Origin of the sequence: Actinocrispum wychmicini, from assembly GCF_004345645.1 — a bacterium.
In the GTDB taxonomy this organism is placed as follows: domain Bacteria; phylum Actinomycetota; class Actinomycetes; order Mycobacteriales; family Pseudonocardiaceae; genus Kibdelosporangium; species Kibdelosporangium wychmicini.
Map to the genome: position 1 here is coordinate 542,268 of NZ_SLWS01000008.1, position 57,671 is coordinate 599,938.

Annotated in this window: 46 protein-coding genes (1 of these 46 only partly in view); 27 read left to right on the top strand and 19 right to left on the bottom strand. The window is 69.7% G+C overall.

Going from position 1 to position 57,671, the window contains the following annotated elements:
• On the bottom strand, positions 1-648 hold a 648-nt coding region (locus tag EV192_RS56275), incomplete at its 3' end, for a HAMP domain-containing protein (RefSeq protein WP_243727286.1).
• 193 nt (positions 649-841) lie between these two features.
• Here EV192_RS56275 and EV192_RS35335 point away from each other — a divergent pair.
• Together EV192_RS35335 and EV192_RS35340 are read left to right on the top strand one after the other, a co-directional pair.
• Positions 842-2,116, top strand: coding sequence for a PP2C family protein-serine/threonine phosphatase (locus EV192_RS35335; RefSeq protein WP_165960784.1), 1,275 nt, complete (start codon positions 842-844; stop codon positions 2,114-2,116).
• Between the two features lie 53 nt (positions 2,117-2,169).
• Positions 2,170-4,005 carry a caspase family protein gene (locus tag EV192_RS35340; RefSeq protein WP_207926387.1) on the top strand — a complete coding sequence of 612 codons (1,836 nt, stop codon included), beginning with the start codon at positions 2,170-2,172 and terminating at the stop codon, positions 4,003-4,005.
• An 18-nt stretch (positions 4,006-4,023) separates the two neighbouring features.
• Here EV192_RS35340 and EV192_RS54270 read toward each other — a convergent pair whose 3' ends face one another.
• Positions 4,024-4,395 (bottom strand): STAS domain-containing protein, encoded by a 372-nt coding sequence (locus EV192_RS54270; protein ID WP_165960785.1) that lies wholly within the window; start codon positions 4,393-4,395, stop codon positions 4,024-4,026.
• A gap of 23 nt (positions 4,396-4,418) precedes the next feature.
• The gene (locus EV192_RS35350; protein WP_243727274.1) at positions 4,419-5,441 is read right to left on the bottom strand and encodes a YhjD/YihY/BrkB family envelope integrity protein; all 1,023 of its coding nucleotides are present in this window, start codon (positions 5,439-5,441) and stop codon (positions 4,419-4,421) included.
• Positions 5,442-5,548: 107 nt separating this feature from the next.
• Here EV192_RS35350 and EV192_RS35355 point away from each other — a divergent pair, with 107 nt between their 5' ends.
• The 6 genes from EV192_RS35355 to EV192_RS35380 all read left to right on the top strand — a co-directional run bounded on the left by EV192_RS35355 (position 5,549) and on the right by EV192_RS35380 (position 12,976).
• On the top strand, positions 5,549-6,193 hold the full coding sequence (locus tag EV192_RS35355) for an HNH endonuclease family protein (protein WP_243727275.1): 645 nt from the start codon (positions 5,549-5,551) through the stop codon (positions 6,191-6,193).
• A 349-nt stretch (positions 6,194-6,542) separates the two neighbouring features.
• Positions 6,543-8,138, top strand: a complete 1,596-nt coding sequence (locus EV192_RS35360) for a DUF4331 domain-containing protein (protein WP_207926389.1) — start codon at positions 6,543-6,545, stop codon at positions 8,136-8,138.
• Positions 8,135-9,544, top strand: a complete 1,410-nt coding sequence (locus tag EV192_RS35365) for a tetratricopeptide repeat protein (protein WP_132122932.1) — start codon at positions 8,135-8,137, stop codon at positions 9,542-9,544. Before EV192_RS35360 ends, EV192_RS35365 begins: the two co-directional genes overlap by 4 nt.
• The gene (locus tag EV192_RS35370; protein ID WP_132122933.1) at positions 9,541-10,926 is read left to right on the top strand and encodes a nickel/cobalt transporter; all 1,386 of its coding nucleotides are present in this window, start codon (positions 9,541-9,543) and stop codon (positions 10,924-10,926) included. Before EV192_RS35365 ends, EV192_RS35370 begins: the two co-directional genes overlap by 4 nt.
• 59 nt (positions 10,927-10,985) lie before the next feature.
• On the top strand, positions 10,986-11,678 hold the full coding sequence (locus EV192_RS35375) for a response regulator transcription factor (RefSeq protein ID WP_132122934.1): 693 nt from the start codon (positions 10,986-10,988) through the stop codon (positions 11,676-11,678).
• Between the two features lie 5 nt (positions 11,679-11,683).
• Complete coding sequence (locus EV192_RS35380; protein WP_132122935.1) at positions 11,684-12,976, top strand: sensor histidine kinase; 1,293 nt, start codon at positions 11,684-11,686, stop codon at positions 12,974-12,976.
• Here the strand turns inward: EV192_RS35380 and EV192_RS35385 are convergent.
• The 3 genes from EV192_RS35385 to EV192_RS35395 form a co-directional block, all read right to left on the bottom strand.
• Positions 12,960-14,135 (bottom strand): cytochrome P450, encoded by a 1,176-nt coding sequence (locus tag EV192_RS35385; protein ID WP_132122936.1) that lies wholly within the window; start codon positions 14,133-14,135, stop codon positions 12,960-12,962. The two genes, EV192_RS35380 and EV192_RS35385, sit on opposite strands and share 17 nt — an antisense overlap.
• A complete protein-coding gene (locus tag EV192_RS35390) occupies positions 14,132-14,746 on the bottom strand; it encodes a DUF3159 domain-containing protein (RefSeq protein ID WP_132122937.1) in 615 nt (204 codons plus the stop codon). Before EV192_RS35390 ends, EV192_RS35385 begins: the two co-directional genes overlap by 4 nt.
• 101 nt (positions 14,747-14,847) lie before the next feature.
• A complete protein-coding gene (locus EV192_RS35395) occupies positions 14,848-15,534 on the bottom strand; it encodes a maleylpyruvate isomerase family mycothiol-dependent enzyme (protein ID WP_132122938.1) in 687 nt (228 codons plus the stop codon).
• A gap of 77 nt (positions 15,535-15,611) precedes the next feature.
• Between EV192_RS35395 and EV192_RS35400 the strand changes: the two genes are divergently transcribed.
• The gene (locus EV192_RS35400) at positions 15,612-16,049 is read left to right on the top strand and encodes a MarR family winged helix-turn-helix transcriptional regulator (protein ID WP_243727276.1); all 438 of its coding nucleotides are present in this window, start codon (positions 15,612-15,614) and stop codon (positions 16,047-16,049) included.
• Positions 16,050-16,090: 41 nt separating this feature from the next.
• Here EV192_RS35400 and EV192_RS35405 read toward each other — a convergent pair whose 3' ends face one another.
• A complete protein-coding gene (locus tag EV192_RS35405; RefSeq protein ID WP_132122939.1) occupies positions 16,091-16,762 on the bottom strand; it encodes a helix-turn-helix transcriptional regulator in 672 nt (223 codons plus the stop codon).
• A 202-nt stretch (positions 16,763-16,964) separates the two neighbouring features.
• On the opposite strand from EV192_RS35405, the gene EV192_RS35410 reads away from it, so the two are divergent.
• From EV192_RS35410 to EV192_RS35460, 12 genes are read left to right on the top strand one after another with little or no spacing between them, the layout of a single operon-like run.
• The gene (locus EV192_RS35410; protein WP_132122940.1) at positions 16,965-18,557 is read left to right on the top strand and encodes a phage tail sheath family protein; all 1,593 of its coding nucleotides are present in this window, start codon (positions 16,965-16,967) and stop codon (positions 18,555-18,557) included.
• Between the two features lie 46 nt (positions 18,558-18,603).
• Positions 18,604-19,035 (top strand): phage tail protein, encoded by a 432-nt coding sequence (locus tag EV192_RS35415; RefSeq protein WP_132122941.1) that lies wholly within the window; start codon positions 18,604-18,606, stop codon positions 19,033-19,035.
• On the top strand, positions 19,032-19,388 hold the full coding sequence (locus tag EV192_RS35420) for a hypothetical protein (RefSeq protein WP_132122942.1): 357 nt from the start codon (positions 19,032-19,034) through the stop codon (positions 19,386-19,388). Before EV192_RS35415 ends, EV192_RS35420 begins: the two co-directional genes overlap by 4 nt.
• On the top strand, positions 19,385-19,558 hold the full coding sequence (locus EV192_RS54275) for a DUF6760 family protein (RefSeq protein WP_341770941.1): 174 nt from the start codon (positions 19,385-19,387) through the stop codon (positions 19,556-19,558). Before EV192_RS35420 ends, EV192_RS54275 begins: the two co-directional genes overlap by 4 nt.
• Positions 19,545-20,003, top strand: coding sequence for a phage tail protein (locus EV192_RS35425; RefSeq protein WP_132122943.1), 459 nt, complete (start codon positions 19,545-19,547; stop codon positions 20,001-20,003). The genes EV192_RS54275 and EV192_RS35425 overlap by 14 nt, the downstream gene beginning before the upstream one ends.
• Positions 19,981-22,017, top strand: coding sequence for an eCIS core domain-containing protein (locus EV192_RS35430; protein WP_132122944.1), 2,037 nt, complete (start codon positions 19,981-19,983; stop codon positions 22,015-22,017). The genes EV192_RS35425 and EV192_RS35430 overlap by 23 nt, the downstream gene beginning before the upstream one ends.
• Positions 22,018-22,019: 2 nt before the next feature.
• Positions 22,020-22,700, top strand: a complete 681-nt coding sequence (locus tag EV192_RS35435; RefSeq protein ID WP_132122945.1) for a CIS tube protein — start codon at positions 22,020-22,022, stop codon at positions 22,698-22,700.
• Positions 22,693-24,348 carry a VgrG-related protein gene (locus EV192_RS35440; RefSeq protein ID WP_132122946.1) on the top strand — a complete coding sequence of 552 codons (1,656 nt, stop codon included), beginning with the start codon at positions 22,693-22,695 and terminating at the stop codon, positions 24,346-24,348. The genes EV192_RS35435 and EV192_RS35440 overlap by 8 nt, the downstream gene beginning before the upstream one ends.
• A 14-nt stretch (positions 24,349-24,362) precedes the next feature.
• A complete protein-coding gene (locus tag EV192_RS35445) occupies positions 24,363-24,779 on the top strand; it encodes a GPW/gp25 family protein (protein ID WP_132122947.1) in 417 nt (138 codons plus the stop codon).
• Positions 24,776-26,737, top strand: a complete 1,962-nt coding sequence (locus EV192_RS35450) for a putative baseplate assembly protein (RefSeq protein ID WP_132122948.1) — start codon at positions 24,776-24,778, stop codon at positions 26,735-26,737. Before EV192_RS35445 ends, EV192_RS35450 begins: the two co-directional genes overlap by 4 nt.
• Positions 26,734-27,279, top strand: coding sequence for a hypothetical protein (locus EV192_RS35455; protein WP_132122949.1), 546 nt, complete (start codon positions 26,734-26,736; stop codon positions 27,277-27,279). Before EV192_RS35450 ends, EV192_RS35455 begins: the two co-directional genes overlap by 4 nt.
• Positions 27,276-27,812: a zinc finger Ran-binding domain-containing protein gene (locus EV192_RS35460; protein WP_132122950.1), complete on the top strand. Its 537-nt coding sequence runs from the start codon at positions 27,276-27,278 to the stop codon at positions 27,810-27,812. Before EV192_RS35455 ends, EV192_RS35460 begins: the two co-directional genes overlap by 4 nt.
• A gap of 45 nt (positions 27,813-27,857) precedes the next feature.
• On the opposite strand, the gene EV192_RS35465 is transcribed toward EV192_RS35460, so the two are convergent.
• The 7 genes from EV192_RS35465 to EV192_RS35495 all read right to left on the bottom strand — a co-directional run bounded on the left by EV192_RS35465 (position 27,858) and on the right by EV192_RS35495 (position 40,935).
• Positions 27,858-29,378 carry a COG1470 family protein gene (locus EV192_RS35465; protein WP_132122951.1) on the bottom strand — a complete coding sequence of 507 codons (1,521 nt, stop codon included), beginning with the start codon at positions 29,376-29,378 and terminating at the stop codon, positions 27,858-27,860.
• 4 nt (positions 29,379-29,382) lie between these two features.
• Entirely contained in the window at positions 29,383-31,686 is a 2,304-nt protein-coding gene (locus EV192_RS35470) for a PASTA domain-containing protein (RefSeq protein ID WP_132122952.1), read from the bottom strand.
• 218 nt (positions 31,687-31,904) lie between these two features.
• Positions 31,905-33,914: a M4 family metallopeptidase gene (locus tag EV192_RS35475; RefSeq protein ID WP_132122953.1), complete on the bottom strand. Its 2,010-nt coding sequence runs from the start codon at positions 33,912-33,914 to the stop codon at positions 31,905-31,907.
• Between the two features lie 288 nt (positions 33,915-34,202).
• Positions 34,203-36,362 carry a YncE family protein gene (locus tag EV192_RS35480; RefSeq protein WP_132122954.1) on the bottom strand — a complete coding sequence of 720 codons (2,160 nt, stop codon included), beginning with the start codon at positions 36,360-36,362 and terminating at the stop codon, positions 34,203-34,205.
• A gap of 25 nt (positions 36,363-36,387) precedes the next feature.
• On the bottom strand, positions 36,388-38,811 hold the full coding sequence (locus EV192_RS35485) for a transglutaminase TgpA family protein (RefSeq protein WP_132122955.1): 2,424 nt from the start codon (positions 38,809-38,811) through the stop codon (positions 36,388-36,390).
• Positions 38,808-39,953, bottom strand: a complete 1,146-nt coding sequence (locus EV192_RS35490; protein ID WP_132122956.1) for a DUF58 domain-containing protein — start codon at positions 39,951-39,953, stop codon at positions 38,808-38,810. The genes EV192_RS35485 and EV192_RS35490 overlap by 4 nt, the downstream gene beginning before the upstream one ends.
• 1 nt (position 39,954) lies before the next feature.
• Positions 39,955-40,935 carry an AAA family ATPase gene (locus EV192_RS35495; RefSeq protein WP_132122957.1) on the bottom strand — a complete coding sequence of 327 codons (981 nt, stop codon included), beginning with the start codon at positions 40,933-40,935 and terminating at the stop codon, positions 39,955-39,957.
• A gap of 171 nt (positions 40,936-41,106) precedes the next feature.
• On the opposite strand from EV192_RS35495, the gene EV192_RS35500 reads away from it, so the two are divergent.
• Both EV192_RS35500 and EV192_RS35505 read left to right on the top strand, forming a co-directional pair.
• Positions 41,107-43,719 (top strand): Hsp70 family protein, encoded by a 2,613-nt coding sequence (locus EV192_RS35500; protein ID WP_165960787.1) that lies wholly within the window; start codon positions 41,107-41,109, stop codon positions 43,717-43,719.
• Positions 43,720-43,759: 40 nt separating this feature from the next.
• Entirely contained in the window at positions 43,760-44,416 is a 657-nt protein-coding gene (locus tag EV192_RS35505) for a maleylpyruvate isomerase N-terminal domain-containing protein (RefSeq protein WP_132122959.1), read from the top strand.
• 1 nt (position 44,417) lies between these two features.
• Here EV192_RS35505 and EV192_RS35510 read toward each other — a convergent pair whose 3' ends face one another.
• From EV192_RS35510 to EV192_RS56975, 3 genes are read right to left on the bottom strand one after another with little or no spacing between them, the layout of a single operon-like run.
• On the bottom strand, positions 44,418-46,406 hold the full coding sequence (locus EV192_RS35510; protein WP_132122960.1) for a GTPase: 1,989 nt from the start codon (positions 46,404-46,406) through the stop codon (positions 44,418-44,420).
• Positions 46,403-48,244: a dynamin family protein gene (locus tag EV192_RS35515; RefSeq protein ID WP_132122961.1), complete on the bottom strand. Its 1,842-nt coding sequence runs from the start codon at positions 48,242-48,244 to the stop codon at positions 46,403-46,405. Before EV192_RS35515 ends, EV192_RS35510 begins: the two co-directional genes overlap by 4 nt.
• A gap of 3 nt (positions 48,245-48,247) precedes the next feature.
• Positions 48,248-49,912 (bottom strand): NlpC/P60 family protein, encoded by a 1,665-nt coding sequence (locus EV192_RS56975; RefSeq protein ID WP_132122962.1) that lies wholly within the window; start codon positions 49,910-49,912, stop codon positions 48,248-48,250.
• Between the two features lie 132 nt (positions 49,913-50,044).
• On the opposite strand from EV192_RS56975, the gene EV192_RS56980 reads away from it, so the two are divergent.
• Both EV192_RS56980 and EV192_RS35530 read left to right on the top strand, forming a co-directional pair.
• Positions 50,045-52,003, top strand: a complete 1,959-nt coding sequence (locus tag EV192_RS56980; protein WP_279494848.1) for an ATP-binding protein — start codon at positions 50,045-50,047, stop codon at positions 52,001-52,003.
• Positions 51,984-52,769, top strand: coding sequence for a Pvc16 family protein (locus tag EV192_RS35530; protein ID WP_132122963.1), 786 nt, complete (start codon positions 51,984-51,986; stop codon positions 52,767-52,769). The genes EV192_RS56980 and EV192_RS35530 overlap by 20 nt, the downstream gene beginning before the upstream one ends.
• 20 nt (positions 52,770-52,789) lie before the next feature.
• On the opposite strand, the gene EV192_RS35535 is transcribed toward EV192_RS35530, so the two are convergent.
• Together EV192_RS35535 and EV192_RS35540 are read right to left on the bottom strand one after the other, a co-directional pair.
• Entirely contained in the window at positions 52,790-54,013 is a 1,224-nt protein-coding gene (locus tag EV192_RS35535; RefSeq protein ID WP_132122964.1) for a styrene monooxygenase/indole monooxygenase family protein, read from the bottom strand.
• 32 nt (positions 54,014-54,045) lie between these two features.
• Complete coding sequence (locus EV192_RS35540; RefSeq protein ID WP_132122965.1) at positions 54,046-54,633, bottom strand: TetR/AcrR family transcriptional regulator; 588 nt, start codon at positions 54,631-54,633, stop codon at positions 54,046-54,048.
• A gap of 88 nt (positions 54,634-54,721) precedes the next feature.
• On the opposite strand from EV192_RS35540, the gene EV192_RS35545 reads away from it, so the two are divergent.
• Together EV192_RS35545 and EV192_RS35550 are read left to right on the top strand one after the other, a co-directional pair.
• Positions 54,722-55,927 carry an alpha/beta hydrolase family protein gene (locus EV192_RS35545; RefSeq protein ID WP_132122966.1) on the top strand — a complete coding sequence of 402 codons (1,206 nt, stop codon included), beginning with the start codon at positions 54,722-54,724 and terminating at the stop codon, positions 55,925-55,927.
• A gap of 49 nt (positions 55,928-55,976) precedes the next feature.
• Positions 55,977-57,671, top strand: the start of a protein-coding gene (locus EV192_RS35550; protein WP_132122967.1) for a hypothetical protein. Its footprint extends 1,920 nt past the window's final position; 1,695 of the gene's 3,615 nt are visible here — the first part of the coding sequence; the start codon lies at positions 55,977-55,979; its stop codon lies beyond the right edge, outside the window.

The following is a 57,671-nucleotide window of genomic DNA, read 5'->3' on the forward strand; positions in this document are numbered from 1 at the left end:
GGTGTTCTTCAACTCCAGGATCTCGCCGCGGGCGCTCACGTCGATCTTCTGGGTCATGTCGCCGCGCGCCACCGCTGTGGCCACCCGCGCGATGTCCCGCACCTGGTTGGTCAGGTTGAGGGCCATCAGGTTCACCGACTCGGTGAGGTCCCGCCACAGCCCGGACGCGCCCGGCACCCGCGCCTGGCCGCCGAGGATGCCCTCGGTGCCGATCTCCTTGCCGACTCTGGTCACCTCGGTCGCGAACAGCGACAGCTGGTCCACCATGCCGTTCACGGTGTGCCCGAGTTCCAGCAGGTCGCCGGTGAGCGGCCGGCCGTCGGCCGCCAGCGCCATCCGCCGGGTCAGGTCACCCTCCGCGACCGCCGCCAGCACCCGGTTCAGCTCCAGCGTCGGCCGGGACAGCCGGTCGATCAGCTCGTTGACGACGTCGGTGGCCACCCCCCACCCGCCGGCCCCGCCGCCCGGCCGCAGGCGTTCGTGCAGCACACCCTCGCTGGCCAGCCGGTCGCGAACCCGCAGCAGCTCGTTCACCAGCTGCTGGTTGCGTTCGGCGATCTCGTTGAACGCGGCCGCCAGCCGGGCCGACCGGCCGTCGCCCTTGGCCACGATCCGGCGGCGGAAGTTCCCTTCGCGCAGGTCCTCCATGGCGGCGAGCAGCCGGTCCAGCGTGGTGTCCTCGCCGTCCTGGGTCACGGGATCTTGGTGAATGCGCGTGGTCACGGCATTTCTCCTGGCGATCGAGGCGTGGTCTGCGTACAACCTTGCCATGCCGCGCCCCGGACGGGCAGGCAGGCGTTACGGTAGAACCGAAGTTGCCAACGCGTCAGCGAGGTGCGGGATGACCGATGCGACGGCATCGGCACGTCCGGCCGAAGCTGCCCAGCAGCGTGACGCCGCTTTTCTCGCCGAAGTCGGCGGGCGTCTCTGCGGCAGCCTGGACACGGACATGACCGCGGCCACGGTCGCCGAACTGGCGAGCCCAGTGCTCGGCGAGCGCTCCCTGGTGCTCATGCCCGCGTCCCGGGGCCGGTGGGAGTGGTGGGCCCACCGCCTGGACGGCAGCTCCACCCACGGCAAGGTGCGCAGGCTGCTGCCCGCGTCCGCGCCGGTACTGGCCAGAGCCATGTTCGCCACCCAGACCACGGTCCGGATCGTCCCGCCCGCCGAGGTGGTCGCCCTGCCGGCGGCGGTGCGGGACATGCTCGCCGGATTCGCCGAGATCGCCGCCGTCCCACTGGTCTCCGGCACCGGCGACACCCCCGGTGTGCTGATCCTGGCGCGCAGCGAGCCGTTGGCCGACATGGACCGCCAGGTGGTCCGTGACTTCGCCGAACGGGCCGGCGCGGCACTCGGGTCGGCGAGCCTGTTCGGCCGGCAGGAGTCGGCCATCCAGGGCCTGCAGACCACCCTGCATCCGGCCGAACTGCCGACCGTGCCCGGCGTCCGACTGGCCGCCCACTACCGCCCGGCCGCCGGACCGCTGCGCGTCGGCGGGGACTTCTACGACGTGCACCCCCGGTCCGACGGCACGGTGTTGTTCCTGCTCGGGGACGTGTGCGGGAACGGGCCGGAAGCCGCCGCGCTGACCGGGAACATCCGGCACGCGTTGGGCGCGTTGCACCTGGTGGAGCGGGAGCCGAGCCGGCTGCTGGACCTGGTGAACACCACGTTGCTGACCAACGGCGGCAGCCGGTTCGCGAGCCTGGTCGTCGGCTCGATGACGTCCCGCAGCGCGGACACGATGCGCCTGGCACTGGGGTCCGGCGGGCACCCGTGCCCGCTCGTGCTGCGCCGCGACGGCACCGTCGAAGAGGTGATCATCCCGGGCATGCTGGTCGGGGTGACCAGCAACGCCCGGTTCGGTCAGGAAACCGTCGAACTGAACCGCGGCGACGTCTGCCTGCTGTACACCGACGGGATCACCGAAGCGCGCGGCGGCCCCACCGGCGACGAGATGTTCGGCGACGAACGGCTGGCGGACCTGCTGGCGGGCTGCCAGGACACCCCGATCGACACGGTGCTGACCAAGATCAACGCCGCGGTCGGCGAATGGCTCGGCGGGAACGACCACGACGACATCGCGCTGTTGGCGATCCAGCCCCAGTCGGGCTGACCGCCGCCTTCAGTAGAGTGAAGGCCCGGTGGTGTTGGTACGAAGGACAACTGGTGCGCCTGCCTGACATGGAGCGGTCTCGCGCCGTCTTGGTCGGCGTGGCGCGGTACGAGGACGAGAGCCTGCACGACCTGCCTGGTGTGCACGCCAATCTCCAGGACTTCCACCAGCGACTGGTCGACGAGCGGGACGGGGCGTTCAGCGGGCGGTTCTGCCGGGTGCTCACCGACCCGGACGACATCGCCACGGTCGGCCGTCTGCTCGCCGACGAGGCCGCGCTGGCCGAGGACACCCTGTTGGTGTACTTCGCCGGGCACGGCCTGCTCGATCACCGTGGCCGGTTGTATCTCGGCCTGCGGCGGACCAGCAGCAAGCACGTCGGGGTCACCGCGTTGCCGTTCGAGTCCGTCCGGGACGCGATTCTGGACAGCCCGGCCGACAACCGCGTGCTGATCCTCGACTGCTGCTTCTCCGGCCGGGCCATCGAGGCCATGGGCGACCCGGGATCGGTGGTGTCCGGGCAGATCGAGATCCACGGGTGCTACACGCTCACCTCGTCGCCGGCCAACCAGCCGTCGAACGCCCCGACCGGCGCCCGCCACACCGCGTTCACCGGCGAGTTGCTGTCCCTGTTGACCGACGGCGTGCCGGCGGCCGGCGAGTTCATCACGCTGGACCAGACGTACAGCCACCTGGTCAAGGCATTGTCGGCGCGTGGCCTGCCGAAGCCGCAGCGTCGAGCCACGGGCACCGTCGACCGGCTCGCCCTGGCCCGCAACCCGGCCCGTTCGGCGAGCGCCGATTCCGGTGTGCCGCTGGAGATCCTCATCGACGTGGTCAGCGAGGACCCCGCGATTCGAGAGCGCGGCCTGCGCAAACTCGTCGACCTGGCGCTGTCGCCCAACGCGGCGCTCACCCAGGACGCCATCCGGAAGCTGGTCCACCTCACCAACGACACCAGCCAGTCCGTGGCGCCGCCGCCCACACCCGAGCCCGACCCGGAGCCCACGGACGGCCGCGTCATCACGCCGCCCTACATCACCCCGTTGGTGCGAAACCTCGCCGACGAACATGGGGTCGAGTGGCGGTCGCTGACGGGCACCGGGATCGGCGGCCGGATCCGCAAGCAGGACGTCCTGGACGTGATCGAGGCCGACGACTCCGGCTCGTCCTATGTCACTCCGGTGGTGAAGAAGCTCGCCGAGGACTACGGAATCGACGTGACCTCGATCAAGGGCACCGGGGTCGCCGGTCGCGTCCGCAGACAGGACGTGTTGGCCGCGGCCAAGGCGACCACGGACGACCTCGATGACGGGTACTGGGCCGACTGCCGCGAGATCGTCAAGCGGATACGGGACCATTTCGCCCATGCCTACGCGGACGGGAACCTGGGCGGTTACGCCCGCGGCATCGACATGGGCACCGGCCGTCATCTCCACACCGCGTTGACGATGTTGCCGTTCTGCAGCGGGATCGAGTTGTGGGAGTACGCCAGACCCAATCTGGACTGGCTGGTCCACGAGTTCGACAACGGATGGCCGTCGTGGACGTTCTGGGAGCCGTTCTGGAACGAACTGTCCGGGCATCCCCTGTACGCGAGCCTGAGTGATCCGCGGGCCGAGTTCGGTGGTCGGGTGACCATAATGCGGGGCGGTGTCCAGGAAGTCACGTCCGGTGGTTTCGGGATCGGCACGATGCTGCACCGCAAAGGTGTCTCGTGGTCGACTGTCGACCGGTTTCTTGACGTGCTGGCACCAGGCGCGCCGTTCGCGATGGCGTTTCTCGGCGACTCGTACGGGAGTTCTGCCATGACTGTCCTGCGCGACCAACAGATAGTCACATCCGTCGAGACCGTCGGCGCGATGTGGCTCGCGCTCGGCCGGGTATGACGGTGGTTTGACCGCGGGTCAGTTGTTCGTCGTCAGTGCGGCGAGGGCTTCCGGGACCGAGGGGTAGATCGGCAGGACCTGTTCAAGGCCGGTGATCCGCAGTGGGCGGCGGATCGGGCCGGCGCCGGCCACGATGGCCCAGCGGATGTTGCGGCGCGAGGTCTCGTGGTGCGTCTCCACCAGGACCGAGAAGCCCATAGAGCCCATGAACGTCACGCCGTCCAGGTCGAGGACGAACACCTCGTCGCTGTCCAGGCGTTCCGCCAGGCCTTCCCGGAAGGCGTCGGCCGAGGACAGGTCGATCTCGCCGGTGACGTGCGCCACCGTGACCGAATGGCCCTGATCCACCGAGATCCGCAGCGATTCGGGGTCGTACCTCCGCTCGGACAAACGATTCGCCCCCTTGTGCTCGGTCAGTCGCGTCCGCGCCTGCGGAAGTTCCGCTGGAACAGCAACGTCGCCACCACGCCCGTGGCCACCAGCCAGCCGGCGGTGGCCAGCCGGATCGGACGTGCGGGTTCGACGTCTCTCCCACCGTACCCCGCTGGGCGGTCGGGTTCGTGTGTGGCCGGCCGGGCAGGTTCCGCCGTCCACGCCGCCACCAGTAACAACAGGCGGGCCACCAGGTAGATGAAGACGAGCAGACCGATGACCGAGCCGAACGCCGCGCTGGTGGGGGAGCGGCCGAGCAGGCTCAGGTACAGGTTGGCGGCCTGTTTCAGGATCTCGAAGCCGATCGCGGCGGCCAGCGCGCCGCGGACCGCGTTGCGGGTGTCCACCTTCTGCCGGGGCAGCCGGGCCAGCACCCACAGGAACACCAGCCAGTCGGCGGTGATGGCCAACGGCACGGACAGCAACGACAGCACGGTGCCGGCCCACGGTTCGTGGTCCAGGCCGACCCACCGCAGCAGGAACTTGTTCAGCCAGCCACCGGCCGCGGACAGCGAGAACGACACGAGCAGCGCGGCGGACAGGCTGAGCAGCGCGAACAGGTCACGCAGGATCGTGCGGAAGAACGGCAACTCCGGGCGTTCCAGGTCCCACATCGCGGTCAGCGCGTCCCGCAGCGTGTTCATCCAGTTCCAGCCGGCGTAGAGGCCGATCACCAGACCGAACGCGCCGAGCGAGGCCCGTTGGGTCAACAGGCTGTCGTACACCTCGCTGGCGAACCCGGCCAGGCCGCTGGGCAGGGCGTCGGTGATGGTGCCGCGCAGGTCGTTCGCGACCTTGGCGTCGTCCGCGATCACGAAGCCGCCGATGGACAGGCCGACCATCAGGATCGGCACCACCGACAGCACACTGAAGTACGTGATGGACGCCGCGTACTGGTAGGCGTTGTGGTCGACGTACCGGTCGAGCGCGCGGATCAGGTGGTCGAACCACGCGTGCCGCGTCCGCACACGGTTGAGCAGGGATTTCTTCTCCGGTTCGACCACGCGACGATTCTCGCCCATGGTTCTGCCGGTTACCCCGTCGGACGGGGTTCTCCGCACTCGGGCGCGCCTCACCGGGAAACCGAAGGTGATCGCTTTAGATCCAGCACGTGGTGCGCAACAAACGTTCGGTCCCGACCCTGGCGGCGGTGGCCGTGCTGATCGTGTTGATCTCACTGGTGGTGTGGTGGGCGAACCGCCGGTCGGTGGCCAGCCCGCCGGTCACCACACCCGAGCTGGCCGCGTTGAGGATCGCGCCGCCCGGACCGATGAGCGGATACAGCCGGGACCGGTTCCCGCTGTGGGCGAGCGGACCGGACTCCTGTGACACCAGGGAGATCGTGCTGCAACGCCAAGGCGCGAACGTGACCAGGGACAACCGGTGCAAAGCGGTGTCCGGCACGTGGACCAGCCCGTACGACGGCGTGAAGATCACCGAGGCGGGCAAGGTCGACATCGACCACATGGTGCCGCTGGCGGAGGCGTGGCGGTCCGGCGCGACGAGCTGGACAGACGAACGCCGCAAGCAGTTCGCCAACGACCTCACGAATCCGCAACTCTTCGCGGTGTCCGCGAACGCCAACCGGTCCAAGGGCGACCAGGACCCGGCGCAGTGGAAACCGCCGCTGCGGACCTTCTGGTGCACGTATGCCAAGGACTACGTCACGGTCAAGGCGGCCTACCAGCTCACCGTCGACCAGGCCGAACACGACGCGCTCGCGGAGATGCTGGGCACCTGCCAGGAGCAAAAATAGGCCACCCCCTGGCCGCGGAGGGGGGAGAACGCAGGCCAGGGGGTGGGCTGTAATCGGTGCGGCGGTCGCCTCTCGGCGAGTGGCGCATGAGGGCTCCAGCTTGCCTGGTATTCCCTGATGGCTGTGGTTGCGGCCCGGGGACACGGTCCGCACCGATCGTCCTGTTCAACTGTCCGGGCGTGCCCGGTGTTCCGTGTACGGAGTGTGACGTGCGTTGCAGTGGTCCATGACGCGGTCGCCGGCCGTTCGGGTGAGAAATTTCGGGACAGACCGATCCGAACCCACCCTCCGCTCCGTATATGTGATGTCCAGGGAGGACCGAGGCGCATAACCGCCCATGAGGATGGTTATGTCACAACCGCATACCGTGCGTGCTGCCAGGAGCACACGTGCCACAGCGATGATGCTCGCGGCGGGCGCGGCGTTGGTGGGCGGGCTCGTTCCGGGTTCGGCCAGTGCGTCCAGCCACCGCGAAGCACCGCTGATCGCCGCCGACCCCACGGTCGACAACACGGACCTGTACGCGTTCGTCAGCCCGGACAAACCCGACACCGTGACCATGGTCGCGAACTTCTCGGGGTTCCAGGAACCCAACGGCGGCCCGAACTTCTACCCGTTCGCGACCGACGCGCACTACGACGTCAACATCGACAACAACGGCGACGCCAAGCCCGACCTGACGTTCCGCTACACGTTCTCGACCGACGACCGGCGGGGCAAGGACACCTTCCTGTACAACAAGGGCGTCGTGAAGTCGATCAACGACCCCAACCTGCTGTTCCGGCAGAACTACTCGGTCCAGCTGATCGACCATCACGGCGGCAACGCGCGCTACCTCGTGCAGAACGCGCGCGTCGCACCGTCCGACGTCGGGCCCGCGTCGATGCCTGACTTCCGGACGATCCGGGACCAGGCGATCACCAAGACGTACGGCGGCGGCCTGAGCTACGCCGGCCCGGCCGACGACTCGTTCTTCGCCGACCTGCGCGTGTTCGACTCGCTGTACGGCGGGAACCTGAGCGAGACCGGCCAGGACACGTTGCGCGGCTACAACGTCAACACCATCGCCCTGCAGCTCCCGTCGCACGTGTTGGCGCTCAAGCAGGACGCCAAACGCAACCCGGTGATCGGCGTCTGGAGTGACACCGAACGGCAGTCGCTGAGGCTCGCTCCCGGTTCAGCGAAGGCCGAAGGCCCGTTCGTGCAGGTGTCCCGGCTGGGCAACCCGCTGGTCAACGAGGTGATCTCGCCGGCCGGCCTGAAGGACGCGTTCAACGGCCTCACCCCGGACCAGGACCACAACGTCAAGGACCTGGTGGACCGGGTGAAGGTGCCGGAGCTGCCGCAGCTGGTCGAGCAGACCTTCCAGATCAAGGCCCCGGCCGCGCCGCGCGACGACCTGCTGGAGATCTTCCTGACCGGGATCACCACGAAGGCCGGCGGCCCGATCAAGGCCGACCTCAACTCGCAGCTGAACAACGCGGACGTGTACGCGAACCAGTTCGTGCCGTCCGAGATGCTGCGGCTGAACATGGCGATCGGGGCCACGCCGCAGCCGAACCGGCTCGGTCTGCTGGCCGGCGACAACCAGGGCTTCCCGAACGGCCGCCGGCTCACCGACGACGTCATCGACATCTCGTTGCAGACACTGGAAGGCGCGGCCCAGTCCGGCCAGCTGGTGCAGGCACTGGCGACCGGCGACAAGGTCGACGCCAATGACGTCGCCTTCGAGACGCGCTTCCCGTACGTGGCCGTGCCGAACAACGCCGCGGTGAACTCGGCGGTGCAGGCGCAGGTGGCGACCAAGTCGTCGATCCTGGCGAGCATCCCGATCGGTGGGTACGTCGGCGGCGCGATCGGCGCGCTGGTGCTGCTCGGCGGCGGTGTGTACCTGTGGCGCAAGCGCCCGACCAAGGCCCGTCACCGCAGTAACCGGCCCTGGTGAGTGTCCGTATCGACGCCCGTGGGCGCGGCCTGTCCGGCCGCGCCCACGGTGATCCCGGAGGAGTGGCCGCGTTGCTCGAACCGCCTTTTCTCAAGCCGGAAGCCGGCGGTCTGCGCCGGTGGTGGCCGGTGCCGGCGCTGTTGGTCGGGATCGCCACGGTCCTGTCGGTGTTCGCCGGGTACTCCGCGCCTATCGAAGCGGTGCCGTCCACCGCGCACGCGGGCCGGCAAACCCTGTTGGCGCAGTCGGTGGCCACGCTGCAGGCGTCCCTGCGCGAGCGACCGGACGACCCGCTCGCCTGGGCCAGACTCGGATCGTCCTATGTGGAGTTGGCCAGGATCACGGTCGACCCCACGTACTACGCCAAGGCGCAGGGCGCGTTGGAGCGGTCGATCCGGCTGAAGCCGGCCGGGAACGGGCCGGCGATGATGGGCATGGGCGCGTTGGCCAACGCCCGCCACGACTTCACGGTAGCCAAGGACTGGGGGGCGAAGGCACAGGCGGCCCAGCCGAGCACGGCCGAGGTGTACGGGGTGCTGGCGGACAGCCTGACCCAACTGGGCGACGACCAGGGTTCGGCGGACGCGGTCCAGCGGATGCTCGACCTGAAGCCGAACGTGTCGTCGTTCACCCGTGCCTCGTACTACTTCGAGATGCACGGCCGTGACGACGACGCACGGTCGGCGATGGACCGTGCCCTCGGCGCCGCCGGCGCGCCGGACGAGATCGCGTTCAGCCGGTACTACCTGGGGGAGTTGGCGTTCAACTCGGGCCGGCTCGACGACGCGGACGCCCAGTACACGCAAGGACTGCACGTGGTTCCCGACGACGCCTCGTTGACCGAGGGGCACGCCAAGGTCCTCGCCGCTCGGGTGCAGTACGCCCAGGCGCTCGACCTGTACAAGAGGTTGGTGTCGCGGGCGCCGCTGCCGCAGTACCTGTTGGAGTACGCGGAACTGCTCGATGTGTCCGGGCGCCCGGACGAGGCAGCTCAGCAGTACTCCGTGATCACGCAGCAGCAACGGTTGCTGGAAGCGTCGGGGGCGACCGACGATCTGAGCGCGGCCCAGGTGGCCGCCGACCACGGGGACAAGGCCGAGGCGGTGCGGCGGGCGCAGGCCGAGTGGGGGCGGCGGCAGAGCGTGTTCGTCGCCGACGCGATGGCGTGGGCCCTGCACGTGAACGGCCGGGACGCCGAAGCCCTGCCGTACACGGCCAAGGCCGCGGCGTTGGGCTGGCACAACGCGACGTTCGCCTACCACCGGGGGATGATCGAGGCCGGCCTCGGGCAGGTCGCGGACGCGGAACAGGACCTCGCGCGGGCACTGGACATCAACCCGTACTTCTCTCCTGTGCACGCGCCGGTCGCGAAGAAGAAACTGGCCGAGCTGAGGAACACCCGATGAGGGTGCTGATCCGCGCGGGCATCGTGGCCGCGGTGGTCGCGCCGCTGGTGTTCCTTCCGTTCGGGCACGCCGACGCGCACCCGTTGGGGAACTTCAGCGTCAACCACTACGACGGGCTGTCGCTGCACCCGGACCGCGTCGACGTCCGATCCATTGTGGACCTGGCGGAGATCCCGACTCTGCAGGAGAAGTCACTCGATCCCGGGCGGGAGTGCGCCACCTTGGCCGGCTCGCTGACGGCGACCGTCGCCTCGCGGCCGCTCACATTCACCGTCCGCGCGTCCACAATGGAGCATCCGGCCGGCCAGGCTGACCTGCCGACGACCCGCTTGACCTGCGAACTCACCGCCGCGGCCGAGCTGACCGGGCCGGTGACGTTCAGCGACGCGTACCGCGGCGACCGCGTCGGCTGGCACGAGATCACTGCTCTCGGTTTCGGGGTCGCCGTGGACTCGTCGGTGCCCGCCCACAGCGTCAGTGACGAGCTGCGGAAGTACCCGGACGACCTGCTCGCGAACCCGATGGACGTCCGGACCGCCCAGTTGACCGTGCGACCGGGCGCGGGCACCGGGTCGAGCGCGTCCGCACCGCGTCCGGCCGACGCGAGCATGCTGGACCGCGCTTCGCTCGCGTTGGCGGACTTCGTCGGACGACGGTCGTTGACGCCGTTGGTCGGGATGCTGGCCGTGCTGTTGGCCTTGGTGCTGGGCGCGTCGCACGCGGCCCTGCCGGGACACGGGAAGACCGTCATCGCCGCGTACCTCGTGGGTCGGCGCGGGACGCCTCGGGACGCGATCGTGGTGGGCGCGACTGTCACGTTGACCCACACGGCCGGGGTGTTGGTGCTGGGGTTGTTGTTGAGTGTGTCGAGCGTGCTCGCGGGGGAGAGCGTGTTGCGGTGGTTGGGGATCGGCAGCGGGCTGCTGATCGCGGGGATCGGGGTGGTGCTGCTTCGGTCGGCCGCTGTCCGTCGTGCGCCCGTGCTCGCCGGTCACGGCCATGGGCACAGTCACGGCCATGGGCATGGCCATGGTCACGGTCACGGGCATGGGCAGCGGTTCGGGCGGGGGAGCCTGATCGGGATGGGGGTCGCCGGTGGGCTGGTGCCCAGTCCGTCGGCGCTGGTGGTGCTGTTGGGGGCGGTGGCGCTGGGGCGGACGTGGTTCGGTGTGCTGCTGGTGCTGGCGTACGGGATCGGCATGGCCGGGATGCTGACCGCCGCCGGGCTGCTGTTGGTGAAGTTCCGCGACCGGTTCGACCGCTTCGCCACGGACCGGTTCGGTGGGCGGATCCAGAAGCTGATCGCGCTGGCGCCGGTGCTGACCGCCGGGATGGTCCTGCTGGTCGGCGTCGGCCTGACCATCCGGGCGGTCGTCGGCTAGTTCTTGGAATCTTCTGTGAAGCTTTCGCCCGGTCGGGCGACAGTGATGACACTGGGTACATGGCGGAAACGAGGATCTTGGTCGTCGACGACGACGAGTTCCTGGCCGACGCGGTGTCCACGGCCTTGCGGTACGAGGGGTTCGACACGGCGGTCGCCGGGACGCGGGCGGAGGCTGTTGGCGCCGTTCAGCGCTACCGGCCCGATCTGATCGTGCTGGACATCCTGCTGCCGGACGGTTCGGGGCTGGATCTCTGCCGTGCGTTGCGCCGGTCCGCGCAGCAGGTGCCGGTGGTGTTCCTGACCGCGCGGGACGAGCCCGAGGAACGTATCGCGGGCCTGACCATCGGCGGCGACGACTACCTGACGAAGCCGTTCAGCCTGGGCGAGCTGATCGCCCGGATCCGTGCGGTGCTGAGGCGGTCCGGGTCGTCGGGCGGTCCGACGCCTCTGGTCGTCGCGCATCTGGAGATCGACGTGGCGGCGCATCAGGTCCGGGTCGGCGGGCAGGTGGTCGACCTGACGCCGACCGAGTTCGAGCTGCTGCACTACCTCGCCGTCAACGCCGGAACGGTCCTCACCAAGGGACAGATCCTGGATCACGTGTGGCAGTACGACTTCGGCGGCAACGACGGCGCGGTGCAGACGTACATCAGTTACCTGCGCCGCAAGGTGGACACCGGTCATCCGCGGTTGATCCACACCGTGCAGCGCATCGGGTACGTGCTGCGTCCGCCGGAGCCCACGCCGTGAGGCCGATGTCGCTGCGGACTCGGCTGGTGCTGACGGTCGGTGGGCTGGTGCTGATGGGGATGATTCCGCTCGGTGTGTCGACATCCCAGGCTTTGTCCGACTGGCGTGACAGTCACAACATCGACGCGCTCACGGCGACGAGCCGCACGCTCGCCGCCGATCTCGCGCAGGGAGCCACGCTCGCGAACACGCCTTTGCTCTCCGCGCTCGCGGAACGTGGTGACGTGCCGTCGTTCTTCCAACTGCGCGGCACGGACGGCACGGTGTTGCAGACCGTGTCCGCTGGCCCGGCGCCGTCGTTGACGCACACCGAACCGGTTCGCGACGGCACTGTGCTCGTCGTCGGGATGCGGACGGCGGGCTCCGACCAGTTTCTGGCCAGGATCCGGCGGGCGGTGCTCATTCCCAGCGTGGTCACGTTCGTCGGTGTGCTGCTGTTGGCGGTGTGGCTGGTGCGGCGGGGGATGCGGCCGTTGGACCGGATCGCTCGCACCGCCCAGGCCATCGGCAGCGGCGATCTCACGCAACGCGTTGAGCTCGTGGACCCACGGACCGAGATCGGCCGGCTCGGCCGTGCGTTGAACAACATGCTCGGTCAGCTCGAAACCGCCTTCGATGAGCGACGCGCCTCTGAACACCGCCTCCGTACGTTCCTTGCCGACGCGTCCCACGAGCTGCGCACTCCCGTGGCGACTGTTCGCGCGTACGCCGAACTGTTCCGCCGTGGCGCCGCATCACGACCTGCGGACCTGGCTCGGGTGACGTCCCGCATCGAGAGCGAAGCGGAACGCATGGGTGTGCTCGTCGACGAAATGCTGCTGCTGGCCAGGCTGGACCAAGGCAGACCGCTCGATCTTCGGCCCACCGACCTCAACGAACTCGCCGCCGACGCGGTCGCCGCCGCCCGCGCCACCGAACCCGACCGGCCGCTGCGGATACTCCCCGCCCCGGCGCCGGCGGTCCTGCCGTGCGATCCCACCCGGATCCGCCAGCTCCTGGACAATCTCTTGGCCAACGTTCGCATCCACACCCCGTCTGGTGCTCCCGCGACCGTCACCGTCGGTGTCGACCGGCACTCGGTCACGGTCGACGTCGTCGACACCGGGCCGGGCATTCCCGCCGCCGACCATCTGCGTGTCTTCGACCGCTTCTATCGCGCCGCCCACACCCGCGCCAGCGGCACCGGGCTGGGTCTTTCGCTCGTGGCCGCCATCGCTCACGCCCACAACGGAACCGCCAGTGTCCACACCGGACTCGATGGGTCCGGCACGCGGGTCCGCGTCACGCTGCCCAGGTGACCGGCAGGGCGTGGACGCCGTAGATGGCCATGTCGGTGCGGAGCGGGACCTGGTCCGCGGGGACGGCGAGGGCGAGGTTCGGGAACCGGTCAAGCAGGCGGCGGAACCCGATCCGCATCTCGGTCCGGGCGAGCTGCTGGCCGAGGCAACTGTGGATGCCGTGGCCGAACGCCAGGTGCTGGGTGCGTTCCCGGGTGACGTCCAACTCGTCGGGGCGGTCGGTGAGCTCGTTGCCGCGGTTCGCTTTCGGTGTCGCGAGGACGACGGTCTGGCCCGCTTGGATCTGTGCGCCGCCGAGAGTGAGGTCCTCGGTGGCCACCCGGACGATGCCAGGCCCGATGATGCTCAGGTAGCGCATCAGCTCGTCGACCGCACCAGGCATGAGGTCCGGATCGGCACGCAGGATCGACATCTGTTCGGGATGCCGCAACAACGCGAACGTGCCGAGGCCGAGCATGGCCGCGGTGGTTTCGTGCCCGGCGAACAGCAACAACAACGTCATGGCGGTCAGCTCGTCGTCATCGAGGTCCGAGTCGGCGATCAGACCGGAAAGCAAGGCGTCGTCCGGGTTCGCGCGTTTGTGTTCGACCAGGTTCCGCAGGAACGTCATGGCTTTGACGCGGGCCGCGAACCGTTCGTCGTCGGAGATGGTGAGGTTGACGAACGCCTTGGCGAAGCTCTGGAACTCCGCCCGGTCGGCGTAGTCCACGCCCAGCAGTTCGCAGATCACCAACGAGGGCACCGGCAACGCGAAATGGGCCACCAGGTCCGCTGGAGTGTCCTGGCGGGCAAGGGAATCCAGGTGGTCGTCGACGATCTGCCCGATCCTGGGCTCAAGGAGTTTCATCCGGCGCACGGTGAACTGCCCGGTGAGCAGCTTCCGGTAGTGGGTGTGCTCCGGCGGGTCCATCGTGATGAACGACCGGCGCTGCTGGTCGCCGGGCCGTGGCTTGGACTTGAACCCCGGCAGCGGCGACTCCGCTCGTGCGCGGTCGGCGGAGAACCGCGTGTCGGCCAGGAACTCCCGGCCCACCTGCGCGCTGGTCACCACCCAACCCGTTGCGCCACTGGGAAAGACAAGCGGGCTGACGGCCGGCAACCCGGCGAGCTCCGGGGACGGGTCGAACAGCTGATGGCGTTGAGTCAAAGGCAGTGTCATGAGTTCTCCGATTCGGTACGCAGGATGCGCCAGCACACGTAGCCGCAAAGCCCCAGCGCGGGAGTGCCGGCGAACGTCTCGACAATGCCGAGCGCGACCACCTGCCCGGCCAGGTACAACGGCACCACCACGGCGACATTGACGACGAACTTCGCAAGGAACAACGCTGTGCACAGCTGGTAGCGCCGCCGCCGCGCCCGGTCCCGCCGCCAGCCGAACCGTTCGCCCGACCCGGCGCCGACGATGAGTCCGATCACCGGCCACCCCACCACCATGGACACCAGGAACACCACCCCGGCACCCGCAGGCATCACCAGACCCGGCAGGTAGAAGTCCACCCCACGGCCAGTGCTACTGGCGAGCAACGCGGAAACCGCCACCATGACCAGCCCACCGACCGCCTGCCACCACTTCCGTTCGGTGCACACCCGAACCACCGCGAACACCAACACCGCCCCGACGGCGACCAAAGCGGACAGCATCACCCGACCGGTGATCGGATAGACGACCAGGAACGCGATCCGGGAAGTGAAGATCTCCGCGACCGTGTACCAACCACCCACCATCTCGAACAAACGCAGCGACTGCCGAGTCAGCAGACCGAAGTTCATGCCGTCAACTCTGGCGCCCTGATCTTCAGAACCCTTGGCGGACCTCTGTGATATCGCTGCGAATCACGGACCGGCGCCGCACTACAGGCCGAACGCCGCGGTCACCTTGCGGACCGCTTCGACCGCAGGTATCCCGACCTGGCCGAATTCCTCGCCAGGTGTGCGGTCAGTGTGGCCACGCCGTCGCCGCGGAGCCTGTCGAGGCTGGCGGCGCGTCCGGTGAGCAGCAGGAGCAGGGCGTCGATGGGGCCGCGAACCTCGTGTGGGCCGTGGCCGGCCGTCCAGTCGATGTCGGTGGCGCGCAGCCGGATTCCGGCGAGTCGGCGGCGGGCCCAGAAGGGCCAGCCCATGGCCCAGACGCGGGCGGCACCCGTGCGGGCGGCGTCCAGCGGCATGGTCCGGTCCCGGCTGAGCGGGATCGCGATGTCCTGCCCGTGCACCAGGATGTCGAAGAGGATGTTGCGGTGGTTGGTCATCGGCGGCAACCTGCGCGAGGCCGCGTGCGTACGCAGCTCGGCGACCAGGTCGGCGCCGGCCCGGTCGGCGTGCCGGACCGAGATGTCGTGGTTGAGCCGGTGGAAGCTGCCCCGCGCCCGGACCCCCTCGGCGAGCATCGTCCACGGGCCGGGTGGTTGCGGCGCCAACGCGACGTGTGCGGCGACGTCCCGGACCCGCCAGCCCGCGCACAACGACGGGCGGTCCCATTCCGGCTCGGTCAGTGTGTCCAGCAGATCGGCCAGACTGAGCCGCTCGCTCTCGATGACCTGCCAGCTCCGCTCCCGGTCCATGACGAGTCCTCTAGTAGCATCGGTCAGAGACACTGACCAATTTAGTCAGACTCTCTGACTAATGTCAAGGGGTGCCCGTGACCGACGACGCAGCGCTGAACACCGGCCTGCTGCTCTACATCCCGTACCGGTGGTTGGAGAACCGCGTGTTCGACGCGTTGGCCAAGGCCGGGTACGACATCACCGTCGCGCAGATGAAGATCGTGCAGCGGATCGGGCCCGACGGCACCCGGCTGACCGATCTCGCCGAACAGGCCCAGGTCACCAAGCAGACCGCCGGTTTCCTGGTGGACCAACTGGAGAAGGCGGGCTGGGTCGAGCGGGTGCCCGACCCGTCCGACAAACGAGCTCGCCTCGTTCGGATGAGCGACCGTGGCAAGAGCGCGATCCCCATCGCGGATGCCGCGATCGCCGAGATCGAGACCGAGTGGGAGGCGCACCTGGGCAAACAACAGATGGCGCAGCTCCGGCGCATCCTCACCAAACTCCGCGCGATCACAGACCCCTACGCCTAGTGGCTGGCCTTGGGCCGGCGAGCGGTGCCGGCCGGTGACCGTCAGCCCGTGGGGCTGAGGGTGTCCAGGTGGATCCGACGGTCGACGGTGATCTCCTCGCCGACCGCGAGGTAGCTCACGCGGTCGAGCAGGAAGCCGCGGGGCGCGTTGCGCAGCCGGCACCAGGCGAGCAGATACCAGCCGCGGGGGCCGTGTAAGAGCGCCATCGGCTCCACGGTCCGGTGGGTGGTGTGCTCGTTGCGGTCGCGGTAACGGATGAGCAGGGTTCGGCCGGTCTTCAGGGCTCGCTCCACCTTTCGGGGGACGGCCGAATGGTTGCCGGCCGGGCTGACCGGGCGCACCCGGTCGACGAGCTTGTCCACCTCGTCCCGGGAGCGTTCCGGGAGCACCGCCGCCAGCTTGGCCAACGCCGTCCTGGCCGCGCCTTCGAGCGGAACGCCCCGCAGTTCGCGCAGCGCCACGGTCATCACTGTCGCCTCTTGCGGGGTGAGGTGCAGCATGGGGAGCAGGCGGTCCTCGTCCAGGACGTAGCCGCCGCGGCGGCCCCGGTCGCCGTACACCGGGACGTCCGACTGCTGCAGCTCGGCGAGGTCACGCTCGATGGTCCGGACCGACACGTCGAGGTGATCCGCCAGCCACCTGGCCGTGCGCGACTCGGGTGCCGCCGCGCGCAGCTCCGCCACCAGGGTGGTCTGTCGAGTGGTTCGGTTCATAGGGACAACGTACCTGGCACCACCGACAATTTTGGGTCAACTCGAACACATGGTCGAGTACTTGTTACCTGACGCCGTTACGGTCGTTGCGACCGAGCATCCGGCAGGTCCGCACGCATAGCTGCCCCAAAGGGCGGGGTTGATCACCAGCGCGCGCGAGAACCTGTAAGCCGAGCCAAGCCGAGGCAGAAGGAGCATGTACATGGCGGCGACTTACGGCGCCCCTGGCGTCTACATCGAGGAGCGTCCGAGCGGGTCGATGCCGCTGCAGGGTGTGGGCACCGCTGTCGCGGCGTTCGTGGGGTTCACCGCGACATACCACGCCGACGCGGGTGACCCGACCGACCCCGACGGTGTGAAGCCCCAGCTGGTCACCAGCTGGCCGCAGTACGAGCGGATCTACGGCGGTTTCGCGCCGGGCATCCTGCTGCCGCACTCGGTGAAGGGCTTCTTCGAGAACGGCGGCGGCATCGCCTACATCGTCCGGATCCCCAGCGGCGTCGGCACGGGCAAGGCGCAGCGCGCCCTGCCGGCCTCCGGCCGCGCCGAGATCGAGACGCTGAACGTCGAGGCGATCGACCCCGCGGGCAACTACGAGGTCGTCGTCGAGACCACGCCACCGGCCGAGGGGGAGCAGCCCGGCCAGGACTTCACCATCAAGGTCGTGGACAACGGGCAGGTCCGCGAGGAGTTCCCGAACGTCCACCTGGGCCGCGGCCCGAAGAGCGTCGAGAAGACCATCAACGAGCGGTCCAAGCTGATCCGCGTCGAGGTCCGCAACGCACAGGGCCTGTCAGTCGCCGAGCGCGCCCCCGCGCCCGGCAAGTACGCCATCAAGGCGGTCGCACCGGCCGCCGTGGCGGTGTCGCCCACCGAGTTCGAAGGCTCCGAGGTGGCCCGCACCGGCTACGAGGGCCTGGCCATCGCCGAGGACGTCACCATGGTGGCGATCCCCGACCTGATCACGGTCGCCACCCGGCCGGACGGCTCGTTCGACCACGAGGGCTACCTGGCCGCGCAGGGCAAGCTGGTCGACTGGTGCGAGCGCAGCCGCACCAAGATGGCCATCCTCGACTCGCCGCCCGGACTCAACGCGCAGCAGGCCCTGGAGTGGCGGTCCGCGCTGGGCAAGGACAGCGGGTTCGGCGCCGCGTACTACCCGCACCTGGTCGTGCAGAACCCGTTGGCCCGCCCCGGCGCGACCAACGGCGAGAAGTTCATCACCGTGCCGCCGTCCGGCCACGTCGCCGGTGTGTGGGCGCGCACCGACGCCGCCCGCGGCGTGTGGAAGGCCCCGGCCAACGAGGTCGTCCGTGGCATCGCCCGGCTGGAGTCCGACGTGACCACCGGCGAGCAGGACCTGCTCAACCCGGCGCAGGTCAACTGCATCCGCTCGTTCGGTGCCAACGGCATCCGGATCTGGGGTGCGCGCACGCTGTCGTCGGTCGACCAGAGCTGGCGCTACATCAACGTCCGCCGGCTGTTCATCTTCGTCGAGGAGTCGATCCGGCGCGGTACCCAGTGGGTCGTGTTCGAGCCGAACGACGCCGACCTGTGGGCGCGCGTACGCCGCACGGTCTCGGCGTTCCTGCGCAACATGTGGATGCAGGGCGCGCTTGTCGGCGCCACGCCCGAGCAGGCGTTCTTCATCCTCTGCGACGAGACCAACAACCCGGCGTCCTCTGTGGACGAGGGCAAGCTGGTCGTGGACATCGGGATCGCGCCGGTGAAGCCGGCCGAGTTCGTGATCTTCCGGCTGAGCCAGTGGCAGGGTGGCGCGGAGACCAGCGAGTGACACCGGCTTTCCAGGACGGCAACCACGGTTATAGGGAGACACCACCATGCCTGACTTGACAACGACGAACGTCTTCGTCCTCGAGGTGGACGGCCAGCAGCTCGGCAGTTTCCGCAAGGTCAGCGGGATCGAGAACGAGTCGGAGATCATCGAGTACAAAGAGGTCACCAAAGACGGCAAGATGATCATCCGGAAGTCCCCCGGCTCGCAGAAGTGGGCGGACATCACGCTGGAACGCCGGGTCGACACCGACAAGGGCCTGTGGGAGTGGCGCAAGCAGGTCATCGACGGCGACATCGACAAGGCCCGCCGGCACGGCTCGATCATCGCGAAGAACTCCAAGATGGAGGAGGTCGCGCGGTGGAACTTCACCAACGCGTGGCCGTCCAAGTGGGTCGGCGGTGACCTGGACGCGGGCAGCAACGAGGTCAACACCGAGAAGATCACCATCGCGCACGAGGGCCTTGAGCGGGTATGAGCCTGAGCACCGAGTACCCGTTCACGCTGCCCAAGGGCTACGTGGACGAGGAAGGCGTGATCCACCGCGAGGGTGTGATGCGCCTGGCGACGGCCCGGGACGAGATCGAGCCGCTGCGTGACCCGCGGGTGAAGGACAACGAGGCGTACGCGACCGTGATCGTGCTCGCCAAGGTCGTCACCGAGCTGGGCACGTCCGGCCGGGTCACCACCCGGACCATCGAGCGGTTGTTCGCCAGCGACTACCGCTACCTCCAGGACTTCTACCGGGTGATCAACTTCGGTGACCCGTCGATCCTGGAGGGCATGGAGCCGGGCAGCCCTTTCCCCCAGGAGGTGGCGGAGGTGGGCTGACCCGTTACGCCGCGAAGGAGCTGTGGCGCGAGATGACGTACCTGGCCTATCACCTGCACTGGGGGTTGGACCAGTTGCTTGATCTCGAGCACGGCGACCGGATCGCGTTGCTCGAGGAAGTCAGCAGTTTGAACGAGCGTTTCTGGCAGGGAATCGATGGCGACGACTAGAACTCCCGATCCGCCCTTCGCCGGCAGGTTCGAATTCAGTGTGGACGGTCTGACCATCGGCTCGTTCACCGAGGTGTCCGGCCTGTCCGTGCAGATCGACACCGAGGAGCTGGTCGAGGGCGGGCAGAACGGCTTCACGCACAAGTTCCCCAAGGCGACGAAGTGGCCCAACCTCGTGCTCAAGCGCGGGATCACGGACTCCGACGCGCTGTTCGAGTGGTTCGCCAAGTGCTCCGGCGAGGGCCTGGAGGCCGCGGGCAACAAGCTCGACCGGCGGCACGCGGCGCTCAAGCTGCTCGACAGCAAGGGCAAGGTGGTGCGCAGGTGGAACGTGACCGAGGCGTTCCCGGTGAAGTGGACGGGTCCGAAGTTGGCGGCGACCGCGAAGGACCTGGCCACCGAGGAGTTGGAGGTGACCCACTGTGGCTTCAAACCGGAGAAGTGACAGTGGTGGCCGCCTGCGCGGGCTGATCCCGTTCCGCAAGCGCAAGCCGGAACGCGCCCCGATCGCGACGTCGGGGCTGGCCGTCCGCCCGCCGTGGTGGCGGATGGCCGTCAAGCGTATGGTCGCTGGGCTCTGGCCGGGGTTCCGTGCCGGCCAGAGCGCCGAGTACGGCCAGGCGGAGTCGAGCGGGCCGCAGGTGAGCGTGGCCCGCAAGCCGCTGCTGGCCCGCCGCGAGCCGCTGGTCAGCAAGACGTCCGTGCTGCGGCCCCGCAAGACCACGGCCCGGGGTGACCGGCCCACGGCCATCACCGGACCGCGGTCGGGGATCGCCGGCCGGTCCGAGGCGCTGACGCCGCCGATGACTGTCACCGCCCCCAAGGACTCGGTCGCGCCGCTCAGCCACACGTCGGCCGCGCACCTTCTCGTGGGCGGCCGTGCTTCGGTTGTCGTACAGCAGGACGAGGCCGAGTACGCGACGGACGACGTCAACGCCGCCGCCGAACCGGAGGTCGTGGTTCGTCGGGAAAGCGCGCGGACGCCGGTTGTGCTGCCCCCGGTGGCCGCCCCTGTTTCGCTGTCCCCGCCGCCGGCGTTGACCGTCCAGCGGTCGACCAGCACCCAGGCGGCGAAATCCGGGAAGACCAGGCATTCCGGGCAGTCTGGCAGGTCCCGGCCACGCGGCCAGGTCCAGCGGTCCACGGCGACGAACCAGTCGGTTACCGGCGAGGCGTTGACCAGCCAGGCGTTGACCAGCCAGCCTGTCGGCCAGACGACGAGCCTGTACCCGTCGATGAGCGTGGTCGGCCCACGTGGTCCACAAGAGACACTCGCGGCCAGCTCCCTGATCGAGTCCTCGACCGAGGACGAGCCGAAGTCGCCGGAACAGCGGTGGCGCGAGGCGGTCGCGTCCGTGCCGTTGGAGTCGCCGCGACCGTTCCCCACAAGCATGCGGCCATTGGTGGCGCAGCTGGCCGGCAGCGCCGAGCGGGTCTCGTACACGACCGGCCCGGCGACCCGCCGCGCGCTCACCGAAGTCGGCGCCCTGGGCGCGACCACGGGCACTGTCGTGCACCTGGCGCAGCAGCCCGGCACCGACATGGGCGTGCTGGCGCACGAACTCACGCACGCGCGGTCCCCGATCTCCCGGCCGCGGTTCATGCTGCACGCGCCGACCGGGTCGATGGACTCCGACGAACGGCACGCCCGGTCTGTCGGCGATGCCTTCACCGACACGGTGTCCGCGAGCCCGACCATGACCAGTGGCTTGCCGCCGATGAAGGTTCGGCGGCTGTTCGGCTCGAACATGATGGATGGCCTGACCAACCAGGCCACCGGCGCCCTCGGCGGGCTCGGCGGCCAGGCCACGAACGCGGTCAGCGGGTTGGCGAACCAGGCCACCAGCGCGATCGGGTCCGGCGCGAGCGACGTGAGCGGCCAGCTCGGCAGCGCGGCGAGCGGCCTGAGCGACCGGTTCTCCTCGGCGGCCAACGACTTCGGCAGCTCGCTGGCGAACCAGGCCGGCGCCGTGTCAGCCGGTCTGGTCGACCAGTTGCCGGTCGGCGGCGGCAGCGGGATCGCCCAGGTCGCCCGCACCGCTGTGGAGAACGCGGTCCGCGAGGCCACGGCCACGACCGTGGCGGAAGCGCACAACGCCGTCGGCCAGGTCTCCCAGGCCGCGCAGGGCATGGTCGGCCAGGCGCAGGGCATGGCCAGCGGCCTCGTCGACAGCGCCGGCGGCCAGGTCAACCAGTGGGTCAACGGCGCTGTCTCCCAGGCGCAGGGCGCGGTGCAGGGTGTCGGCGACCAGGCTTCGCAGGCCGTCGCGGGCGCCGAGAACGCCGCGGCCGGCGCCGTCAACGGCGCGATGAACCAGGCGGCGGGCGCGATGGGCCTCGGCCCCGGCTCGGCGCCGCAGATCTCCGGCCAGGACCTGGACCGGATCGCCGAAGCACTAGAGGAACGTCTGCTCCGCCAGCTCGAACGCCGCGGCGGGCGCTACGCGGGGGTGTTCTAGAGATGGCCGCACCAGTCAAGGCCTACCTGCAGACCGAGAACGGCGAGCAGATCAAGTGCATGTTCAACCCGGCCGAGCTGACCATCAGCAAGTCCAACAGCTGGCAGGGCGGCGAGGCCAAGGGCAAGAACGCGCCCGAGCTGCGGTTCCAGTCCGGCCAGTCGGCCACGCTGACGCTGTCGCTCACGTTCGACACCACGCGCGAGGGTGAGGACGTCAGCACGTACAGCACGAAGCTGCTGAACCTGATGAAGGTCAACCCGGGCCTGGCCGGCGCCGACCCGAGCCGCAACAAGGCCCGGCCGCCGTGGGTGGAGTTCCACTGGGGCGAGACCAAGTCGTTCAAGTGCATCGTGGAACGCGTGCAGGTCAAGTTCACGTACTTCGCCAGCAACGGAAAACCGTTGCGCTGCAAGGCGGACGTCTCGTTGAAGCAGTGGAAGGACGACGACCAGCTGCCGCTGCAGAACCCGACGTCGTCCACGCCGAGCCTGCACACCGTGCACCAGCTGCGCCCCGGCGAGACGCTCGACCGCGTAGCCGCGCGCCACTACGGCGACGCGACGCGCTGGCGGCAGATCGCCGAGGCGAACGGCATCCTGGACCCGTTGCGGCTGCCCAAGGGCCGTCAGCTGGCCATCCCCGAGCAGGGCGCCCGGTGGCGGGACGGCCGGAATGCCTGAGCAGCGGCGCCTGGACGGCGTGATCCTGAAGGTGGACGGCTCGCCGCTGGCCACCGACCTGTACGGGCGGCTGATGCTCGTGCAGGTGGAGGAGTCCGTGCAGCTGCCGGACCATTTCGCGCTGCACTTCGACGACCCGCACTTCGAGCTGTTCGACGAGGACAAGTTCCGGCCCGGCACCAAGGTCGAGATCGCGTTCCGGGCCGAGGGCGACCCGGTGGTCGTGACGTCCGGCGAGGTCACCGCGGTGTCGGTGGAGCCAGGCGTGTCCGGCCGGCACGAGCTGATCGTCACGGGCCTGGACCTGAGCCACCGGCTGGCCCGCGGCGGGAAGTCCCGCGCGTTCACCAACATGACCGACGCGGACATCGCCCGCCGGATCGCCGGGGAGTACGGTCTCGACCCCGACATCGACGGCACGAGCGAGGTCCGCCAGCACATGCTGCAGCACGGCGAGACGGACTTCGCGTTCGTCCGCCGGCTGGCCGGCTCGATCGGGTACAACTTCTGGGTCAGCGACCAGAAGTTCCACTTCAAGAAGAAGCCCAGCGCCCGCTCCCAGGCGCCGAAGCTGACCTGGGGGGAGAACCTGCGCAGCTTCAAGGTCCGGTTCGCGTCGGTCGACAACTGCGACGAAGTCGTTGTCACCGCGTGGGATCCGGTCGACAAGAAGACGATCACCGGGCGCGCCAACACCCCGGACCCCGGTACCGACGCCCCGGCCGCCGCGCAGATGGCCGCGGCGGCCAAGCGCAGTTTCGGCCAGGTCACCCGGCGCGCCGGGCAGTTCCCGGCGGCCAGCCAGACCGAGGCGGACGCCCGCGCGCAGGCGTTGATGCTCAAGGCGTCCGGCGGCGGCGTGATCCTCAAGGGCGAGTGCGTCGGCAACCCGTGGATCGGCGCGGGCAACGAGGTCACGCTGGACAAGGTCGGCCGTCGGATGAACGGCAAGTACCGGGTCACGACCGTCGAGCACACGTACGGCGCCGACCGTCCGTACGTGACGCGTTTCGTCTGCGGCGCCAAGGAAGCCGACAGTCTCGTCGACGTGTTGGGCGGCGGTGGCACGTCGAACCGGCAAGAGCACCGCGGCTGGGGCAGCCTGGTGGTCGGCGTGGTCACCAACAACGACGACAAGGAGAGCCAGGCCCGGGTCAAGGTGAAGTTCCCGACCCTGGCCGACGACGAGAGCGCGTGGGCCAGGGTGGCGACCATCGGCGCGGGCGGCTCGCGCGGCATCCAGTGGCTGCCCGAGGTGGGCGACGAGGTGCTCGTCGGGTTCGAGAACGACGACAAGGCCCGGCCCATCGTCCTGGGTGGACTGTGGGGCCGCAAGGACAAGCCGCCGGAGCCGAAGCCGATCGGCGACGGCAAGGTCAAGCAGCGGATCATGGCCAGCCGCAAGGACAACCGGATCGTCATCACCGACGACCCGAAGACCTCGATCGTGATCAAGCTCGGCGACGCGGAGTGCGAGTTGCACCTCGAGCAGTCCGAGTCCAAGCTGACCGGTGAGAAGAAGCTCACCATCAGCGCGCAGCAGATCGAGGTGAAGGCGGACCAGAAGCTCACGCTCAGCGCGCAGACGATAGAGGTCAACGCGAAGAGCACGCTGACCGCGACCGGCAAGCCCATCAAGTTGAACTAGTGGGGAAGTGGACGATGAGCGAGCCGCGCAACGGCGACCTGATCGGCTCCGGGTGGGCGTTCCCGGGCCAGATCACCCCGGGCGGCAGTGTGCGCCTGGTGGAAGGTGGTGAGGAGATCGACGGGGCGCTGCGGATGATCCTGACCACCTCGCCGGGGGAACGGGTGATGCGGCCGGACTTCGGCTGTTCCATGTGGGAGCAGGTGTTCGCGCCGGTGAACGCGAGCACGCTCGGGCTGATCGAGCAGTCCGTGCGGGAGGCCGTGACGCGGTGGGAGCCGCGGGTGGAGGTCGAGCAGGTGACCGCGGCGCCGGAAGGGGACGGCTCGATGATCGCCATCGACATCTCCTACCGGGTCAAGGCCACCAACGACCACCGCAACCTGGTCTACCCGTTCTACGTGATCCCGCAGGAGGAGCCGGCACCGTGAGTCTAGTAGCACCCAATCTCGACGACCGCCGGTTCCAGGACATCGTCGACGAGGCCAAGCGGCGGATCGCCCGGCACTGTCCGGAGTGGACGGACCACAACGTGTCCGACCCCGGGGTGGCGCTGATCGAGCTGTTCGCGTGGATGACCGAGATGATCCTGTACCGGCTCAACCAGGTGCCGGACCGGCTGTACATCAAGTTCCTCGAACTGGTCGGCATCGAGCTGGCGTCGGCGTCGCCGGCCCGTACGGACATCCTGTTCACGCTGGCCGCGCCGCCCGACTCGTCGATCCGGGTGCCCGCGGGCACCCAGGTCGGCACCGAGCGCGGCCACGGCGAGGACCAGATCGTGTTCATGACGGACACGGACCTGATGCTGGTCAAGCCGAACCTGACCGCGTTGCTGACCCGCACCGACGGCCGGTTCGAGAACCACACCGAGGAGCTGGGGCTGGAGAACACCCAGATCCCGGTGTTCCCGTCGCTGCACGTGGACGACGCGATGTACCTGGGCTTCGAGGAAGGCCTTGAGGGCAACCTGATCCGGGTCGACATCGAGGTGAGCGGCGCGGCCGGTCGCGGTATCGACCCGCGCAACCCGCCGCGGGTGTGGCAGAGCTGGAACGGCCGGGACTGGACCAACGCGCGTGTCCTGTCCGATACCAGTGACGGCTTCAACACCACCGGCGAAGTGACCATGCTGCTCAAGGGCCGGCACGAGCAGTTGGCGATCGGTCCGGTGCGGGCGCACTGGGTGCGGGCCAAGCTGGTCGAGCCGGACGTGCCGGGCCAGACGTACGACACGCCGCCGTTGCTGGACTCGGTCGCGGTCACCGGCCTGGGCGGCGCGGTCGCCGCGCACCACGCCGAGCCCGCGCCACGCGAACTGCTCGGGGCGAGCACCGGCGAACCCGGCCAGGTGCACGTCGTCCGTCGCGCGCCGGTGTTGCCTCGGCGCGGCGGCGAACGGGTCGAGATCGTGCCCGTCCGGCGTGAGCCAGGCGTGGACGAGGAGCCGGTGTCGTGGCGTGAGGTCGCGGACTTCACCGACGCGACCGAAGCCGACAAGGTCTACACGTGGAACGGCGCCACCGGCGAGATCCGGTTCGGGCCACGGGTGATCAACCGTGAGGGCCGGGTCCGCCAGTACGGCGCGGTCCCCGACGAGGAGGCACAGATCTGGGTCACCGGCTACCGCTACGGCGGCGGCCGGCGCGGCAACGTCGGCGCCAACAAGCTGACGGTTCCGTTGAGCGCCATCCAGTCCGTCGACTCGGTGAAGAACCTGGAGCCCGCGACCGGCGGTGTCGACGCCGAAAGCGTGGACAACGCCAAGGTTCGCGGCCCGCTGTACCTGCGCGGCGGACATCGGGCCGTGACCGCCAAGGACTTCGAGCGGCTCACTTTGGCCGCGGCACCTGGCGCGGCGCGGGCCCGATGCCTGCCGCCGGCCAAGAACGGCGACCCGGTGCGGCTGCTGGTCGTGCCGCGGGTGGACATCGCGCCCGAGTCGTTGAAGCTGCAGAACCTGGCGCTGCCGCCGGACCTGACCACCCAGATCCAGGGCTACCTGGACGACCGGCGGCTGCTCACCACCCAGATCCGCATCGACACCCCGTCGTACCAGGGCATCACCGTGGTCGCCGAGGTGCACGCGGCGCCGACGGTTCGCCCGGAGAAGGTCCGGGAGGACGCGGAGAAGGCGCTGTACGAGTTCGTGAACCCGGTCACCGGCGGCCCCAGCGGCAACGGCTGGCCGTTCGACACCGATCTGTCCATTGGGGACATCTTCTCGGTGCTGCGCGGCGTCGCCGGTGTGATCCGCGCCGAGACCGTGCACATGTTCCTGGCGGACCTGCGGGGCCAGCAACAGCCCGAGGAGGTCGGCCAACGCGTCCGGCTGTCCCGGGAAGAGCTGTTCATGTCCGTGTCGCACAGGGTGGTGGTCCGGCAATGAGTGTGAACGGACACGCGGGTTGGCTGCTGGAACAGCTGCCGGCGGGGATGCGGCGCGACCGGGTCATCGCCGGGTTCGTGCGCGCGTTCGAGGAGATCGGCGACTCGGTCCGCGAACAGGTCACCGACGTCGAGTACGAGCTGGACGTCAACCTGGCGTCGCCGGAGATGTTGGCGTACATGGCGTCCTGGATCGGTGTGGACGTCGACGAGGCCATGCTGGCCTCGGCGGACCCGCAGGTGCGCGACGCCCAACGCCGGCTCATCCGCGCGGTCGGCCAGGCCCTGGTGTGGCGCGGCACCCGCCGTGGCATGGAGACCCTGCTGGAGGCGTTGACCGACAGCCGGGTGGACGTGCACGACTCGGGCGGCGTGTTCGGTCCGCGGGACACCGTGCCGCCCACGTCCGATGTGGTCGTGATCGAGCTGGACCACACCGGCCTGTTGACGCGACAGCAGGTGATGGCGTTCCTCGCCGAGGAGTTACCGGTCGGTGTGCGGGTAGACTTGCGGATCCGGTCCGAACAGCAGGAGCGACGATGAACTGCCCAGAGTGCGGTCGCCCTGTGCTGGCGGGCGTGAAGCTCTGCCCGTCCTGCGGCTACCCACTGCTGCTCGACAAACCCGCGGTGGTGGAGCAGCAGCCCCACAAGGTCACCCACAAACCGGCCGAGCAGCAGGAGAACATCAGCTACACCGGCCAGATGCAACATCCCCAGCAACAGCGGCCGATGCCCCAACCCGGCTACCCGCCGCCGCGGCAGATGTATCCGCCGCAGCAGCAACAGATGCAGCGGCAACCGCCGCCCCAGGTGATGCGCGGGCCGGAACAGGCCCGCGTCCTGGGGCCGCACTGCCCATCGTGCCGGCACGTGAACCCGCCACACCGCAAGCGTTGCGAGATCTGCGGAACGGAACTGTGGCCGGGCGCGGCCTTCCCGCCCCGCTGGATGCCCGACCCGCCCACGGTGATGCCCGGCCCGAAGCGCAAGAGCAACTGGTGGAAGACAGCGCTGCTGATCGGCCTGCCGCTGGTGGCCATGGGAACGGTGTGGGCGCTGGCCTACTTCCTGTAGAGCACAACGAAAATGGGGCCCCTCGCGAAGCGAGGGGCCCCTTCCTTATGCGACGGTGAAGCCAAGGCTCTTGAGCATGATGATGTTCTTGTTGGAGTCCTGTTGATCACGCTGGTGCCCGAAGGTCACGGACACGGCGTTCTTGTTGTTGCTCTGCTTGCTCTCCCACCCGATGAGCACCTTGTCGGTGATGCGCTGCCCGCCGTTCGCGGCGATGATCTGACTGGTGCCGTCCTGGAACGTGAACTCGGCCGTGTAGGCGACATCGGGCAGGCCGGCGAACTGGATGTTGATCGCCTTCACCGGCGTGGCGAACCGGAACCGGACGGGGACAGCGGCGCAGTTGCCAGGAGCCGCGGGGAGCCCCGAGCCGAGGAAGACCCCGACACCGGCGGTCGGGTTCCCTGGAGCGGGTGTCCCCGGGTTGATCCGGACCAGTTGCAGGGTCGCGTTGCGGCAGTCCGCGGTGGTCGCCCCTGACGGGTCGTTGGTCATGGTCACGCCCTGCGGACCGTAGTGCGTGGGTTCGAGCGGGGTGGTGCGGTTGTACTGCTGGTTGGAGGCGTCGACGGTGAAATCGATCGGCGTGGTGATCTGCGCGTTCGGGTTGTTCGGGATCGTGGCGCCTGGCCCCGCCTGTTGGGACGACGAGGGCGGTGGAGCCGAACTCTGGCCGCCTTGGCTGTTGGGCGCCGAGGAGGCACCGCCCGAGGTCGGCGGCGGCTGGGACTGGGACGGCTGGCCGTTGTTGTTGCCGTTGTTGTTGTTCCCGTTGTTGTTCTGGTTCAACGGGGACTGTTGGGCGGTGTTCTGGGCTTTGAGGTCGCGCATCATCTTCGCGCCGCCGTAGGTCAGGCCGCCGAGGACCGCGAGACCCGCGGCCAGCGCGCCGAACTTCATCATCCCGCCCTTGATCCTGGGCGTCTGCACGAACGTCAGTGGCTTCTCCACCACCGTCTCGCCCGCGTTCGCGCGCAGTGTCACCGCGCGGCGGACGTCCTGCCCGGTCAACGGCCGGTCGGAGTTCACCGTGACGTTCGCGCCCGCGGCCTGGCCGGGTTCGAGCCGCATCGCCTTGGGCTCGCACTTGAAGCCCACCCGGTTCTCCGGGTCCGTGCCCGACAGTGTCACCGCCATCGGCATGTTGCCCTCGTTGGCCAGGTTCACGCCGTAGTGCGCGATCTTCCCGCCGGTGGCGACCTCCGGCTGCACCTGCATGGTCAGCGCGGGCGCCGGCTGCACCTCCAGGGGCAGCTCCTCACAGCGCGAGACTTCCTGGCTGTACGGCGACTTCACCACCAGACCGAGGGTGTACGGCCCGGCGACGAGGCCGCCGCGGTCCGGCACCGTGATCTTCATCCGCAGGGTGCCGACCTCCCGCGGCCGCAGCTTCACCACTTCCGGCTCGCACGTGTACAGGTCGTTGCTGGGCAGCCCGACGACCGAACCGGCGAAGTGCTCGACGACCTGGCTCGCGTTCTGGATCGTCAGCTCGACGTCGGCGGACTCGCCGGGCCGCAGCGAGATCCGGTCGGGAGCCACGGTCACCTTCATCGCGACAGCCATGTACCTATCCTTCGATTCGTGGTGCGACCCAGGACATCCAGTCCTGCGACGAGTCTGGGCCGGCGTCGACGTGCAGCCTGAACTTGGTCGAGCCGGCGAACGGGGTCAGGTCGACGTCGATCGGCCGCATCACCCCGTCGCTGCCGCTGTCGTGCAAGCTCTTGAGGACCTGTGCGGCGCCGTTCGGCCGGATCACCGAGACGACGAAGGTCCCGTCGCCCTTGGAGGGCGGGCTCTGGACCGCCATGAAGCCGACTGTCACCCGGAAGTGGTCGCCGGCCATGATCTGCCGGGACAACGTGTACGTGCCCTCGGTGAACCCGTTGGCCACCCATTCCGGGTGCGTCTCCAGGAACGGCGGGGCCGACCCGTCCTCCATCACCCAACCGCTGCGCGGCTTGACGAAGCCGTGGTTGTCGCCGTCGTTGCCGTCGTAGGACAACGGGCCCCAGCTGCTGCGCCACTGGGCCGAGCCGGCGGTGGCGAGCAGGTCGATCTTGGGTGGCTTGCCGGAGGACACCGTGATGGTCACGATGCTCTGCGCCGGCGCTTTGCCGCCGCCGGCCGGGTTCTGCGTGATCACGTGTCCTTGCGGGACAGTGTTGCTCTGCGCCGATACCGCCGCGACGCGCAGGTTCGCGGCGGTGATGGCGTTGGTGGCCTCGCCCTGGGTCTGGCCGAGGACGACGGGCACAGTCGAGTCCGGCGGCGTGGTCACCTCGATCGTCCGGGACGTGCCGGCGTCCTGGCCGTCGGACATCTTCGCCTGCACGCTCACCTGGTACGGCCGGGCGGTGTCCCACTTGTGCGGGACCATCAGGCCGGTCGCGGTCTGGCCGTCGCCGAACGACCAGGTCGCCGAGGTGACCGTGGCGCCGTTGGTGTCCGCCACCCGCAGGGTGATCTGTTCGTTCACCACCGGGCTCGCCTTGGACGGTGTGATCGCGATGGCCGGTTTCGGCGGCGGCTCGTTCGAACTGGGTGGCGGTGGCGGCGGCTGTTCGCTGGTGGACGACGGCGGCGGGGGCGGTGGGGGTGGCGGAGGCACCGGGATGGTGACCGACGGCGCGGTCGGGGCTGACGACTGCGTGTCCGGTGCCTGGCTGCCGCCGGACTGGGACGGCGCGGACGAGGATCCCTGCTGGGTCGCGGGCGCGCCGCTCACCGGCTTGTTCAGGCCCTTGTTCGGGTCGGCCGGGTCGTACTTGCTGGTCGGCTGGACGCTGCCGTCCAGTTTGATCACGCCGGCCTGGTCGGTGTCCGGGTCGTTGTAGAACACCTGGCCGTCCCGGTTGATCAGTTGGAACTGCTTGGCGGTGTCGAGCACCTTCGGCTGGGCGACGACCTTGGCGGCGGCGAAGTCCACCACCCAGACCTGCCCGGTGGTGTAGTCCGGTACGAACACCCGGTTGCCGGCCTCGACCGCCGCGCCCAGCCGGCTGGTGGCGTCCGCGAGCGGGACGACCTTGCCGCAGCTCTTCTCGGCCAGGTCACAGATGGTCAGCACGCCCCTCGGGGTCACCACGTAGACCCGGTCGCCGTGCGACGACCCGCTGACCTGGATCTCCTCGTTCGGCCGGACGTCGAGATCGATCGGGGCGCCGGCCGAGCCGGAGTCCGGGTCGACCGTGAACGCGCGGCGGCCGGTGGTGTCCACGACCACGGGCCGGCCGTTGGCGATGGTGAGCAGGCTGCGGCCGGGCTCGACCGCCTTGGCCCGGCGGTTCGGGATGCCGCCGTCGGTCCAGTAGAGGTCGCCGCTGCTGTTGTCGACGATCCACAGCCGGCCCCCGTCGTCGACACCGGCTGTGCCGGGCGCGACCTGCGCGGCCATGGACCTCGGCTCGCTCAACGCGCTGCCGGTCTTCGGGTCCGCGCCGGTCACCAGGCCACGCCGGGTGTCCAGGGCGTACAGCGACTTCGGGCCGGCGAACGCCATCAGTCCGGCGCCGGCGCCGTCGATGGGCCGCTGCGGGGGGCCGGCGTCGAACGTGGCGCCGTCCACCCGGCGGATCGTCCCGGCCGATTGGTCTACGGCGTACACATCGGAGTCCTGCTGGGCCAGCTGCAACACGTCACCCACGGGCGCCACCTGCACCTGGGCGGACACCTCGGCGGACGAACCGTCCAACAGGGTCACCTGCCCCACCCGGCCCGAGGCGAGCCACGCGGCGCCGGACAGCAGCCGCATGTTCTGCGCGGGATTGGCGCCCTGGTTGCCGATCAGCACGATCCCGCCGAGCACGAGCGCGGCCGTCAACGCACCCGACCCGGCACGTGCCCACGGCCGCCGCAGTAACCCGATCATGTCCCCAGCCTCCGCCGCCGGTCCCGCACCGGCGCGTGCGGGCCGGTATGGGACTAATCGTTGGTGCCTGGCTCACCGTAACCCTCTGATGATCGGACTGGCCTCCTAGTTCCATGGTGGCCAGGCTTTCCCGCCGAGCCCTGCCCGAAGGGGCAGGCTGACGTGCCGAAAACCGCCGCGCGGTCGGTTGCGCGGCGGTTTCCGTCTCCAGGAACGCGTCAGCAGGCGCCCTGGTCGGCCCAGGTGCTCCAGGACTGCGGGGTACCAGGTTCGGAGCCCGTCGAGAACCAGGTGGACTCCCAGAGGCGGCCGTTGCGGGTCGTGAGGTTGCCTGGGAGGTACGGGGTCAACGGGGCCCACTCCGCGGCCGTGCAGGCGGTGCCGACGGTCAGCCGCAGTTGCGCGGTGCGATCGGCGTCGGTGCCGTCACCGGTGACAGTGACCGGCGTGGCGCCGTTCGAGGTGGCGTTCGCCGCGGAGATGGTCAGGGTCGCCGCGTCCCCGGACTGGACGGTCGCCGGGGTGAACGTGGCGGTGGCACCGGCGGGCAGGCCGCTCGCGCTCAGCTTCACCGCCTGCACCTTGCCGCCGGTGACCTGGGTCAGCACCTTGACCGTCGCCGACTGTCCCGGTCGCACGGACACCCTGGCCGGGTCGGTCGCCACCGCGAAGTCGTTGGCCGGCGCCGGCTGGCAGGCCGCCTCGCCGGCCTGTGCGGGCACGTTCACCGCGCTCCACGCGGCCTTGGTGGCGTTGCACTCGGTGGCACCGAACATCGCCGCCGCCGCGGCCACGGTGGCCTGGCGGGCCGCCGCGTAGTTCCAGCCGGACGTCTTGCGCAGCAGGCCGTTGTAGAAGATCTGGCCGGCCTTCTGGATGCCGATGCCGGTGACCGTGGTGCCGTTGCAGGTGGGGCTCGCGGGGGTGACGTTGGAGCCCTGCGCGAGCAGGTAGAACCAGTGGTTCTGCGGGCCGGCCGCGGCGTGCACCTCGGCACTGGGGATCTGGCCGGAGAAGCAGCTCGGGTCCCGGAGGAGGCTGGGGTTGTACATGAAGCGGATCGGGCCCTGGCCGGCCAGGTTGACCTTCTCGCCGACCTGGAAGTCCGGCAGGTCGTTGGGGTTGTTGGCGAACGCCTCGGTCAGCGCGCCGAAGATGTCGCCGGTGGACTCGTTGAGCCCGCCGTTCTCGTTGCCGGTGCCGGCGCCGCCCGGGGTGAACTGGAAGATCGCGTGCCCGAACTCGTGCGCGACCACGTCGATCGAGGTCGCCTGCAGGGACCGGGACGCGTTGTGGCCGAACGAGGCGAAAGTGCCGTTCCAGAACGCGTTCACGTCGTCCAGCCCGACCCGGGCCTGGAAGCCGCGGCCCTGGCCGTTGATGCCGCTGCGACCCAGCCAGTCGCGCAGCATGTTCCATTCCTGCTGCTCGGCGTAGTACGCGTCGACGCAGGCGGTTTCGAGGTTGGTGCCGGACCTGTTGCCCCACACGTCATTCGCGCGGGAGAAGATGGTTCCGGCCTGGTTGGCGCAGCTGACGCCGGGCCGGGTGGGGTCGGTCAGCGCGAACCGGGCGCCCTGGCGCGCGGTGTCGATCGTGACGGTGCCGCTGTACGTGCCGTTTCCGGTGCCGTCCATGACGTCGTCGCGGGTCTGCGCGACAGCGCCGCTGCCCGCGTCGACGAACACGTGCAAGTTGCTCGGCGCGGTGTCGTTGTTGGCGGCGGCCTTGGTGCCGGCCACGATCACCTCGTAGGCCAGCTTGGGCGTGCGGCCGGCCAGCACGACCAGTTCGGGCGTGCTCACACTGTCCATGGTAGACATTTGGTGGATGGCGACGAGACGCGCCTGGTCCGGTCCGATTCCCGCCTTGGTGCCGATTCTGATCGCGGCGGTGGTTGCGGCGACAATATCTCGGACGACGCCTTTTCCGTCGGCGACGACCACCGCGTCTCCGCCCACCACTCGCAGGCCGGAGTAGGTGCGCTCATAGGCCGCGTAGAACAGCCCTCCGCCGCCCGGGGTGAAACCGACCCGGTGGAGGGTTTCGCCCGAACCTGTTGCCAAGGCGCCAATACCGGTCGCGGCGGCCCGATCGGCCGCGGCCGCGGCGAGGTTTTCCGGTGTCGCGGCGGTATTCGCGGCCGCGGTGGCCGCCGGTAGGGCGGCGACCAGCGCGAGACTGGCGAACGCCGCCAGCCCTGTTCGTTTGCTTCGCAAGGATTTCATGTGCTGCTGTGCCTTCCTTTAGGCAGGATCGATCTGCCCGGACACCCAGGGCCGCATATGTGACGGACCTGGCCGCGGGACGGAAGATGTGCAAGGCCGACATAAGAGTCAAGGTCTAGACCTCTCGGGAGTCAATGCACCGTTCGGTCCAGACGAATAGAGACAACAGCGGGGCCTAGGTATTCAAAGCCGGGCTTGACGAGCACAAGCCGTGATTTCGTGCGGGCGAAAAAATAGCTGACAATTGTTTCGGCGGAACGGGTCGGCGGAACGGGTCGCCGAGGACGGTCAGCCGCGGGTGAGCTTGCGTCGCCTGCCCCGCCGGATGACGGCCAGCAGACCCAGCCCGGCCGCCAGCAGGATCCAGACGAAGCCCCATCGGTGTGCCGGGGATTCGCAAGTCTCGCTGGTGTCGCCGTCGCACGTGCCGGGAGCCGCCTGGGTCTGCGCCGCGTGCCGCGGGTCAGCGGCGTCGGCGCCGTCGATGGCGCCACCGCGCATCCGCAGGCCGGGCGGTGACGTTCCGGGCGGCGTCGTCCCTGTCGCTGTCCCTGTCGGCGTCGGCATCGGCGTCGTCGGCTGTGGCGTCGTCGTCGGCAGTGGCTTCACCTTGAACGTGACCGGAATCGTCAGGTCGGCGGCATGGCTCGCCATGCGCAGCACACAGGTGGTCACCCCGGGTTGGCCGCACTCGGCGACGCTGAACTTGTCGAACGTGTGGGCGTTGTCCGGGGTCGCCTTGAGCGTGATGTCGTGGCGACGGTCGACAGCTTGCGTGCACGTTCCCGCGCAGCTGCCGAACGGGCCGCCGGACACCGTCCCACCGGCGGACACCTGCAGGGTCACGTTGATCGTCGGTGTCTTCGCGACTGTCACCTGTGTGGAGCCGACCGTGGACCGTCCATCCGGGACAGTGGCGTGCACGGTGATCAGGAACGGACCGCCGTCGGTCGCCCACGTATGGCTGATGGGCGTGCCGGCCCCGTTGCCAGCGTCACCGCCGTTGCCGTTGAACGTCCAGGTCACGTTGGTCAGCGTCGAGTTGTCCGCCGCCTTCACGTTGAAGGTCACCTGGTCACCGGCGACCGGGGCGGCGGTGCTCGCCGACACGACGAGGCTCGGCACGGGCGCCTGGCTCGAGCTCGACGTGGTGCTCGATAACGACGACTGGGTCGTGCTGCCGCGGGATGTCTGCGACTGGCTGCCCTGTGGGTTCGGTGAGGTCTGTGGGTTCTGTGGGCCGGGCGGAAGCGCCGAGGTCGACGGGACCGCACTGCTCTGCTGTTCGGGCGCCGGAGCCGGACCGTTCGAGTGGTTCAGCGGAGTGGTCAGCCCCTTGCTCGGGTTGGTCGGATCGTATTTCGCGGCGTTCACGATGTTCCCGTCGAAGTGGACGACACCGGCGCGTTCGGTCTTCGGATCGTTGAAGAACACCATGTCGTCCTGTGCGCGCAGTTGAAACCGGCCGGCCGGGCGGAGAACCACCGGTTTGGCCACCACCGCGCCGGTCGTCAGGTCCACGATCCAGATCTGACCGGTCGAGTAGTCCGGGACGAAGATCCGGTTCGCCGCCTCCACCGCGGCACCCAGTTGGCCCTCCGCGCCCAACGGAATCGTGCGATCACAGGACCCGGCGTCGAGGTCACAGACGTTGAGCACACCGCGGGACGCCACCACGTACGCCCGCGGCGCGTGCGGAGAGCCACTGACCTGGACCGTGTCGGTGGAGCGCAGGTCCAGGTCGATGGCCCGGGCCACCCCGCCGGTGTCCGGGTCGACCATGATCACCTTGTGCTCGGCCGCGTTCACGATCACCGGCGAGCCGTTGGCGATCGCGAGCGTGTTGTGACCGGGCCTGACCACACCGTGCGTGGTAGTTCGCCGGCTGTGGTCGACCGAGGTGAGGTCGCCGGTCCCGTTGTCCACCAGCCACAGCCGGCCCACGTCGTCCAGGCCGGCCGTCCCGTCGTCCAGTTGTGCGGCGAGAGCGTTCGGTTCGCCCAATGGACTCGCTGTTTTGGGATCGGCGTTGACGTACACCCCGCGCTGGCCGTCCATCACGTACAGCACGTGCGGGCCGGCGAACGCGGTCAGCCCGGCTTGGGCGTTGGCGATCGGGGCCACTGGCCGCGTCGGTTCGAAGGTGGCGGCGTCGATCCGGCGGACAGTGCCGGCCGTCCGGTCGACGGCGTACGCGGTCGTACCGCTCTGGACGACATCGAGGGCGTTGCCGGCGGAGGCGACCGCTATCTGGGCGACCACCTCAGCGGTCGATCCGTCCAGCAACGTGAGCTGTCCGACGTTGGCGGAGGTCAGCCACGCCATGCCGGGCAGCACCTTCATGTCCGTGGCGGGGTTGCCGTCGTCGGCGCCGAACGCGACGATCGCGCCCACGACCGCCACCGCCGCGCCGGCGAGAATCCACCGTCGGTGGAGCGACCAGTTCACCCGCATCCGGCTCCTCGCCTATGTGTCAGCCACGCGTCAGCCTGTCCATGTCACGTCGCCGCCGGCGTTCGTCGACCCACCGGGCGAACAACGGCCGCGGGTCCATCCAGGCACGGACTGTCACAAAGGGACTGCGGACCTTGCGCAGCTCCCGGCGCAGCTGCGCCTCCAGCTGCCACGCCTCCTGCACCGCCGTGTCCGCGGGCTCGGCCGGGCTGTACATGGCCGAGGTGACGATGGGCGCCAGCACGGCCAACGCCCCCGTGCCCTGGCTGCCGATCCGTTCCTGGGCCTGCTCGGTGAGCTCGGCCGTGGTCAGCGCGGCCGACACCGGCACACCGTGTTCGAGCAGCCGGTCGGTCGCCTGCTGCCACGCGCCCACGATCCGGGCCGCCCGGCTGCCGGACCGACGCAGCCTTCGTCGCCGGAACTTCTCACCGGCGACCGCGATCGGGGTGAGCACCACCAACCCGCCGAGTCCGATGAGGACGAACAGGGCCCAGTCGAGCACGGTCAGCTTGCCGCCGGCCAGCGCGGGCAGGTTGGGGTCCTCGGCCGGCTGGGACGCGGTGGAGTTCTGCTCCGGCCGGGTGTTGTCCGCCTGCGTCTCGGTGTCCGGCTTCTTCGGCGCCTGGCCGGTGTGCCGCTTCGGGTCGGTCGGCTCGAACGTGACCCAGCCGTAGCCCTTCAGGTTCACCTCGGCCCACGCGTGCGCGTCACCCGTCTTGACCTGGTACGCGTCGCCGTCCTTGTGGTCGTTGTTGAGCATGTAGCCGACCGCGACCCGGGCCGGGAAACCCTGCGACCGGGCGAGCACCACGAACGCGGCGGCGAACTGCTCGGCGTAGCCGACCTGTTCACTCAGGTTCGCCCCGAACAGCCGGCTCAGCGCGTTGTACGAATGCCCCGGCCGGGTCTCCAGGTTGTACGGGAACGACTGGGTGAACTTCTGGATCGCCTGCAGCTTCGCGTACGGCTCGGCCACGTTGCCGGCCAGCTGGTCGCCCTTGGCCTTGATCTCCGGCGGGATCGGCGGGTCGGTCGGCAGCTGGGTGTCCGCGCTGGTCGCCGGCGACACGTACGGCACGCTCTTGTCCAGCCCGGCCGGCCGGCCGACGTCGGCCACCAGCTGGTAGGTCAGGCTCGGCAGGGTCTCCTCGTCGGTGGCGAGCGCGCCGGAGTCCTTGCTGAACCCGAACCGCGGGATGCCGGTCACCGACACCGGCGACCCCACCTCGGGCAGGTACTGGCCGCCCAGGCCGTTCATGGTGACGTCCAGGGTGACCTGGCGGGGATTCGTGAGCGACTCGTCCGGCGGCAGGGTGCGGCCGGCGAGCAGGAAGCTGTCGTCGGAGCTCCAGGTCGCGCCGTCGTAGGAGTCCAACGCGGCCAGCCGGACCCGGTCGACGCCCGCGGTGTCCCCGCTGAGCTTGACCTTGAACAGGTTCCCGTCCGGTTTCTTCAGCTGCGCCTTCAACGTGGACAGCGGCGAGATCGTGTCGTGCACGTCCAGCTTCTGCGGAACGGCGTTCCGCAGGTCGAACCGGCTGTCGCCGTCGGCGAGCGGCACGAACCGCATCCCGGCCAGCCCGGCCGCGACCGCCACCAGCACCACCGGGATACCGAACAGGAACCGGCCGAGCGTGGCCTTGCTGGCGACCTGGCGGGCCAGCGGGTCGACCGCGCCGGCCCGCACCAGCGTCAGGAACAGCACCTCGGCGAGCAGCACGCCGACCAGGACCATGCCGCCCACTGGCCGGGCCGCGGTGAACGGCTGCGCCACCACGAACGCCACGACCAGCGGGAGAATCGGCGCGAGCAGCGACTTCGTCCGCAGGATCAGGATCGTCGACACCACCGCCACGGTCCACGTGACCAGCGCCGGGGTCATCTCCAGCTCGCCGGCCGGGTCGGCCGGCAGGCTGACGCTGAGCATCCGGTTCCAGCCGTTCACCAACCCGGTGCCGACTGACTTCAGCGTGGTCCAGGTGGGAATGCCATGGCTGAGCGTGCCCCGGTACACCGCGAAGATGGCGACCAGCGCGTAGCCCAAGACGGCCACACCGACCGTAACCCACGTCGACCAACGCCGCGCGCCGGCGAGCGCACCCACGAACGCGCCGACGGCGGCCGCGGTGAGCGTCGAGATCAGGAACCCCAGGCCGCTGAAGTAACGCAGGTACGCCAGGCTCGCCGTAGCGGCCGTGACACCGGCGATGACAAGCTGCGTGTACAGCACCAGCCCGACCTTGACCTTGCGGGCGGTCTGCGGGAGGTGCTGCGAGCTGCGTTTCTTCACCTTGGGCGGGTTCGGGTTGCGCTGCAACGCCTGCTGTGTCTGGCCGATCGTCCGGTTGACGTTCCCGCCCGCGCTGGCCGGCCCGGCGGGCGCGGACTGCTGCCGGATCGCCACGTTTCCGGGCGGCGGCGGGGGAGTCCCGGGCCTCACGTGCGGACCAGCTTGTTCCAGGCGTTCGCGAACTCCTCGGCGCTGCGGACCGTCAACGACACCACGCCGTTGAGCGGGGTCGGCGGGGCCGCGTACCGGCTCGCGAACTGCACCAGGCTGACCATCAGGAAGTGCCGGCGGATCGTGGGCAGCACGGACAGCATCCGCGGGTCAGGCTGACCGGTGACCACGCCGAGCGCCACGCTGTCGTCCATGGACACCATGCCCGGCAACGCCGCCAGGCCCGGGTCGTCCCGGGTGGCCGTGGCCGACGCCAGCAGGTCCAACGCGCTCACCGCGCCCTCGGCGGCCCGGTCGCTGGCCGCCACCCCACCGCCGGTCGTCCGCAGCTCCAGCGGGAAACCACCGCGGATGGCCGCGATCGTGAGCGACGCCGCCGCGCTGACCGCGGCCTCGAACGACTCCTCCGAGTACCCCAGCGAGTTCGTGTCCAGCACCACCATCAGCCGCGGCTGGTTCGGCACCACGTTGTGGCGCACCATCATCCGGCCGGTGCGCGCGGTCGACTTCCAGTGGATCAGCCGCCAGTCGTCACCGACGACGTACTCCCGCAGGCTGTGGAACGCCACCCCGCCCTGCGGCGAGTAGCTGGACGTCGGGCCGTCCATGTCCCTGGTCTGGCCGGTCGGCACCGGCTCCACATTGAGCAGTCGCGGATGGACGTACAAAGTGGAGAACGCGGAGAACACCCGGCCGACCCGCATCAGCCGCAACGGGTCCGTGTGCCCGATGCTCATCGGGCCGACCTGGAAGATGCCCCGCCGGTTGGTCGGCAGGTAGTAGGTGGTGGTGTGGGTGCCGTTGCCGGCCAGGCTCGGGATCGGCACCTGGACCTGCCGGGTCGCCATCTGCTCGGACGCCATGATCGGCGGGCTGCGGCGCTTGGACTCGTTGGTCAGCGTCAGCACGCCCATCGCCTTCTCGCCCTCGGACACGCGCTGCGGCCGAACTTCCCGGATGGCGGAAAGGTCGGGCCGCAACGTCATCCACCCGGCCGCGACCAGCAGCGTGGCCAACGCGGCGAACCCCAGCGCCACCAGCTCCGGATAGTCCGCGAGCCAGCCGAGGGCCAGCAGCAAGATGGCCGAAACGGCCATCGCCACACCGGACTTCGTGGGCATGTCAGGCTCCGACGGGGGCCTGCGGCACCGGCACGGCGGCGAGGATGCGGTCCACGATCCCCTCGGGCTTGAACTCCTGCACCGCCGCCTCAGGGGTGAGCACCAGCCGGTGCGCCAACACCGGCTTGGCCATCTGCTTGATGTCGTCCGCGGTGACGAACGCGCGCCCGTCCACCGCGGCCCTGGCCTGCGACGCGGTGGCCAACGCGTTGCTGGCCCGTGGGCTCGCGCCCAGCTTGAGCTGCGGGATGGTCCGCGTCGCGTTGGTGATCGTGACGATGAACGCCTGCAGCGCGGGCGCCACGTACACCCCGCGGACGACCTCGATCATCTGCTGCATGTCCTCGATCGTGCAGACCGGCTGCAACTGCTCGGGCAGGCGGCGGGCGATGGCGTCGCCGACGATCCGCACCTCGTGCTCGGGCGACGGGTAGCCGATCCGCAGCAGCATCATGAACCGGTCCAGCTGGGCCTCCGGCAACGTGTACGTGCCCTGCTGGTCGACCGGGTTCTGGGTGGCGATCACGAAGTTCGGCCGGGGCAGCGCGTACGTGACACCGTCCACCGTGACCTGGCGTTCGCCCATCGCCTCCAGCAGCGCCGACTGGGTCTTCGGCGACGCCCGGTTGATCTCGTCGCCGAGCACGATGTTGGCGAAGACCGGGCCTTCCTTGAACTGGAACTCGCCCTTGTGGTTGTCGTAGATCTGCACCCCGACCACGTCGGACGGCAGCAGGTCGGGGGTGAACTGGATGCGCCGCATCTCCCCGCCGATGGAGTGCGCGATGGCCTTGGCCAACGACGTCTTGGCCACCCCCGGCACGTCCTCGATCAGCAGGTGGCCCTCGGCCAGCAGGCCGACCATGGCGTTCCAGATGACATTGGTCTTGCCGTGGATGAAATGCTCCACGTTCCGGACCAGGTCGTTGCACCTACGCTGGACCCATCCGACGCGCTCGGCCAACTGCGTGCCGTAGGTCATGCCGCCCCCGCTGTCGATTCATGGCAACGTTTTCCACTGCGAAGGCTAAACCGGTTGGCTCGCTCGGGCCTGCCCCTTGGGGCAGCGTTCCGGGCGGCCCCGACTGCCGAACGTCACCGGGTTGAGGGGATCCACCCCGGACGTTATCCCGCGGCCACTACTGTTTGCCAGGTGACCTATCCGCTGGGTGTCGACATCGGGACGACCTACACCGCGGCGGCGTTGTGGCGCGAAGGCCGAGTGCAGACCGTTCCGCTCGGTAACCGCGCCAACGCCGTGCCGTCCGTGCTCTTCCTGCGTGAGGACGGCAGCATGCTCGTGGGCGAGGCCGCTGCCCGGCGGGGGATCATCGACCCGGACCGCCAGGCCCGCGAGTTCAAGCGGCGGATGGGTGACGACATCCCGATCCTGATCGGCGGCCGCGGGATGGCCGCCCACCAGTTGACCGGCGAGGTCCTGAAGTTCGTGATCGAGCGCGTCTCCGAGTCACAGGGCGGCCCGCCGCGGCACGTCGTGCTGACCCACCCGGCGGCGTGGGGCGACTACCGGAAGAACCTGCTGACCCAGGCCGCCGTGCAGGGCGGCCTGCACGAGGTCGGGCTGCTGCCCGAACCGGTCGCGGCGGCCACCTGGTACGCCTCCCAGGAACGGATCGAGCCGGGGTCGCTGATCGGCATCTACGACTTCGGCGGCGGCACGTTCGACGCCAGCGTGGTCCGCAAGACCGCGACCGGCGTCGAGATCTACGGAGAGGCCGGCGGCGACGACTCGATCGGCGGCATCGACTTCGACCACGCGCTGTTCCGGCACGTCGGCACGGCCGCCGGGGTGGACGTCGGCCAGCTCGACATGTCCGACCAGCTGACCGCCAGCGCGATGGCCCAGGTGTTCGCGTCCGTCGTGGAGGCCAAGGAGGCGCTGTCCGCGGACGTCGAGGCGGTGGTCCCGGTCGTGCTGCCGGGGGTGAGCCGGCAGGTGCTGATCACCCGCGCCGAGTTCGAGGACCTGATCCGCCAGCGCGTGCTCGGCACGGTCGGCGTGTTCGGCCAGGTCGTGCAGCGGGCCGGCGTCGACCCGTCGAAACTCCACGGCGTGCTGCTGGTCGGCGGGTCCAGCCGGATCCCGCTGGTGCGCCAGCTGTTGTCGGCCGAGCTGGGCATCCGGGTCGCGGTGGACGCGCACCCGAAGTACACCGTCAGCCTGGGCGCCGCGATCGCCGCCGCGCCCCGGATGACCGGCGCCCGGTCGTCGGCCACGATGACGCCACCCGGTCCGGTGCGGCCGATGACCCCGCCGGGCGGGATCCCGAACCGGCAGACCCAGTCCCGGCCGTACCCGACCAACCGCCCGCCGCAGCCCGGCTACCAGCCGCAGTACCCGCCGCCGCAGGTGGGGCAGCGCAGCCAGGCCGGGATGCCGATGCCGGGCCAGCAGCGGCCGATGCCCGGCCAGCAGAGCCAGGCCGGGATCCCACTGCCACCGCCGGGCCAGCCGCCGCGGGAACCCGAGCCCGCGGTGAGCCTGCAGGTCGACCTGGCCCGGTCCGGGCTCACCGGGATCACCGACGTCCGGTCGGTGCTGGCCCAGATCACGCCGTCCGAGCCGGTCACCATGACCCCGCCGCCGCGGCCGGGCGGCGGCGACAACTTCACCCAGTTCCGTACCACTGAAGGCAAACCGTCCGGCGGTGGCAAGGGCAGGCTGATCGCGCTGCTCGTCGTGGTCATCATCGTTGCCGTGGTGGCGGTGCTGATCTTCGTGCTGCAGAAGTCGTCCTCGAACGACAGCGGATCCGCCTCCAAAGGCAGCGCGAGCAGCCCGGTCGCGAACCCGGGCGGGCCGTCGGTCGGCACGATCTCGTTGCACGGCCAGCTCGTCAAGGTGCCCGACGGCGGCGACCAGATGACCGCGGTCACCGGGCTGCCGAACGGGTCCGCCGTGGCGGTCGGGTTCTCGGTCGACCTGCAGCCGCGCGCGTGGGTCGCGGCGGAGGGCGGCGACTTCGTCTCGTCGCCCGTGGACAAGGACGGGCAGGGCAAGATCCTGGACGTCACCACCCTCGGGTCCACAGTGGTCGGTGTCGGCTGGACCGGCGTGGGCAACACGACCAGAGCCGCGGTCTGGACGTCCGGCGACGGCCGGACCTGGAACCTGGAACACCCGGACGGTGACTTCCGGCCGCAGTCCGCGATCAAGCAACTGTCCGCGGTCACCGTCACCGCCGACAACAAGCTCCTCGCGCTGGCCCGCGACGACCGGCAGGACAAGACGGACGGCGACGCCACGGCCTACACGTCCGCCGACGGCAAGACCTGGACACCGGTCCAGACCACCGGCCTGTCCGGCTCCGGCCCGCAGGACATCGTGCGCCTGATCCGCTCCGACAACTCGTTCGTCGCCCTCGGCACCGTCCTCAACGGCGCCAAGCTCGGCCCGGCGATCTGGACCTCCACCGATGGCGCCAAGTGGGACTCGTCCCCGTACGTGCCCCAGGAGGGCGCGCCCAGCCCGCAGGGCATCGTGAAGCAGGCCGACGGCAGACTGCTGATGTGCGGCACGGTCGGCTCCGGCAACCCACCGCCGCTGAGCTGCTGGACCCAGAAAGCCGACCAGAACTGGGAACGTTGGGACGTCACCGCGGATGATGGGTCGCCGAAACCCTTGCTGCTGTACGGAATGTACCCAGCCGGATCGTCCATTGTGGTCGTCGGCCTCGGTCAGCCCCGGTCCGGCACCGGCAACGACGCGGCGATCTGGACACTGACCGTGGGCCAGCACAAGTAAATCCTTCGCGGGGCGGGCCGGGCGCTGCTAGCTTGCGATTGTGGATCTTTTCGCACAGTCATGGGCCGCGTTGCGCGCGGCGGTCGCCGAACTCACGGACGAGGACTTCGCCCAGCCGTCCGGCTGCGCCGGCTGGCTCGTCCGGGACCTGGTGTGCCACCTGGTCATCGACGCCCAGGACGTCCTGATCACCCTGGTGACCCCCACCGACTCGGAACCGACCCGGGACGCGGTGACCTACTGGGAAGTGGCCGACACACCCCCAACCGGCGACGACCCACTCGACGCGCTGATCGTCCGGCTGGCCGCCGCCTACCAGGACCCAGGCCTGCTGAAGTTCCACCTCGACGACGTCGGCGCCGCCGCCGGCCGCGCCGCCACCCTCGCCGACCCCAACCGCAACGTCAGCACCCGCGACTTCGTCCTCACCGCGGGCGACTACCGCGGCGCGTACGTCCTGGAATGGACCCTGCACCACCTCGACCTGATCGCCCACCTCCCCGACAAAGCCTCCCCGCCGCCGGAAGGCCTCGCCCGAACCCGCGAGATGCTCGAAAAGATCGCCGGGACACCCTTCCCCACCTCGATGTCCGACAAGGACGCCCTGCTGGTCGGCACCGGCCGACGCGCCCCAACGGACGAGGAAAAGGCCGAACTCGGCGACCTGGCAGGGAAACTCCCGTTCGTGGTCGGGTGATCTAGCGGGAGTGCGGATCGGGCGGCGTCGGTCGCGAGATAGTGGTCGTCTTGTCGTCCGGCGAGGGGACGCCCGGGTTCTGCATGTTGTGGGTCAGCGGCACCGGCTGCGGGGGAGGAGGGCCAGGCCGCTGCTGGCCCGGGTGTGGCTGACCCTGCTGCGGCTGACCCTGCTGGGGGCCTCGCGGCCCCTGCGGCTGCGGTCCCTGGGGCCCGTGGGAGCCGGGCTGCCCAGGCCCCTGCGGGCCAGGGCCTTGCGACCCCTGTTGCCCAGGTCCCTGCGGGCCTTGCGGTCCCTGGTGGCCCTGTTGTCCGGGTCCTTGCGGGCCTCGTGGGCCTGACTGCTGTCCAGGTCCCTGGGGGCCTTGCGGCCCAGGTCCCTGCGGGCCGGGGCCTTGCAGACCCCGTGGCCCCGATTGCTGTCCAGGTCCTTGGCCCTGAGGGCCCGGTCCTTGCGGAGGCTGCGCGCCCTGGGGGCCTTGTTGGCCGGGGAAGCCTTGCGGACCTCGTCCCTGGGGTGGCGGGCCGCCCGGTGCTGTGCGGAGCGCGGCGGCCAGGCCTTCACATGTCCGTTGCAGCACCTGTGCCGCTCGGGTCACGCTCGGGTCGATCAGGGGGTTCTGGGCTACCCGGCGCCAGTGGCCGTGCATTCCCGTGATCGCCGCCTGCACTGTCTCAAGTGGAGTGTCCGGGCGCAGGTTCAGGCGGTCGGCCAGGGCCGCGCCTTGGCCGCCGACCAGGCGTTCCATCACCGCGAGTTGGTCCGGTGGGGCCTGCACCGAGCCCATTCGCAGTTCGGTCAGCAGTTTCAGCTCGGTCAGCTCGTGTGCGCCGGCTCGCAGGCGTTCCACTGCCTGCCGCAGGCGGGGGGCGGCCGGGATCGGGTCGGTTCTGGTGACCGATTCGATCGCGCGGAGTGCGCCGTCGGCTTTCAGTACGTCCCTGCGTTGGGCGAACTGGGTCAGCAACAGTCTTCGCAGTTCGGTGAGGCCGCTGCGTTCACGCAGCACCGCGCACAGCTGGTTGCGGTCGGAAGTCCCAGAGCGAAGCGTCTCCAGGCTCAGCCGGATACCGTACATGCCGAGCAGGCCCAGCAGTCGCTGACGGTTGGCCGGCGGCACCCGGATTGTCCGCGACGGCGACACGAACCGGCCGGCGGACAACAGGAACGGCGCCACCGCCGACTCGTCCGCCTTCGCGATCTCCGCCAGGTCGTTGAACTCCGCCTCGCCCATGGCCGCCGCGGTCTCGGCGAGCAGGCCGGCCATCGGCAGAACGGTGTGCACCAGGCTGCGGATCCGGGAGTCCGCGCGGTATCCGGCGGCGACCTTCCCGGCCTCCGCCAACGGGTCACCCTCGCCGCCGCCGACCTCGTCGGCCCGCGACAGCACGCCGACGGCGTTCACCGGCGTGCTTTCCGCTGTGTCCGTGTCGTGGAACGCGTCCAGGAAGTCGATGTCCGTGGAGTGCAGGTGCCGCATCAGGTACAGGACCGCGTCGACGCTTCCGGTCTCGCCGAGGAAGTCCTGGGTCCGGCGGCCGGCCGACTCGGTCAGCGACCCCATGCCCGGGGTGTCGACCAGGGTCATCTGCCCCAGCCAGTCGCTGGGCAGGGCGACCTCGATCCGGTCCATCGCCTCCACGTCCAGCCCGCCGAGGTCCATGGTCCACCGGGTGCCGTCGTTGTCGACGGCCAGCCCGACCGGCCGGGAGCCGTGCGGGAACGCGGTCGCGCGCGGCTCCGGACCGCGGGCGTACCACGTGACGATCCGGGTGCACTCGCCCGCGTCGGTCGCCGCGATCCTGGTGCCCACCAACGCGTTCAGCAACGTGGACTTGCCGGCCTTCACCCGGCCGGCCAACGCCACCCGCAGCGGCCCGTCGAGGTGGTGGTTGACGTCGGACAGGACCCGGCCACCGGCCCGGCCCTGGTACGCGTTGGCCGCCTCACCCAGCAGGGCGCGGACCCGATTGGCAAGGGGAACGGTCACCGGACCCTCCGGGTGGTGTCAGCGACGCGGTCGGCTTCGGCGAGCAACGCCGACACCCGGTCCAGTTCGGCCTTGGCCGCCGCGCCTCGGGTGGCGGCGGCCTGGCCCTCGGCCTGCACGGCACGCGCGGCCGCGGCCTGTTCGTGCTTGGCCGCCGACACCATCTCGGCCGCCTGGTCCAGGTAGTAGTCCCTGATCCGGCCGCGACTGTGCCGGATCAGGTCGTACGACGCCCGCTGGGCGTCCGCGCGGGCCTGGGTGAGGTAGATGGTGGCCGCGCGTTGCGCCTCGTTGCGGGCCGCGTCCACTTTGGTCGACTTGTAGCTGCGCACGGCCCGCCACGCGAACACCGATCCCAGCACCGCGGTGATCGGCAACGCGATGAAAATACCCGGATTCAGTGTGGTGACAAGCAAAGTCGTCACCACCGAGCTGGACAGCGACCAGCCGCGGGCCGCGTTCATGCCCACTTCCAGCTTGCTGCCCTTCTTGCTGCCCAACGCCTCCAGCTTCAGGTCCTGCGCCGGCACGAGATCCACGCCGGACGCCGCGTCGACGTCCTCGGCCGTGCTGTCGAACAACTCCGCCACCTCACCGGCGAGCATGTCGATCTGGCCGATCAGCCGGGCGTTCGCGTCGGTCATCTCCTCGTTCGTCCGCTTGTACAGCCACGGAACGATCTCCGACCACTCCTTGGTCGGGTCGCCTTCCTTGATCCGCCGGACCGCCTCGCCGTCCAGCCGCCGCACCACTTCCGTGAGGTCCGCGTCCAGCTTCGCCTGGATGTCGGCGTACCGGTCGTTGATCGTGTTCAGCCACCGCGACGACGACATGGCCTGCGCGCGCTGCTCGTTCGCCTGGACCTTGCGCATGGTCGCCTGGCGTTCCTCGGGCTTGGTCAACGCGGCGTGCTCGGTCGACAGTGTCTCCGCGACCTGACGCAGCGAGTTGCGCACGATCCCGGACGCCGCCAGCACGGACTTGGCCGCGTGCTCGGCCAACAGCCGCGACCCCAGCCGTTCCACCAGGACCGGGAAGCCGGACTCGGCGTTCAACGCGTGGTCGCCGGTGTCCAGCGCGTGTTCCCGCAGGACGGCCGACACCGCGATGATCTCCGCCTCGATGCCCGCCTCGGCCAGGTGCCCCTTGTTGATGTCCAGGATCTTCTTCCACTGCGGGTAGAAGTCGGTCTTGGTCATCACGCAGATGATGTTGGGGCACACGTCCGCCGCGTGTTTGACGAAGTCCACCTCGGCCGCGGTCAGCTCCTGGGACGCGTCCGTCACCACGATCACGCCGTCCGCCAACGCGAGCGCGCGCATCGTGGCCGCCGCCGCGGCCGCCGCGAACCCGCCGCCGAGCCCGGGAGTGTCCACCAGGATCAGGCCGTCCGCCAGCAGTTCCCGCGGCAGGGTCGCCTCGATCGCGCGCAGCCGGGTGCCGTCGTCGGCCAGTCCGGTCCGACCGTACTCGGCGACCTTCTTCACGTCCGCCTTGATCGGCGGCGGCAGCACCTCGGTGTTCTCATCCGAGTCCGGGATCAGCGCGGCGGCCGCGTTCGGGCCGTGTTTGACCATCGTCGGCACGGCCGTGAACGCCACCGCGTCCACCCCGCACAACGGCACCCCGAGCAGGCCGTTGACCAGTGCGCTCTTGCCTTTCTTGAACTCGCCGGCGACCAGCACGTGCCAGGCGCCGGTGGTCAGCTGGCGCCGGCACTTGATCAGCTTCTCGGCCAGGTCGGGCCGGCCGGCCGAGCGGGTCTCCGCGATCGACGTGTCCAGCAGTCGCAGCATCTCGGCCTTTTCGGCCGCGCTGCGCGGGGTCGGTGTCGTCATGTCTCAGTGCCCCGTCACCGCGTCGTGACCGGGATCGTGGAAGTTCGGATCCGGCCCCGGGTGCAGGTTGGGGTCGTCCTGCGGCGCGGTCCACGTCATCGCGTGCGCCAACCCGGCGTCGACCGGATGCACGTCCACCGGATGGTCGCCCGCGTGATCACCACTGTGGTCGTCGGCCGGGGGCCCGGCTTGCGGCGGCGGGTTCGAGTCGGCCGGATGCGGGTCCGGCTGGGGCGCCGGAGGAGGCGGCGGCGGTGGTGGGGGAGGCGGCGGCGGAGGTGCCGCCTGCGTCATCTGGTGGCTGGTGTCCACGGTCGTCGGGTTGTGGTCCATGTGCGACGGGTCGTTCTGCACCCGCGCGTCGAAATGGTCCTGCGGAGGCGGCTGCGGCGGAGGCGGTGTGGGCACGAACGGCGCGTTGCCCTGCCCGGACATCATCTCCGGCATGTACCCGGCGTACTGGAAGCGCTTGGTGTTCGCCTCCCACGAGCCGACGCCGTACTGGGTGCCCTTGGCCTCGATGGTCTTGCCGTTGCCCAGGCTGATCGCCACGTGGCAGTGCGTCGGCTTGCCGGTGAGCGGGTCGGCGTCGAAGCTGAACAACAACGCGCCCGGGGTGTGGATGGCCTGCTCGACCGACATCGTGGCGTGCTCGGCGTTGAGGTGCCGGTACTGGTTCAGCGCGCCGTCCGGCATGGTGACGCCGGCCTGGTGGGACGCCCATTCGACCAGTTCGGAGCAGTCGAACGTGCTCGGGTTCGGGTCGTTCAGGTTCACCTCGGCGCCGAAGATGTACCGGTCGCCGGACTGGGCGACGGCCTTGTCCAGGAACGTCTGCAGCTTGGTGGCGTCGCCGTGGCCCTGGATCATCGTCTGGCCCTGCGACTGGTCCGCGCCCGTCGTGCCTGTGCCGGTGGCGGCGGGCAGCGGCGCCGGGCCGTCGCTGAGCGGGACGCTGGAGTCCAGGCCGGTGCCGGTGTGGTACAGGCCATCCGCGCCCGGCTGCGTGTTCGCCCCGGTCGCCGCGAACCCCTGCACGCCGCCGGGGGCTACGGGCGCGTCGCTGAGGGGCACGCTGGAGTCGAGGCCGGTGCCGGTGTGGTAGAGGCCGTCCGCGCCGGGCTGGGCGGCGCCTGTGGCCTGTGGGGCGCTGACGTTGACGTTGTCGCTGCCGGCAGAGCTGAAGCTGCTGCCGCTGCTCGTGGTGCCCGGTGAGCTGCTCGTCTGATGCACACCTTGGCCGGCGCCGGCCTCGTTGCCCGCGCTCTCGTGGTCGCCGTAACCGGACGTGCCGCTCCACATGCCGCGGTTCGGGCCGTCGCCGTACGCCTGCGCGGCCGCTTGGGCCTGCGCCTTGAACCGCACGTACCGGGCGGAGCCGCCGCCGTGGGTGGTGGTCCACGGCGAGATGTCGTCACCGCCGTGCGAGACCTGGAACGCGGCCTTGGCGTTCTGCACAGGGTCGAACAGGTCCATGCTCGCGAACCCGGGGTGGGCGGCCTGGTTGATCTGCCACAGGCCCTTGCTGTTCTCCCCGACCGGGTTGTGCGAGGTGCTGGTCCCGCCGGACTCGGCCATGGCGACAGCCGTCATCGTCGCGGCGCGGTCGGGGGAGAACCCGGCTTCGCGCGCGAACGCGTAGATCTGCTCGGCTGTATATCGCGCCATGCCCGCCATTATGTTTGACTCCCGCGACCGGCGGGAGGCATTTCGTGTGCCCAAAAGGGCATGGTTTGCGCTGGTTGTGGCCCACTGGTGTTAACTTCGGCCCTGAATTGTCTCTGGCGTGTTGGGGGTGACGTGCGCGACGAGGGCCGGCTGCGTTCCGCGCCGCCATGGCAGGTCATGGCCGACACGCTGCTGCAACGCGAGGCGTTGGTGTGCCGGCTCGGTGAGGGCCTGCTGCCGCACGACTTCGCCGGGCTCTACATCGGACACGAGGAGGTCGACCGGATCCTGGCCGAGCTGCCCGGCGCGTCCGGCCCGGCCGCCGAGCGGGTGGATGCCCTGCTGCGGCAACTGGAACCCGAGCTCGCGCTGGCCCGCAAGCTGTTCGCCGAATCGCTCGACCAGGGCGGCACGGTGTTCGACCGGCTGGTCCGCCACGCGCGCCTGGACGAGGTGGACGCGCAGGCCCTGGCGCTGATGGTCGCGGTCGAACGGTCCCCGCACCGGATGCGGCTGGTGTCGTACTTCCAGGACAACGTGCAGCTGCCCCGGCTGACCGTGGCGAGCCTGACCCGGATGCTGGGTTCGGGCCGGAGCGTCTCGCCGGACGCGCCGCTGCTGCGGGCCGAACTCGTCGAACTGGGCACCGAAGGCCCGTGGGCCACCAGAATGTGCTGGCCGGCGATGCGGGTCACGTGGGCGATGGCCGACGACGACTCGGCCGACTCCGCGCTGCCCGCCGGGACGCGCCGGCTGGAGCCGGTCGGCACCGGCGCGGTCGAGCCGCAGATGCTGCTGGTCACCGGCGCGGACGCGGACAGCAGGCTCACCGCGGTCCGCGATCGCTGGCCCGGCAAGGCTTTGCTCGTCTGCCCGTTGCCCACGTCGGCCGCCGAGTGGGCGTCGGTAGTCCGGGAGGCCGGGGTCGGCGACCGCGCGGTGGTGCTGGAACTGGAGGCGCCGCCGGACCGCAAGGCGGCCGACCGGATCGACCGGACGACCCATTTGAGCTGGGTGCTCAGCTCACCGCGGGAGCTGGCGCTGGACAGCCTGCCGCGCCGGCCGTGGCGGGAGATCCGGCTGGACTCCGGGCTGGCCGAGTCCGCGGACTGGGCGCAGGCGCTGGGGATCGCGCCGGATCCGTCGTTTCCGTTGTCCCGTGACCAGTTGCGGCTGGTCACGGCGGCGTCCGCGGGTGACCCCGAGCAGGTCTCGGCCGGTGTGCGCCGGCTCGCGGGCGGCCACCTGGACGGGCTGTCGGTCCGGATCCGGCCCAGGCGCACCATGTCCGACCTGGTGCTGCCGTCGGATCAGACGGCGCAGCTGCGCGAGCTGATCGCGCGCTACCGCCGTCGGTCCACTGTGTACAGAGAGTGGGGGTACTCGCCGCTGCCGTCGACCGGTGTGGTGGCGTTGTTCTCCGGTCCGTCCGGCACGGGCAAGACGCTCGCCGCCGAGATCGTCGCGGGTGAACTCGGCCTCGATGTGTACAAAGTAGACTTGTCGTCGGTGGTCAGCAAGTACATCGGCGAGACCGAGAAGAACCTGGAGCGGATCTTCGGCGCGGCCGCCGCCGGCGACCTGGTGTTGTTCTTCGACGAGGCGGACTCGTTGTTCGGCAAGCGGTCCGAGGTGAGCGACGCGCACGACCGGTACGCCAACATCGAGGTCGCGTACCTGTTGCAACGCCTGGAGTCGTACGACGGGCTCGTGGTGATGGCCACCAACCTGCAACGCAACATCGACGACGCGTTCCTGCGCCGGATCTCGGTCGCGATCGACTTCGAGGCCCCGGACGAGCCGCAGCGCAAGCAGATCTGGCGGCAGGCCTTCCCGTCCGGCGCGCCCGTCGCCGAACTGGACTACGATTTCCTGGCCCGGCAGTTCCGGATCACCGGCGGCATCATCCGCAACGCCGCGCTCGGCGCCGGCTTCCTCGCCGCGGAACAGGACGGCCCGGTCACCATGGAACGGGTGGCGCTGGCCCTGAAACGAGAGTTCCAGAAGCTCGGGCGGCTGCGCACCGAGTCCGAGTTCGACCGCTACTTCGACCTGGTGAACGGGGACGGCGATGCTGAACCTGCTGGATGAGTCGCTGGAGGAGTTCCTCCGCGCGGTGGTGCCGCTGCCCAAACGCGAGATCGACATCTCGTTCGAAGCGCCGGACAAGGACTGGTCGGCCCGGGTGTCCCGGCCGACCATCAACATGTACCTGTGGGACGTGCGCCGGAACGCCTCCGAGCGTGAGCTCGGCATGGAGACCATCCACGACGACAACGGCCGCCCACACCGCCGCGCCCCACTGCCCCGAGTGGACTGCCGTTACCTGGTGACGGCGTGGACCTCGGACATCCGCGACGAACACTCCCTGCTGGGCGCCACCTTGACGGCCCTGCTGCAACACGACGAGATCCAGGTGGAGTACCTGCAAGGCCCGTACCGGACCGTGAAACCGGTGCCCAGCATCGAGATCGCCGCCGGCGACGGCCGGGAGAACTCCGACTTCTGGTCCGCCCTCGGCGGCCAACTCAAACCGGGCCTCGACGTCACCGTAACGGCCACAGTGGACAGCGCACTCCTTGTGCCAGCCGGCCCACCGGTCCACCGCTACACCATCGTCACCTCCGCGGGCGACGACGGCCCCAGGGAGGAGCGCCTCTTCGTCGCCGGCCAAACCGACCAGCAACCAGGCACCCTCATCGCCACCGCACACGGCGCCACCGAAGTGGACGAAGAAGGAAAGTTCCTGGTAGCCGCCGAGGTGGGCGACAAGGTCTCGGTCAACGGCACCGACCGGGGCCAGGTCACCGACACCGGGCCGATCGAACTGAAGGCCCCGCCCAAGCGCAAGCGTTGACGACGCGCGACACGGCGAGGTTATGCGAGGGAGGCCAGGTACGCCATGGCGACCTTCTCGTCGGTCAGCCACGCCGTGTAGTCGGAGTTGTCGTTGAACAACGCCGCGAACCGGTGGGCTACAACGGGGTTCTCCTGTGCGGCCTGGAACGTCGCCAGCACGTGTGGCGGCGGTGGCGAGAGCAGGTCGTTGGAGAACCGGACCGCGTGTTTCGCCGTCTGCCAGAAACGGTCGAACGCGCGGCGCATGAACTCCTCGTCGAACGGCCGGTCGCCCTGGTCCAGGATGGTTTGCTGGTAGGCGGCGGCGCAGTGGGCGGCCATGTTGGCGCCCTGGCCGGCGATGGGGTCGTTGGTCACGGCCGTGTCGCCCATCGCGAGTACCTTCGCGCCGAAGTCCAGGGTGCCGACCGGGTCGCGGACGACCGGCGTGACCTTGCCCTTGAGATAGTCCAGCGGGCCGTTGGGGGCGGTGTTCCGCAGGATCGGGGCCAGCCATGGGAAGTGCCGGTCGACGGCCTTGGTGGCGACCTCGAAGAAGTGCTCGACGTCGCGGATGTCGTCCCAGCAGTCGAGCGGGCCGCCGAGGTAACCGGAGAAGTATACACCGTACACAGGCCCGGTCACGCTCAGCACCGGCAGTGAGAACCATTCGCCGTCGGGCGCCAGGGCGAACGTGACGCCCTGGTAGAACTCGGGCTGGTTGGGTGTCAGGTACATCAACGCGATCGCCCGTTGCGGCCCGGTGAACGGCGACAACTCCGGCCGCCGCGCGAACAGCCGCCCGAACTGCGGGCCACGCCCGGCCGCCACCAGCACCAGGTCGAACTCACGAGCCAACGCCGCGAGGCCGTCGGGTTCCACCCGGTCGTGCCGGATCTCGCCACCGCGCCGGGCGAACTCGGTGAGCCAGTCGGACATCTTCAGCCGCTGGTCCACCGACTGCGCGGGCTGCTCCAGCGGGGACTCCCAGCGGATCACCGGTTCGGGCACCCCGGGCTGGCCCGCGCCGAAGGCGATTCCGTTGACCGGCGGCGCTTTCTCGTCCCAGAAGTTGAGGCCCTGGGACCGTTCGTGCTGCAGGGCACGCTCGAAGATGCACTGGTTGGAGATCACGCGCCCGGTCCGCAACTCCTCGGCGGTGCGCTCGGCGATGACGGTCATCTCGTACCCGTGTCGCTGTAACCCCAACGCCAGCAGCATGCCGGCCTGACCTGCTCCAACGACAACGATTCGGCGCGTCATCGCCTGAAAATAGCCACCAGGGCGGTCGGGTGTCAGCCGCCGAACGCGGTGACCAGCATGTCGGTCACCTTGTCCAGGTAGTCGGGCGCGGCCGGGTCGCCGCCCAGCAACAGCCGCCAGAACAGCGGGGCGATGGCCAGGTCGAGGGCGAGTTCGATGTCCAGGTCGGCGGGGAGTTCGCCGCGGTCGATGGCCCGCCCCAGGATCTCGGCCGCCTTGGCGCGGCGACCGCGCCCGATTCCGTTCTGCAACGCGTCGGCCAACGCGGGGATGCGCATGGCCTGGGCCAGCAGGTCGGGGATGATGCGCGCCGCGAGCGGATGCGTGACGCCCTCGGCGGTCGCCTTCAGGTAGGCGCGCAGGTCGCTGTGGAGGGTGCCGGTGTCGGGCAGGTCGGCGGCGCCGATCGCGACCTCGTTCACGATGGCGAGGACCATCTGCTCCTTGGTGGACCAGCGCCGGTACAGCGTCGGCTTGCTGACGCCGGCCCGGCGGGCCACGCCTTCCATGGTCAGCTTCCCATAGCCGACCTCGGCGAGTTCGGTGAACGCCGCCATCGTGATCGCCTCGGTGACCTGTGGCTGCAGGACCGCGGCGCCGGCGGGGACGCGTTTGGGCATGTGGCCATCGTAACAGCGTCGATACGGTTGCGTTTCGACGTGAACTGTTCTAACGTCGAAACGCAACCGTATCGACGTGGGAGAGATCATGAAGTTCCTGTTCGACGACGAGTCCTTCTCGTTCGAGACGCTGCGTGCGGCGGGTTTCGCCTGCTACCGCGGCGCCGAGCTGGGCGAGGTGGTGGCCACCGCGGGCCGGATCACCGACGGCGACGAGGCGAGCTGGCAGCGCGAGTGGAGCGCCACGGCGGACCGGGTCCGGACCATCGGTGAGAACTGCCTGGCGAAGGGACGCACAGTCAGCGCGCGTGAGGCGTTCCTGCGCGCCTCGAACTACTACCGCACCGCCGAGTTCTACCTGCGCGACGACCCAGCCCACGACCCACGGGCGCGGGAGCTGTACCACCTGTCGCGTGACACCTTCGCGCAAGCGATGAACCTGCTCGACACGCCGGTGCGTCCGGTCGCGATTCCCTACCAGGACACCACGCTGCCGGGCTACCTGTACCTGGTGGACGACTCCGGCGCGCCCCGTCCCACGGTCCTGTTCAACAGCGGATTCGACTCGACCCTGGAAGAGTCCTACGTCGCTCTCGCCGCTGGCGCCCTGGATCGCGGCTACAACGTGCTCGCCTTCGACGGCCCCGGCCAGGGCGCGGTGATCCGCGAGCAGGGCCTGCCGTTCCGGCCCGACTGGGAGGCTGTCATCACCCCGGTCGTGGACTACGCGGTGCGCCTGCCGGAGGTGGACGAAGACCGGATCGCGCTCTACGGCTACAGCCTCGGCGGCTTGCTCGTCGCCCGTGCCGCCGCGTTCGAACACCGGATCGCCGCGCTGATCCTCAACGACGGCCTGTTCGACTACCACGGCACCAACGTCCGGGCGATGCCCGAGTTCGTGGCCCGGTGGATCGAGGACGGCCGGGACGAGGAGGCGCTCGCCGTGGCCGGCCTGTTGACGTCGTTCAACACCACGGTTCGCTGGGCGTTGCGTAACGGTGTCTGGACGTTCGGCGCTTCGTCCTCGGCCGACTACATCCGCAAGACGAAGCCGTACACGCTGGCCGGCATCGCCCAGCAGATCGCCTGTCCGACCCTGGTTCTGGACGCCGAGAACGACATCTTCTTCCGCGGCGAGGCCGCCCGCGTGTACGAGGCGTTGACCTGTCCGAAGGAGCTGGTCGTCGGCACCGAGGCGGAAGGCGCGGGCGAGCACTGCCACATGGGCGCGATGCTCCTGACGCACCAACGCGTGTTCGACTGGCTGGACGAAAACTTCTCAATCCCGTCATAACAGATCCGGTCGCCCCGATAAGCGTGCAGCACTGCGAGAGGGGCGCGCCGTGGTTCGGGACGGAAAGCGCGTACCGGCTCCCCAGGCCGAGCCGGTCACCGACACCAGCACGTCGGCCACGGAGAGTTTCCTTCCGCACGGCTCGGCGGCTCTTCTTTGGCTACAACGCAACGCGGGCAACAACGCGGTCACCCGGCTCCTGGGTGAGCCGGACCGGCTCCGGCCGGCGATCGAACAGGTCCTGATCGACGCGTCGAAGATCGTCGAGTACGACTTCGCGGCCCACCTGGTCGGCGCGATCTCCGCGACAGACACCGAAGCGGCGGCGACAGCCCGGCGGATCGCCGTTACGGAAACGACAGTCGACGACGAGTCCTACGACATCCCGGCAGTGTTGCTGACTCTGGACGGCCTGCACCGGAACGTCACGGGCCTCGATGGCGTAACGGTTTCCGCCGGGCTCCGGCACGTGATTCGGACGCTCGCCACGGACGCGGCCGAGACCGTTGCCACGGCGGACTTCTCCGAACTCGACAACGACATGGCCCAAGCGGCCGGCGCGATCGAGGACGCCAACGCCTTGCTGCGCCTGGAACTGACCGGGACGATCGACGAGCTGATCGACCAACGCCGCCGGTTCGCGACCGCCGAGGGGGACACCCGGGCGCAGCTCGGCGCGGAGATCGGTGTGTCCGCACGGAAAGCACTGTTACTGAACAAATCCTTGCAGGAGGAGGACGACCAGACCGCTCCACTGGAGACCGAGGTGGAGCAGCGCGCGAGCGACATCGCCCGGATCCGGACCATCGCCCAGACCGAGGACGACACCACCGCACAGCTCGGTGACCAGCTGGCTTTGCTCACCCAACACCAGGTCACGGACAACGAGGACGCCACGGCGGTCGTCGAGCCGGAGGTGGCATTGCCCGAGATCACGGACGCGGCCGAACTCAAGTTCGCCGAACAGTTGAGCGCGCGAATCAGCGATCAGCGCGCGGACGTGGCGCACCTGCACGACCGGGTGGTGCCCGACCATCCCACCTATGAGCTGGCCGAGTTCGCGGCCGTGCACAAGCGGTGGTTCAGCTTGACCAGCGGTGCGCAGGAGAAACAGGATCCGGTCGTCAAACTCGCCCTCGACCTGATGGGGGAGCCGTACCGGGTCGCCGGAGCCGATGTCGGCGGCGGCGTCCTCAAGGCCGAAGGCGGTGTCGCACGGGCGTTCCTGATGAACATGGCCGTGGACATGATGAGCGGGTCGCTGACCGGCGAGACGAACCAGTTCGGCGACCAGATCGACGGCTCCCGGCGAAGAGCGGCGACGACCGGCACCGCCAGCGCCCCGGAGTACGACTACGGCGAGTTATACCCGGGAAAGAGCACGGACGAGGTCGTGTCCCGGAAGGAGTTCCAGCAACGCAGGCAACTGGAGACCGCGACAACGGCGACCGCGCTGGCTGCGGTGCCAGATCTGGTACGCCCTTCGGCGGTCCCGATCGTCGGCCTGCGGGCCACGAACGCGTCCGAGGGGTGGAGCTATCTCGTCGACGTGTACTCCCAGGAGAACCTTGTCGCGCGCGAGCACAAGGTCGTTCCGCCGGAAGTCGCGCAGTACCTGCTCGCGGCCCATCAACAAGCCGAGACCCTCGCGAAACCGCACATCCCAACGGTCGACGGAAGTCCGATCGGCTCCAGGGCGATGCGGACCGCGGGAGTCGAGGGCGCGACCGCGACCAGCACCGAG

Coding starts and splice junctions, on each gene's coding strand:
- EV192_RS35335 (WP_165960784.1), top strand. CDS start 842: ATGACCGATGCGACGGCATCGGCACGTCCGGCCGAAGCTGCCCAGCAG.
- EV192_RS35360 (WP_207926389.1), top strand. CDS start 6,543: ATGTCACAACCGCATACCGTGCGTGCTGCCAGGAGCACACGTGCCACA.
- EV192_RS35370 (WP_132122933.1), top strand. CDS start 9,541: ATGAGGGTGCTGATCCGCGCGGGCATCGTGGCCGCGGTGGTCGCGCCG.
- EV192_RS35375 (WP_132122934.1), top strand. CDS start 10,986: ATGGCGGAAACGAGGATCTTGGTCGTCGACGACGACGAGTTCCTGGCC.
- EV192_RS35380 (WP_132122935.1), top strand. CDS start 11,684: ATGTCGCTGCGGACTCGGCTGGTGCTGACGGTCGGTGGGCTGGTGCTG.
- EV192_RS35385 (WP_132122936.1), bottom strand. CDS start 14,135: ATGACACTGCCTTTGACTCAACGCCATCAGCTGTTCGACCCGTCCCCG.
- EV192_RS35390 (WP_132122937.1), bottom strand. CDS start 14,746: ATGAACTTCGGTCTGCTGACTCGGCAGTCGCTGCGTTTGTTCGAGATG.
- EV192_RS35395 (WP_132122938.1), bottom strand. CDS start 15,534: ATGGACCGGGAGCGGAGCTGGCAGGTCATCGAGAGCGAGCGGCTCAGT.
- EV192_RS35405 (WP_132122939.1), bottom strand. CDS start 16,762: ATGAACCGAACCACTCGACAGACCACCCTGGTGGCGGAGCTGCGCGCG.
- EV192_RS35410 (WP_132122940.1), top strand. CDS start 16,965: ATGGCGGCGACTTACGGCGCCCCTGGCGTCTACATCGAGGAGCGTCCG.
- EV192_RS35415 (WP_132122941.1), top strand. CDS start 18,604: ATGCCTGACTTGACAACGACGAACGTCTTCGTCCTCGAGGTGGACGGC.
- EV192_RS35420 (WP_132122942.1), top strand. CDS start 19,032: ATGAGCCTGAGCACCGAGTACCCGTTCACGCTGCCCAAGGGCTACGTG.
- EV192_RS35425 (WP_132122943.1), top strand. CDS start 19,545: ATGGCGACGACTAGAACTCCCGATCCGCCCTTCGCCGGCAGGTTCGAA.
- EV192_RS35435 (WP_132122945.1), top strand. CDS start 22,020: ATGGCCGCACCAGTCAAGGCCTACCTGCAGACCGAGAACGGCGAGCAG.
- EV192_RS35440 (WP_132122946.1), top strand. CDS start 22,693: ATGCCTGAGCAGCGGCGCCTGGACGGCGTGATCCTGAAGGTGGACGGC.
- EV192_RS35445 (WP_132122947.1), top strand. CDS start 24,363: ATGAGCGAGCCGCGCAACGGCGACCTGATCGGCTCCGGGTGGGCGTTC.
- EV192_RS35455 (WP_132122949.1), top strand. CDS start 26,734: ATGAGTGTGAACGGACACGCGGGTTGGCTGCTGGAACAGCTGCCGGCG.
- EV192_RS35460 (WP_132122950.1), top strand. CDS start 27,276: ATGAACTGCCCAGAGTGCGGTCGCCCTGTGCTGGCGGGCGTGAAGCTC.
- EV192_RS35465 (WP_132122951.1), bottom strand. CDS start 29,378: ATGGCTGTCGCGATGAAGGTGACCGTGGCTCCCGACCGGATCTCGCTG.
- EV192_RS35470 (WP_132122952.1), bottom strand. CDS start 31,686: ATGATCGGGTTACTGCGGCGGCCGTGGGCACGTGCCGGGTCGGGTGCG.
- EV192_RS35475 (WP_132122953.1), bottom strand. CDS start 33,914: ATGAAATCCTTGCGAAGCAAACGAACAGGGCTGGCGGCGTTCGCCAGT.
- EV192_RS35490 (WP_132122956.1), bottom strand. CDS start 39,953: ATGCCCACGAAGTCCGGTGTGGCGATGGCCGTTTCGGCCATCTTGCTG.
- EV192_RS35495 (WP_132122957.1), bottom strand. CDS start 40,935: ATGACCTACGGCACGCAGTTGGCCGAGCGCGTCGGATGGGTCCAGCGT.
- EV192_RS35515 (WP_132122961.1), bottom strand. CDS start 48,244: ATGACGACACCGACCCCGCGCAGCGCGGCCGAAAAGGCCGAGATGCTG.
- EV192_RS56975 (WP_132122962.1), bottom strand. CDS start 49,912: ATGGCGCGATATACAGCCGAGCAGATCTACGCGTTCGCGCGCGAAGCC.
- EV192_RS35530 (WP_132122963.1), top strand. CDS start 51,984: ATGCTGAACCTGCTGGATGAGTCGCTGGAGGAGTTCCTCCGCGCGGTG.
- EV192_RS35535 (WP_132122964.1), bottom strand. CDS start 54,013: ATGACGCGCCGAATCGTTGTCGTTGGAGCAGGTCAGGCCGGCATGCTG.
- EV192_RS35540 (WP_132122965.1), bottom strand. CDS start 54,633: ATGCCCAAACGCGTCCCCGCCGGCGCCGCGGTCCTGCAGCCACAGGTC.
- EV192_RS35545 (WP_132122966.1), top strand. CDS start 54,722: ATGAAGTTCCTGTTCGACGACGAGTCCTTCTCGTTCGAGACGCTGCGT.